Annotated in this window: 59 protein-coding genes (1 of these 59 running past the window's edge); 14 read left to right on the forward strand and 45 right to left on the reverse strand. The window is 69.8% G+C overall.

Annotation, left to right across the window (positions count from 1 at the left end; translation table 11 throughout):
- Window positions 1-511 precede the first annotated feature (511 nt).
- The gene (locus tag H4281_RS39800) at window positions 512-2035 is read right to left on the reverse strand and encodes a PucR family transcriptional regulator (RefSeq protein ID WP_182896019.1); all 1524 of its coding nucleotides are present in this window, start codon (window positions 2033-2035) and stop codon (window positions 512-514) included.
- Window positions 2036-2216: 181 nt separating this feature from the next.
- Between H4281_RS39800 and H4281_RS39805 the strand changes: the two genes are divergently transcribed.
- The gene (locus tag H4281_RS39805; RefSeq protein ID WP_182896020.1) at window positions 2217-3170 is read left to right on the forward strand and encodes a 5-oxoprolinase subunit B family protein; all 954 of its coding nucleotides are present in this window, start codon (window positions 2217-2219) and stop codon (window positions 3168-3170) included.
- The gene (locus H4281_RS39810) at window positions 3167-4147 is read left to right on the forward strand and encodes a 5-oxoprolinase subunit C family protein (RefSeq protein WP_182896021.1); all 981 of its coding nucleotides are present in this window, start codon (window positions 3167-3169) and stop codon (window positions 4145-4147) included. Before H4281_RS39805 ends, H4281_RS39810 begins: the two co-directional genes overlap by 4 nt.
- Here the strand turns inward: H4281_RS39810 and H4281_RS39815 are convergent.
- From H4281_RS39815 to H4281_RS39850, 8 genes are all read right to left on the reverse strand, one after another.
- Entirely contained in the window at window positions 4131-4874 is a 744-nt protein-coding gene (locus H4281_RS39815) for a cysteine hydrolase family protein (protein ID WP_237598865.1), read from the reverse strand. The genes H4281_RS39810 and H4281_RS39815 overlap by 17 nt on opposite strands.
- Window positions 4858-6195 (reverse strand): MFS transporter, encoded by a 1338-nt coding sequence (locus tag H4281_RS39820; protein ID WP_182896022.1) that lies wholly within the window; start codon window positions 6193-6195, stop codon window positions 4858-4860. Before H4281_RS39820 ends, H4281_RS39815 begins: the two co-directional genes overlap by 17 nt.
- Window positions 6196-6303: 108 nt before the next feature.
- Window positions 6304-6822 carry a flavin reductase family protein gene (locus tag H4281_RS39825; RefSeq protein WP_182896023.1) on the reverse strand — a complete coding sequence of 173 codons (519 nt, stop codon included), beginning with the start codon at window positions 6820-6822 and terminating at the stop codon, window positions 6304-6306.
- A gap of 22 nt (window positions 6823-6844) precedes the next feature.
- Window positions 6845-7189, reverse strand: coding sequence for a cupin domain-containing protein (locus H4281_RS39830; protein WP_009076086.1), 345 nt, complete (start codon window positions 7187-7189; stop codon window positions 6845-6847).
- Complete coding sequence (locus H4281_RS39835; RefSeq protein ID WP_182896024.1) at window positions 7186-8646, reverse strand: 4-hydroxyphenylacetate 3-hydroxylase family protein; 1461 nt, start codon at window positions 8644-8646, stop codon at window positions 7186-7188. Before H4281_RS39835 ends, H4281_RS39830 begins: the two co-directional genes overlap by 4 nt.
- Complete coding sequence (locus H4281_RS39840) at window positions 8646-9305, reverse strand: DUF2848 family protein (protein WP_182896025.1); 660 nt, start codon at window positions 9303-9305, stop codon at window positions 8646-8648. The genes H4281_RS39835 and H4281_RS39840 overlap by 1 nt, the downstream gene beginning before the upstream one ends.
- On the reverse strand, window positions 9302-10114 hold the full coding sequence (locus H4281_RS39845; protein WP_182896026.1) for a nitrilase-related carbon-nitrogen hydrolase: 813 nt from the start codon (window positions 10112-10114) through the stop codon (window positions 9302-9304). Before H4281_RS39845 ends, H4281_RS39840 begins: the two co-directional genes overlap by 4 nt.
- Window positions 10111-10770: a GntR family transcriptional regulator gene (locus H4281_RS39850; protein ID WP_182896027.1), complete on the reverse strand. Its 660-nt coding sequence runs from the start codon at window positions 10768-10770 to the stop codon at window positions 10111-10113. Before H4281_RS39850 ends, H4281_RS39845 begins: the two co-directional genes overlap by 4 nt.
- A gap of 381 nt (window positions 10771-11151) precedes the next feature.
- Between H4281_RS39850 and H4281_RS39855 the strand changes: the two genes are divergently transcribed.
- Window positions 11152-12324 (forward strand): amidohydrolase family protein, encoded by a 1173-nt coding sequence (locus tag H4281_RS39855; RefSeq protein WP_220508559.1) that lies wholly within the window; start codon window positions 11152-11154, stop codon window positions 12322-12324.
- A 466-nt stretch (window positions 12325-12790) separates the two neighbouring features.
- On the opposite strand, the gene H4281_RS39860 is transcribed toward H4281_RS39855, so the two are convergent.
- The 26 genes from H4281_RS39860 to H4281_RS39985 form a co-directional block, all read right to left on the reverse strand.
- Window positions 12791-14569, reverse strand: a complete 1779-nt coding sequence (locus tag H4281_RS39860; RefSeq protein ID WP_182896029.1) for a glycoside hydrolase family 76 protein — start codon at window positions 14567-14569, stop codon at window positions 12791-12793.
- A gap of 111 nt (window positions 14570-14680) precedes the next feature.
- On the reverse strand, window positions 14681-14872 hold the full coding sequence (locus tag H4281_RS39865; protein WP_037814825.1) for a hypothetical protein: 192 nt from the start codon (window positions 14870-14872) through the stop codon (window positions 14681-14683).
- Window positions 14873-15178: 306 nt separating this feature from the next.
- Window positions 15179-15766: a hypothetical protein gene (locus H4281_RS39870; protein WP_220508560.1), complete on the reverse strand. Its 588-nt coding sequence runs from the start codon at window positions 15764-15766 to the stop codon at window positions 15179-15181.
- Window positions 15766-16065: a YbaB/EbfC family nucleoid-associated protein gene (locus tag H4281_RS39875; RefSeq protein WP_182896031.1), complete on the reverse strand. Its 300-nt coding sequence runs from the start codon at window positions 16063-16065 to the stop codon at window positions 15766-15768. The genes H4281_RS39870 and H4281_RS39875 overlap by 1 nt, the downstream gene beginning before the upstream one ends.
- A complete protein-coding gene (locus H4281_RS39880) occupies window positions 16062-17168 on the reverse strand; it encodes a CHAP domain-containing protein (RefSeq protein ID WP_312872270.1) in 1107 nt (368 codons plus the stop codon). The genes H4281_RS39875 and H4281_RS39880 overlap by 4 nt, the downstream gene beginning before the upstream one ends.
- 10 nt (window positions 17169-17178) lie before the next feature.
- Entirely contained in the window at window positions 17179-17961 is a 783-nt protein-coding gene (locus H4281_RS39885; protein ID WP_182896032.1) for a transglycosylase SLT domain-containing protein, read from the reverse strand.
- Window positions 17962-17997: 36 nt separating this feature from the next.
- On the reverse strand, window positions 17998-18819 hold the full coding sequence (locus tag H4281_RS39890) for an ESX secretion-associated protein EspG (RefSeq protein WP_182896033.1): 822 nt from the start codon (window positions 18817-18819) through the stop codon (window positions 17998-18000).
- 7 nt (window positions 18820-18826) lie between these two features.
- Window positions 18827-19990: a PPE domain-containing protein gene (locus H4281_RS39895; RefSeq protein WP_182896034.1), complete on the reverse strand. Its 1164-nt coding sequence runs from the start codon at window positions 19988-19990 to the stop codon at window positions 18827-18829.
- Window positions 19987-20481, reverse strand: a complete 495-nt coding sequence (locus H4281_RS39900) for a hypothetical protein (RefSeq protein WP_182896035.1) — start codon at window positions 20479-20481, stop codon at window positions 19987-19989. Before H4281_RS39900 ends, H4281_RS39895 begins: the two co-directional genes overlap by 4 nt.
- A 128-nt stretch (window positions 20482-20609) precedes the next feature.
- A complete protein-coding gene (locus H4281_RS39905) occupies window positions 20610-21191 on the reverse strand; it encodes a TetR/AcrR family transcriptional regulator (RefSeq protein ID WP_182896036.1) in 582 nt (193 codons plus the stop codon).
- A gap of 98 nt (window positions 21192-21289) precedes the next feature.
- Window positions 21290-21865: a dihydrofolate reductase family protein gene (locus tag H4281_RS39910; RefSeq protein WP_182896037.1), complete on the reverse strand. Its 576-nt coding sequence runs from the start codon at window positions 21863-21865 to the stop codon at window positions 21290-21292.
- Between the two features lie 99 nt (window positions 21866-21964).
- Window positions 21965-23083, reverse strand: a complete 1119-nt coding sequence (locus H4281_RS39915) for an FAD-dependent monooxygenase (RefSeq protein WP_182896038.1) — start codon at window positions 23081-23083, stop codon at window positions 21965-21967.
- A 14-nt stretch (window positions 23084-23097) separates the two neighbouring features.
- Complete coding sequence (locus tag H4281_RS39920) at window positions 23098-23991, reverse strand: MBL fold metallo-hydrolase (protein ID WP_312872271.1); 894 nt, start codon at window positions 23989-23991, stop codon at window positions 23098-23100.
- A complete protein-coding gene (locus tag H4281_RS39925) occupies window positions 23988-25370 on the reverse strand; it encodes an MFS transporter (protein WP_182896039.1) in 1383 nt (460 codons plus the stop codon). The genes H4281_RS39920 and H4281_RS39925 overlap by 4 nt, the downstream gene beginning before the upstream one ends.
- A 199-nt stretch (window positions 25371-25569) precedes the next feature.
- Entirely contained in the window at window positions 25570-26169 is a 600-nt protein-coding gene (locus H4281_RS39930; protein ID WP_182896040.1) for a dienelactone hydrolase family protein, read from the reverse strand.
- A 12-nt stretch (window positions 26170-26181) separates the two neighbouring features.
- Complete coding sequence (locus H4281_RS39935; protein ID WP_182896041.1) at window positions 26182-27807, reverse strand: thiamine pyrophosphate-binding protein; 1626 nt, start codon at window positions 27805-27807, stop codon at window positions 26182-26184.
- 13 nt (window positions 27808-27820) lie between these two features.
- The gene (locus H4281_RS39940; RefSeq protein WP_182896042.1) at window positions 27821-28609 is read right to left on the reverse strand and encodes an SDR family oxidoreductase; all 789 of its coding nucleotides are present in this window, start codon (window positions 28607-28609) and stop codon (window positions 27821-27823) included.
- Window positions 28610-28620: 11 nt separating this feature from the next.
- Entirely contained in the window at window positions 28621-29361 is a 741-nt protein-coding gene (locus tag H4281_RS39945) for a 3-oxoacyl-ACP reductase family protein (RefSeq protein ID WP_182896043.1), read from the reverse strand.
- Window positions 29358-30146 carry an alpha/beta fold hydrolase gene (locus H4281_RS39950; RefSeq protein ID WP_312872272.1) on the reverse strand — a complete coding sequence of 263 codons (789 nt, stop codon included), beginning with the start codon at window positions 30144-30146 and terminating at the stop codon, window positions 29358-29360. Before H4281_RS39950 ends, H4281_RS39945 begins: the two co-directional genes overlap by 4 nt.
- Window positions 30143-30922 (reverse strand): aspartate dehydrogenase domain-containing protein, encoded by a 780-nt coding sequence (locus tag H4281_RS46715; RefSeq protein WP_312872273.1) that lies wholly within the window; start codon window positions 30920-30922, stop codon window positions 30143-30145. Before H4281_RS46715 ends, H4281_RS39950 begins: the two co-directional genes overlap by 4 nt.
- On the reverse strand, window positions 30919-31845 hold the full coding sequence (locus H4281_RS39960) for a VOC family protein (protein ID WP_037814795.1): 927 nt from the start codon (window positions 31843-31845) through the stop codon (window positions 30919-30921). The genes H4281_RS46715 and H4281_RS39960 overlap by 4 nt, the downstream gene beginning before the upstream one ends.
- 16 nt (window positions 31846-31861) lie before the next feature.
- Window positions 31862-32920 carry a Rieske 2Fe-2S domain-containing protein gene (locus H4281_RS39965; protein ID WP_182896045.1) on the reverse strand — a complete coding sequence of 353 codons (1059 nt, stop codon included), beginning with the start codon at window positions 32918-32920 and terminating at the stop codon, window positions 31862-31864.
- Window positions 32920-33141 carry a recombinase-like helix-turn-helix domain-containing protein gene (locus tag H4281_RS39970; RefSeq protein ID WP_182896046.1) on the reverse strand — a complete coding sequence of 74 codons (222 nt, stop codon included), beginning with the start codon at window positions 33139-33141 and terminating at the stop codon, window positions 32920-32922. The genes H4281_RS39965 and H4281_RS39970 overlap by 1 nt, the downstream gene beginning before the upstream one ends.
- 70 nt (window positions 33142-33211) lie before the next feature.
- Complete coding sequence (locus H4281_RS39975) at window positions 33212-33460, reverse strand: hypothetical protein (RefSeq protein ID WP_182896047.1); 249 nt, start codon at window positions 33458-33460, stop codon at window positions 33212-33214.
- Window positions 33461-33469: 9 nt separating this feature from the next.
- Window positions 33470-34408, reverse strand: a complete 939-nt coding sequence (locus tag H4281_RS39980; protein ID WP_182896048.1) for a PDR/VanB family oxidoreductase — start codon at window positions 34406-34408, stop codon at window positions 33470-33472.
- Between the two features lie 11 nt (window positions 34409-34419).
- Complete coding sequence (locus H4281_RS39985) at window positions 34420-34938, reverse strand: cupin domain-containing protein (protein ID WP_101438650.1); 519 nt, start codon at window positions 34936-34938, stop codon at window positions 34420-34422.
- A gap of 217 nt (window positions 34939-35155) precedes the next feature.
- Between H4281_RS39985 and H4281_RS39990 the strand changes: the two genes are divergently transcribed.
- Complete coding sequence (locus tag H4281_RS39990) at window positions 35156-36640, forward strand: aldehyde dehydrogenase family protein (RefSeq protein WP_182896049.1); 1485 nt, start codon at window positions 35156-35158, stop codon at window positions 36638-36640.
- Window positions 36641-36701: 61 nt separating this feature from the next.
- Here H4281_RS39990 and H4281_RS39995 read toward each other — a convergent pair whose 3' ends face one another.
- Window positions 36702-37220 carry a MarR family winged helix-turn-helix transcriptional regulator gene (locus H4281_RS39995; protein WP_182896050.1) on the reverse strand — a complete coding sequence of 173 codons (519 nt, stop codon included), beginning with the start codon at window positions 37218-37220 and terminating at the stop codon, window positions 36702-36704.
- A gap of 73 nt (window positions 37221-37293) precedes the next feature.
- Here H4281_RS39995 and H4281_RS40000 point away from each other — a divergent pair, with 73 nt between their 5' ends.
- Window positions 37294-37734 carry a VOC family protein gene (locus tag H4281_RS40000; protein ID WP_182896051.1) on the forward strand — a complete coding sequence of 147 codons (441 nt, stop codon included), beginning with the start codon at window positions 37294-37296 and terminating at the stop codon, window positions 37732-37734.
- A gap of 73 nt (window positions 37735-37807) precedes the next feature.
- Window positions 37808-39253 (forward strand): sulfatase family protein, encoded by a 1446-nt coding sequence (locus H4281_RS40005; RefSeq protein WP_182896052.1) that lies wholly within the window; start codon window positions 37808-37810, stop codon window positions 39251-39253.
- A 24-nt stretch (window positions 39254-39277) separates the two neighbouring features.
- On the opposite strand, the gene H4281_RS40010 is transcribed toward H4281_RS40005, so the two are convergent.
- Window positions 39278-39898, reverse strand: coding sequence for an NADPH-dependent F420 reductase (locus H4281_RS40010; protein ID WP_182896053.1), 621 nt, complete (start codon window positions 39896-39898; stop codon window positions 39278-39280).
- Window positions 39895-41115, reverse strand: a complete 1221-nt coding sequence (locus H4281_RS40015; RefSeq protein WP_182896054.1) for an FAD-dependent monooxygenase — start codon at window positions 41113-41115, stop codon at window positions 39895-39897. Before H4281_RS40015 ends, H4281_RS40010 begins: the two co-directional genes overlap by 4 nt.
- 312 nt (window positions 41116-41427) lie before the next feature.
- Here H4281_RS40015 and H4281_RS40020 point away from each other — a divergent pair, with 312 nt between their 5' ends.
- Complete coding sequence (locus H4281_RS40020) at window positions 41428-42387, forward strand: LysR family transcriptional regulator (RefSeq protein WP_220508561.1); 960 nt, start codon at window positions 41428-41430, stop codon at window positions 42385-42387.
- Window positions 42388-42454: 67 nt separating this feature from the next.
- On the opposite strand, the gene H4281_RS40025 is transcribed toward H4281_RS40020, so the two are convergent.
- Window positions 42455-42832, reverse strand: coding sequence for an SGNH/GDSL hydrolase family protein (locus H4281_RS40025; RefSeq protein ID WP_182896055.1), 378 nt, complete (start codon window positions 42830-42832; stop codon window positions 42455-42457).
- 247 nt (window positions 42833-43079) lie between these two features.
- Between H4281_RS40025 and H4281_RS40030 the strand changes: the two genes are divergently transcribed.
- A complete protein-coding gene (locus H4281_RS40030) occupies window positions 43080-43643 on the forward strand; it encodes a copper resistance CopC family protein (RefSeq protein ID WP_182896056.1) in 564 nt (187 codons plus the stop codon).
- Between the two features lie 314 nt (window positions 43644-43957).
- Here the strand turns inward: H4281_RS40030 and H4281_RS40035 are convergent, their stop codons facing one another.
- The 3 genes from H4281_RS40035 to H4281_RS40045 all read right to left on the reverse strand — a co-directional run bounded on the left by H4281_RS40035 (window position 43958) and on the right by H4281_RS40045 (window position 46606).
- On the reverse strand, window positions 43958-45079 hold the full coding sequence (locus H4281_RS40035; RefSeq protein WP_182896057.1) for a S1 family peptidase: 1122 nt from the start codon (window positions 45077-45079) through the stop codon (window positions 43958-43960).
- A gap of 264 nt (window positions 45080-45343) precedes the next feature.
- On the reverse strand, window positions 45344-46099 hold the full coding sequence (locus H4281_RS40040; RefSeq protein WP_312872274.1) for an HAD family hydrolase: 756 nt from the start codon (window positions 46097-46099) through the stop codon (window positions 45344-45346).
- A gap of 33 nt (window positions 46100-46132) precedes the next feature.
- On the reverse strand, window positions 46133-46606 hold the full coding sequence (locus tag H4281_RS40045; protein WP_182896058.1) for an SRPBCC family protein: 474 nt from the start codon (window positions 46604-46606) through the stop codon (window positions 46133-46135).
- A 23-nt stretch (window positions 46607-46629) separates the two neighbouring features.
- Between H4281_RS40045 and H4281_RS40050 the strand changes: the two genes are divergently transcribed.
- Window positions 46630-47238 carry a TetR/AcrR family transcriptional regulator gene (locus tag H4281_RS40050; protein WP_182896059.1) on the forward strand — a complete coding sequence of 203 codons (609 nt, stop codon included), beginning with the start codon at window positions 46630-46632 and terminating at the stop codon, window positions 47236-47238.
- Between the two features lie 725 nt (window positions 47239-47963).
- Here the strand turns inward: H4281_RS40050 and H4281_RS40055 are convergent.
- A complete protein-coding gene (locus H4281_RS40055) occupies window positions 47964-48302 on the reverse strand; it encodes a winged helix-turn-helix transcriptional regulator (RefSeq protein ID WP_182896060.1) in 339 nt (112 codons plus the stop codon).
- Between the two features lie 98 nt (window positions 48303-48400).
- Here H4281_RS40055 and H4281_RS40060 point away from each other — a divergent pair, with 98 nt between their 5' ends.
- From H4281_RS40060 to H4281_RS40075, 4 genes are all read left to right on the forward strand, one after another.
- On the forward strand, window positions 48401-49096 hold the full coding sequence (locus H4281_RS40060) for a DsbA family oxidoreductase (protein ID WP_312872275.1): 696 nt from the start codon (window positions 48401-48403) through the stop codon (window positions 49094-49096).
- Window positions 49097-49339: 243 nt separating this feature from the next.
- On the forward strand, window positions 49340-49786 hold the full coding sequence (locus H4281_RS40065) for a DoxX family protein (RefSeq protein ID WP_182896061.1): 447 nt from the start codon (window positions 49340-49342) through the stop codon (window positions 49784-49786).
- Window positions 49783-50706: an EamA family transporter gene (locus H4281_RS40070; protein ID WP_182896062.1), complete on the forward strand. Its 924-nt coding sequence runs from the start codon at window positions 49783-49785 to the stop codon at window positions 50704-50706. Before H4281_RS40065 ends, H4281_RS40070 begins: the two co-directional genes overlap by 4 nt.
- A gap of 15 nt (window positions 50707-50721) precedes the next feature.
- Window positions 50722-54564, forward strand: coding sequence for a non-ribosomal peptide synthetase family protein (locus tag H4281_RS40075; protein ID WP_182896063.1), 3843 nt, complete (start codon window positions 50722-50724; stop codon window positions 54562-54564).
- Between the two features lie 419 nt (window positions 54565-54983).
- Here the strand turns inward: H4281_RS40075 and H4281_RS40080 are convergent, their stop codons facing one another.
- The gene (locus tag H4281_RS40080) at window positions 54984-55127 is read right to left on the reverse strand and encodes a hypothetical protein (protein ID WP_182896064.1); all 144 of its coding nucleotides are present in this window, start codon (window positions 55125-55127) and stop codon (window positions 54984-54986) included.
- Between the two features lie 118 nt (window positions 55128-55245).
- Here H4281_RS40080 and H4281_RS40085 point away from each other — a divergent pair, with 118 nt between their 5' ends.
- Window positions 55246-55851, forward strand: a complete 606-nt coding sequence (locus tag H4281_RS40085; RefSeq protein WP_182896065.1) for a TetR/AcrR family transcriptional regulator — start codon at window positions 55246-55248, stop codon at window positions 55849-55851.
- A gap of 4 nt (window positions 55852-55855) precedes the next feature.
- Here the strand turns inward: H4281_RS40085 and H4281_RS40090 are convergent, their stop codons facing one another.
- Window positions 55856-55892, reverse strand: partial view of an NADP-dependent oxidoreductase gene (locus H4281_RS40090; protein WP_182896066.1) — the 3' portion only. 866 nt of this gene lie beyond the right edge of the window; only the last 37 of its 903 coding nucleotides appear in the window; its start codon lies off the right edge, out of view; the stop codon is at window positions 55856-55858.

Genomic DNA, 55892 nt, shown 5'->3' on the forward strand with positions numbered 1-55892 from the left:
GAGGCTTCCTCTCACGACGCTCAACCGGCCGTGAAGGGGCCCCTTCACGGACACCTGTCCCCTCAAGGAGCCCTTCACGGGCCGCCTCGGCCGCCTTCGCCGGGATGCGCCCCAATGCGGCGTTGGGTGCATCCCATGCACCCAACGCCACATTGGGGTTTCTCAGTGGCGCTTGCGGCGGGCCGGACGCAGGGCGGTAAGCCGCGCGGGTGCCTGGCGAGGCGCGGGTGAAGCCGCCCCCGGCCGATGCCCGCCGGTCCGGCCGGTGAGCACCGCAGGTGAGGGGAACCGTGAGGAATCAAAGTCAATGAGGGTCCGCTCACGTACGTCGGCGGAGGCGGAGCCAGGCGCGAGGCGGAGCCGTGCGTTGCGCGTTGCCGCAGCGAGCCCGCACACCACAGCTACTGAGAAAACCTCATTGAGGCTCGCGAACCGCAGCCGCCGCACCCGCCCATCGAGGCACCCCACGCCCCCGGGCGCAATGGCACCGCCAGGGCGACGAGCCGCCCCCTCACAACTGATCATCCAACTGCAAAGCGATCCACAACTCCGCCCGAACAGCCGGATCGTCCACCTCTCTCCCCAGCGCCTCGGCAACCTTCCCCATCCGATACCGCAACGTATGCCGATGAATCCCCAACGCCGTAGCCGAAGCATCCGACTGCCCGTTGTGCGCCAGAAACGTCCGCAGCGTATGCCGCAGATCGATCTTCGCCGACCCGGTCTTGTCCGTGACCGGCTCCAGCAACGCCCGGGCCCACCCCCGAACCTCGTCGTTGTCGAGAAACCGCATCAAGCCGCTGGTAGCCACGTCCCCAGCACAAGTCAGCACCCCAGCACCCCCACGCGAACTGGTGAACACCGACCGAACCTGCTCCCAAGCCGCCGCCAGCTCCCCGGGCGGAGTCGGATCACTGACCGCGCCCCGAGCCAGCGGAATCCGCCGCAGCAAGGCTTCCAACGTCCGCGTATCCCCCTCCGCAGGCGGCATCAACACCACCACCCGCCCCCGCTCCCATTCGGCCACCAACGCCCGCAGACTCCGCAACCCGTGATCCCCCTCGGCATGCTCGAGCAACTCCCGCTCATGCCCGGACGGAACCCCCAGAATCGCGACCCGAAGATCCCCCTCCGGAAAGTCGGTATCCAGCGCGTCCCCAATAGCCGTGGCCAGCCCGACATCCCCAGCCACAGCAGCCTTGAACACCGCCAGCCGATGCTGCCGCTCGCTGTCCAGCACCCCGCGCGCACTATGCAACTCAGCGCACAGCAACGACACCGCAGTAGTGACAATCGCCTGCTCGGCAGCAGTCAGCGGAGTAGACCGCCCCACCACGAGAAACCCCTGCACCCGCCCCCGCACCGCGAGCGGCAGCACGACCACCGACTCCCCCGCGATCGTCATGCTCAGACTCGCCGAATTGGCCCGGTCGCGCAGCCGCGGCAACTCGATCCGCACCCGCGCCACATGCATCCGCGCCGCGGGCACCCCCGCTCGAAACCCGCCGGCAGCGTCCAGCAGCAACGTCCACCCGCGCACCGCCTTCGCCAGCCGCTCCGCGATCGCCCGAGCCGAGTACGGCGACAAGGACGCCCGGGTCAAATCCCGCTGCGCCGAAACCGCGTAGTTCAACTCCCGCTGCCGCTCATCGGACAGATGCCCGGCGACGAGACGGCTCAACGCGGCGAACCGGGTCGTCGCAGGCACCGCCAGTACGGGCAACCCAGCCTCGCTGGCCGCGTCCACTAGCGGCCGCGGCACATTCTGATAGAACGAACTGGCCCCGAACCCGAGCGCCACCGCACCGCCAGCCACGAGCCGGTCCACGTACTCCCGGCTGGCCGCTTCGCCCAGCGCGAGCCGAGACCCAGTGGTAAGCACGAGCTCGCCGCCCTCAAGATACGGCGAAGGATCGGGCAGCTCGCTGATCAACGCCCACGTGACCGCCCGGTCCACAGCTCCGGGCGCGCCTTCGGCGGCGAGTTCGAGACCGTGTTCGCCGCGTTCGAGCAGCATCTGGACCGTAAGCGGCATGGTGTCTCCCGGGGACGGATCCGGCGGCCGGAAGTGTAACCGCCGGTCCGCCCGGCCGCCGGGCGATCGCCACCCGGACGAACCAACGTTCTGGACAAAACCCGGTGCTGGTGGGTAGAAACCGTCCCGATCGGACTTCCCCGCCCCCGGATGTCCGGCGGCACAACGGAAAGAGATCCCGATGCCCGCAGCTGCCCCGTCCCGGCCGGACGTCACGTACCGGACCGCGGGCGATCGCGCGCTGCTGGTGGAGTACGGGCCGCCGCTGCCGGTCGACCTCGGGCTCAACTTCTTCGCGCACGCCTCGGCGCGGCGGCTGGAGGAAAACCCGGTGCGCGGGGTGCTGGAAGTCGCGCCGGGACTGCGTTCGCTGCTCGTGCACTACGACCCGGAAACGATCCGGCACGACGCCGTGATCGCCGCGATGGACCAGCTGCACCGCGAAATCCCCGAGCCCGGCTCGCTCGTGCTGCCGAGCCGCCGGGTGAAGCTCCCGATCGCGTTCGACGATTCGACGTCGCGGGAAGCCGTGGAGCGCTACCAGATCACCACGCGCCCGGACGCGCCCAACGCCGTCGACGGCAACAACGTCGACTATCTCGTGCGCTCCAACGGCCTGCCGAACCGCGAGGCGCTGTACTCCCGGATCCTGGAATCGCAGTGGTGGAACGCGTTCACCGGCTTCTACCCGGGCCTGCCGTCGCTGCTCCCCCTCGACCCGCGCTCCGAACTGGTCGCCCCGAAATACAACCCGGCGCGCTCCTGGACCCCCGAGGGCGCCGTCGCGTTCGGCGGCCCGTGCCTGGTGATCCACCCGATCGAATCGCCGGGCTCGTACCAGCTTTTCGGCCGGACGCTGCCGATCTGCGACCTCGTCCGCCGTCCGCGCGCGCACCGCGCGGACCCGATCCTGATCCATCCCGGCGACCGGATCTCCTTCTACCGCGTCGAAGAGGCGGAACTGATCGAATTGCGCAGGCAGGTTTTCGAGGGCCGCTACGACTACGACATCGAACCCGGCCGGTACGCGGTCGCCGACCACCTCGCCGTGCAAGCCGATCCGGCGGTCGCGGCCGAGGCGGCCAAACGGCGCGCGGACCGGGTCGCCGCGCAGGAACTGGTGAAGATCCCGTGACGCAGACCGCGGCTCTCGAAGTACTGGAACCCGGCCTGCAGACGACCGTGCAGGACTATCCGGGCCGGCGCGGCAGGCAGTCATTGGGGTTCTTCCCTTCCGGTCCCGTCGATTCGCTCGCCTTCCGCCTGGCGAACCTCCTCGTCGGCAACCGCCCCGGCGCGGCCGCCCTGGAGATCCCGCTGGGCCGGTTCCAAGCAGGCGTCCTCGCCCCCGGCCGGATCGCCGTCACCGGCCCGGAAACCACGGTCACCCTCAACGGATCCCCTGTCCCGCAATGGGAATCGGTCCCCGTGGAAACCGGCGACGTCCTGGCCTGCGAGGTCCTGCGCGGCCCCGGACACCGGCTGTACCTGGCACTGTCCGGCGGCATCGCGGTACCGGAGGTTTTCGGCTCCCGTTCGACCTTCCTGCTCGCCGGCATCGGCGGCCTCGACGGCCGAGCCCTGGAACGCGCGGACATCCTGGACACTTTCCCCGCCGCTCCTTCCCGGCCGCGCCGTCTCCCGGTCTCCTTGCGCCCGAGCTACCCGACCGCCTGGGAAATCGAAATCCTCCGCGGCCCGCACGCCGACCCGGATTTCCTGACCGCGGAGGATTTCGCCGACTTCCTCGCCGCGTCCTGGCGCTGCGACCTGAGCTCGGACCGCGTCGGCATCCGGTTCAACCCGCACCGCTTCCGCTGGGCCCGCCCGTCCGGCGGCGTGGCGGGCGGGCACCCGTCGAACCTCCTGGACTCCAGCTACCCGCCCGGCGGCATCCTGGCGTACGGCGACGTGCTCACCGTGCTGGGCCCGGACAGCAACACCTCCGGCGGGTTCGCGGTGATCGCCACCGTCGCGTCGGCCTCGCTGTGGAAGGTCGGGCAGCTCCGGCCGGGGCGGGACACCGTGACGTTCCGGGAAATCCACCTGGACCAGGCAGCGGCGCTCAGTGCGCAGGTGAATCAGTTGCTGGACGTCAAGGCGCTGGCTTGAGTTTCGCTTCGCGGTGAAGGGTGTCGCCTTCGCTCAGGGCGGCGATGATCGCTTGGTGGTCCATGACCCTGCCGAACCCGCGCCGAATGGTACGGAGGGTGGCGCGGTGCGCTTCGGCGTTGTCGGTCGCGTTGACGTCCGAACCGAACACGATGTGGTAACCGAGGAAGTATCCGGTTCGAGCGGTGGACTCGCAGCAGAAGTTGGTGAGCGTGCCGCACACGATCAACGTCCGAACTCCCTGGCACCGCAACGCGTAGTCCAGATCGGTGCCCGCGAAGGAGTCGTACGTGTGCTTCGCTGAAATGACGCGTTCGTCCTCGCGCGGTTTCAGCCCGTGGTACAGCTTCGCTCCGGGCGTTCCCTCCGCGATCGCGCCGTTCGCGATCGGCGGCCAGAAGGCGTAAAAATCGTGCGCGACGTCCGGCGCGATCGTGTGCTCGGTGTACAGCACCGGCACCCCGGCTTCCCGGCACGCGTCGATGAGCTTCTGTACCCGCGGCAGCTGCCGGTACGCCTCCGGCACCCGCATCGGCCCGTCGGGGCGGACGAAATCCTCCTGGAGGTCCACCACGATCAGCGCGCATTCTTCGGGTTTGATCTCGAACGCCCAGTGCTTGTCGGTGTCGTAGTCCGCGTCGGCGGCCGCGATCTGCTCGCGTTCGCCGTCGAGAAGGTCCTCCTCGCCGCGGCCGTAAGCGTCCAGATACTCAATCGACGGATGCACGAACTTCCTCCTCCTTGCCCGCCGCCGAACCAAGGTCGACCGACTTCGTCTCCTTCGCGATCAGCGAGGCCACCAGCGAGATCAAGCCCATCACCGCCAAATAGACCCCGATCGCGTACCCGGTGCCGAACTTCGCGTACAACCCGATCGCGATGATCGGCGCGAGTGAACCGGCCAGCACCGACGCCAGGTTGTACGCCAGCGAAACCCCGGAATACCGCACCTCGGTCGGGAACAGTTCCGCGAAGAACGCCCCGATCACCGAGCTGTACGCGGCGAAGATCAGCAATCCGCCGGCCACCGCGACCGTGATCAGCCCAGGACTGCGCGTGTCGACCAGCGCGAAGAACACGAACGCCCACACGATCGTCGCCACCGAAGCGACCACGTAGATCGGCCGCCGTCCGATCCGGTCGGCCAGCAGGGCGAAAAGCGGAATCGTCACCACCGCACACGCCTGCCCGACCAGCACTGCCGTCAACCCGACCGAACTGTCCATTTTGAGCACAGTCGTGACATAAGTGATCACGAACAACGAGAACAGGTAAAACCCGGCATTCTCCCCGAAACGAGTCGCCGCCGCGAGCAAAACGCTGCGCCAATGCTCGCGAACGACCACGCCGGCAGGAAGCCCCTTAGGCTTCGGCGCCTCCTTGAACAACGGTGTTTCCGCGACATAAAGCCGCAGCCACAAGCCGATCAGAACCAGCACCGCCGACAAGCCGAACGCGATCCGCCAGCCCCAAGACAGGAACTGCGCCGACGGCATCACCGAGCCAAGCACCGCCAGCACCCCCGCGGCGAGCAGATTGCCCAGCGGCGGCCCGACATTCGGCCACGAAGACCAGAACGCCCGACGCGCACTGCCGCCGTGCTCGGACACCAGCAACACGGCCCCGCCCCATTCGCCGCCGAGCGCAAAGCCTTGCACCAGACGGCAGACGACGAGCAGCAACGGCGCCAGCACGCCGACCGCCTCGTAAGTGGGCAGCAAAGCGATCAAGAACGTCGAAGCACCCATCAAAAGCAGACTCGCGATGAGCGTCGACCGCCGTCCCTTCCGGTCGCCGAGGTGGCCGAGCACGACCGCGCCCAGCGGCCGCGCGAGGAATCCGACCGCGTAGGTGGCGAAAGCGAGAACCGTGCCGACCAACGGGTCGTGCGACGGGAAATACAGTTTGTTGAAGACCAAAGTGGACGCGGTGCCGTACAGGAAGAAGTCGTACCATTCGACGGCGGTGCCGGCGAGACTCGACGCCGCCACCACCCCCAGCCGCGTGTGCGGGCGTTTTCTGTTACGTTCGCGAGAGGTATCGGCCATTTCGGCTCCTGTGGTCGGAGGGTCCGTGACGCGGATGAAGTGCTGATGCCGGAAGCCTCGGTGGCTGTTGGCGCAGCCACCGAGGCGGGTTCCCCCCTGGGAACAACCTCAGAAGAACCAGTGCACGGGCTCGTCGGCCCGGTCGGCGAGGTCCGCGAACCGTCCCCCGTGGAACGCCAGCGGGTCGCCGTCGCGCTCGCACACGCTGCGCACGTGCCCGAACACGACCACGTGGTCGCCGGCGACCAGATGCCGTTCGACGTCGCATTCGAGGTGCGCGAAGGCATCCGGGATCACCGGCACGCGATGCCTGCCTTCGGTCACCTCCAGCCCGGCGAAATGGTCCTCGCCGCGGCGGGCGAAGCGGAGCGCGAGCTGTTCCTGCCGCGCGGACAGGATGTTGACCGCGAACCGGCCCGCCTCGACGACCGCGTCGGTGCTGCGCGCGCCGGTCGTCAGGCACACCAGCAGCAGCGGCGGGTCGAGCGAAACCGACGTCAGCGAGTTGACGGTCATCCCGTGCGGCACCCCCGCCGCCCGGGTGGTGACCACCGCGACGCCGGTCGCGAAACGCCCCATCGTGCGGCGCATCGTCATCGGGTCGACCTCGGCCGAGGAAGTGATCATGACGTTCTCCTTGCGAAGGGGCTCAGGCGGGGTAGCGGACCTCGAACGTGACGACCCCCTCGTCGGTCCGCCACGGGCCGTGCGGCATGCCCGGCGGACGGCAGGCGTACATCCCCGCGGTGAACGTCCGGCCGAGCGTGAGGTCGGTGAACGAGCCCTCGAGAATGTAGACCTCCTCCCAGAAATCGTGTTTCTGCACGCCCATCGGCGTCGAATCGGCGCCCGGCTCGTACCGCAGGATCCGCGTCGCCACCCCGCTTTCCGGGTCCTTGGCGAGAATCCGCTCGGTGATCTTCGGGTCGTCGCCGGGGCACACCGTGAAGGCGACGTCGGTCACCGGGAAGAATTCGTGTTCCGGTTTGCTCATCGGGTGATCGCTCCGTCGAGGTCGTAGCTGGCAAGGAAGGCGTCGATGTCGCCGAGCGCGCCGTCGAAGCCGTAATTGCGGTAGGCGTAGCCCTTCACCACGAACGGCGCGCCGGCGTAGAACATCTCGTACTGGTGGTGGCGGCCGGCGAACTCGCTGCCGACGACGTCCCAGGCGAGCTTGAACAGCTTCACCCGCTCCTCGGCGGGCGCGGACGGGCTGTAGATGTATTTGTCGATATCGGCGCGGGTCTCCGGGTTCGTCAGGTCCGCGACGCTGGAGGGCACCTGCAGCACGCCGCCGCCGACCAGGTCGCGCAGGATCGCCAGCAGCCGCGGATACAGTTCGGCCTGCAGCCCCATCGCGCCGTACACCGCGCGGGAACCGGGCCGCCACATGCCGTTCCCGTCTGGTTCCGCGGTGTATTCCGCCGCCAGCACGGCCGATTCCACAATGGACGCGAGACTCGCCAGCTCGCCGAGCTTCTCGACCACGCCGGGGAATTTGTCGACTCCGTTCACCGCCGCGACCTTGCGCGCGAGCCCGGCGATGAACTGCGTCTTCACCATGAACCGGATCTGCGCCTGCCAGTTCCCGAACACGTGCGCACCGGTGTCGAAGAACTGCCGCCGCAGTCCCGCGACATCGCGGTAAACGAACACCCGGTCCCACGGAATGAAGACGTCGTCGAAGACCACCAGCGCGTCGGTTTCGTCGTAGCGCGAGGTGAGCGGATAGTCGTATTCACTCGTGGCAGCCGGGGCGTACGGACGGCGGCAGTAGAGCTTAAGTCCTTCCGCGTCAACGGGAACCGCGAAGCCGAGCGCGAAGTCGGCGTCCTCCGGTCCGAGCGGCTTGATGCAGGACACGAAGATCTCGTCAGCCACCGCACCGCCGGTCGCGAGCATCTGCGCACCGCGGATCACGATGCCGTCCTCGCGCTCTTCCGCGACTCCCGCCTGGATCAGGTCGCCTTCCCAGGCGTGCGCGGTAGTCGCCCGCGAAACCTGCGGCGGAATGATCGCGTAGGAGACGTACAGGTTCTCCTCCAGCACGCGCTTGTGGTACGCGGCGATGTTGGCCGAGAAGTCCCGTTCCCCTTGCGAAAACGCCTCCGGATGCGCGGAGAACGCCGCGACGAACGCCCCCACGTGGTCCGGGCTGCGGCCGACCCAGCCGTGCGTGTGCCGCGCCCAGGCGGTCGCCGCTTCGCGGTACGCCTTCAGGTCTTCCCGGCTGCGCGGCGGCGTGAACAGCCGGTTCACAGTGGACCCGCTCGCCGGGTCGGTGACCGAGATGCCGGATTCCGGATCGGCCGCGAGATCGAACAATTCCGCGATGGTCTTCGCGATCGGCGCGAACGCCGGGTGGTGGGCGACGTCCTCGACCGGCGCGCCGTCGAGGTAGATCCGCCGGGGGCCTTTCAGTGCGGCCAGATAGTCGGCTCCGCTGCGCATCACTCGCTCCTCTGTTTTGTTTCGTACGCGTGGGTCAGGGTCGGGCCGCCGGGCAGTTCCAGGTGGATACGCCAGTACGCGCCGTAGGTGAATTCGCCGCCGAGCAACGGCAACGTGCCGCAGTACAGCGCGAAATCGCCCTCGACCGGACCGAGCCGGTCGAGCAGATCCGCCGGATGCCGCAGCGCGGCCAGTTCCCCCTTCTGGTACGGGCATCCGTCCACACTGGAATCCGCGACGACGTGGTCCCAGTCCGGAATGGACACCTCGGTCCCGATCTCGGCGACCGCTTCCCCGAGCGGCTTCGGACAGGCGGCTTTGGACAGTGCCACCCCGTCCCGCTCGAGATCCCGGTCGGTGTGATCGGACCCGACCCCCAGGAAATACCGCCCCTGGTGCCGGATCAGCACCGGCTCGACCTCCCCCGACGTCCCCGGCGCACTCACCCCGACCACCGGTTCCGTCGTCAGCAAGCCCGTATCCAGGTGGTAGAACGCGGGCACTGAATCCGGCCGCGGCACGCCGATCGCCGCCAGTTCGGCGATGTGCTCCTCGACCGCGGCCTCGTCGCTTCCGGTGTACCCGGCCACCACCAGCCGCGCCGGAGCGAACGCCAGTTCCTCCCCGGTTCCCGCGACGTGCAGGGCAATCGTGCTCATACTCCCGCTCCCGTGAAGTCTGCTGTGGACACCGGCCAGCGCCGATCGGCCAGCACCGGGAACTCCGCCCGCACCGTGTCCACAATGGATTGGTCTATTTCGCAGCGCAGCACTTCCTCGCCTGTGCCCGCTTCCGCCAGCACAGTCCCCCACGGATCGACGATCCGGCTGGTACCCGCCAACTCGACGCCGCCGTGCTGCGTCCCGGCCGCATTGACCGCGATCACCAGCACCTGCTCTTCCACGGCCCGGCACGAAGTGAACATCCGCCAGTGCGCACGCCGCGCCGCCGGCCACGCAGCCGGGACCACGACCGTCTTGGCGCCGCGATCCACCAGCCCGCGCCACAGTTCGGGAAACCTCAGGTCGTAACAGGTCGTGGCCCCGATCGGCCCGAGTCCCGTTTCCGCGACGCTGAGCGTCTCGCCCGGTGTAAGCAATTCCGCCTCGCGCGAGGCGTATCCGAAGACGTGCACCTTGCGATAGGTGTGCGCGATCGTGCCGTCCGGCGCGAGCAACACCGCGGTATTGAACAACCGCCCGGCCGCGTCTTTCTCGACCAGACTGCCCAAATGCACATACGCACCCAGGCTTCGCGCCCACTCCCGCCCCGCCGCGACCGTCGGCCCGTCGAGCGACTCCGCTTCATCCGGATACGCGTCGAACGAGAAATACCCAGCCGCCCACAACTCCGGCAGCACCACGAGCTCAGCCCCGCGTGCCGACTCCATCAACCGCCCAGCCCGCACCCGGCGGTCCGCGGCCGTTTCGTCCGGCGGGCTGGCCAGCTGCACCAACGCGACCTTCACAGCCGCTCCTCGACCCGCAACGCCGTCATCGTGCTGGACAGGTGCTTCGCCAGCGCCTCCCCAGCCGCCTCCGGCTCGCCGCCGCGCAACGCCTCGACGATCGCCGCGTGCTCGGACAGGACCGTTTCGGCCCGGGTCTCGCTGCCCGCGACCGCGCGCAGCCCCATCCGGACCTGCCGCTCCCGCAACGATTCGTAGAACTCGGCCAGCACTGGGTTGCCCGCGCGCCGCACGATCGCCCGATGAAACGCGCGGTCGAACTCGATAAACCGCACCGGCTCGTCCACCACTTCGCGCTGCTTCGCGAGAATGTCGTCCAACTCGCCGAGAAACGCCTCGTCGACACGCTCGGCGAGCTTGCGCACGCACCAGTCCTCGACCAGCTCGCGCGCCTCCATCACCGCCCGCACCTCCGCGTCGGAGATCGGCGGCACGAACGCGCCCTTCTTCGGCACGATCTCGAGAAACCCCTCGGCCTCGAGCCGCAGCAGAGCCTCCCGCACCGGCGTCCGGGACGTCCCGGCCGCCTCGGCAACCTCCGATTCAGTGAGGAACGTCCCGCCGTCGCGAGGCAGCTCGGCGATGCGCTGCTTGAGGAACCGGTAGGTGACGTCCTGCGCGGACCCGGCCCGCCCAGCCTGTCGTACACTGCTCATGGACAAGATGTATACATCACGCATGGCAGCCGGGCAAGGGGCGTTTACCGAGGTTGAGCGGCTGCTCCGGGCTGAGGACGCCGCGGGCTCGGGCGTGGCCGGGGAGGTCTGGCGCACGCGGAGGCCGCGGCGGGTCTCGCGGAACGGCGCGTCAATGCCCTGCTGCGTCCCGTCGGCCCGGTTGCCCGGATGCCTGGGCCGGAACGTCGCTTCGGCGCCACTGTTCTGACGGCTCTCCGCGGAACGCCCCGGCCACTCTTCGAAAGGGAAACCCGGTCACCTCGCCCTCACCACCTACCCGAAAAGTGCCTCCTTGGCACCATGATCACCCGCCGCTTACGGTTCCGGAGCAACCTTCGCGCCACCCGCTGGGAGCTCTCCGTGAACCACTTCGTCATCACCGGAGCACATGTCTTCGACGGCGAGAATTCGCTCGGAATCGTGGACGTCGAGGTCGCCGGCGGAAGAATCGCCAGCGTCGGAGGCGCTCGCCCGGAAGGAGCCGACCTCGTCGACGGTGCAGGTACCACGCTGTTGCCCGGCCTGATCGACGCGCACACGCACACCGACGCGGAGTCGCTGCGCCAAGCGTTGGCCTTCGGAGTCACCACCGAATTCGACATGCTCTCGATGCCGCAGCAGATGATTCCGTTGCGCCGCAAGGTCGCCGCCTCGAATGACCTAGCTGACGTGCGTTCTCCGTCCATCGGTCTCACTCCGGCGGGAGGGCACCCGCATCAACTGAGAAAGGGCGACCCGCCGTGGCCGGCTGCCACGCATCCGCACGAGGTAGCGGCGTTCGTCGAGGCCCGGATCGCCGAGGGCGCCGACTATCTCAAGATCCTGGTGGAGGACGGCCGGCTGTTCGGGAACGACCCCCTGCCCAGGCTCGCTCCCGAACTGGTCGCGGCGACGGTCCGCGAAAGCCACCGTCGAGGGAAAATGGTGCTAGCGCACGCGATGACCGTCGAGACCGCCGGACAAGTCGTCGACGCCGGAGTGGACGGCCTCACCCATCTCTTCTTCGACCGGCCGCACACCGCGGAGCTGATCGAGAAGATCGCTGCCGCCAGCGTGTTCGTCATTCCCACGTTGACGGCAATCGCGTCGATCACCGGCGAGCCCGCCGGCCGCCGACTCGCCGAAGACCGTCGCGTCTTCCCGAAACTGGCTCCGGAATGGCGGGAAAACCTGGCCGGCGCGATGGCCACGAGCCCCCGCGAGCATTTCGACTACGCACTGGAAACGTTGGCCGCGCTGAAGAAAGCCGGAGTCGATATCCTGGCGGGCACGGACGCAGCACACCTCGGCGCACCAGGGATGGCCCACGGAGCGAGCCTGCACGCCGAACTCCGCCTGCTGACCACGGCAGGCTTCACGCCGACCGAAGCCTTACGGGCGGCGACCTCGATCCCCGCACGACGCTTCGGACTGCCCGACCGCGGCCGAATCAAGCCTGGGCTGCGCGCAGACCTCGTACTGGTCGACGGCGACCCTGCAGTCACCGTTGACGACACTCTCTCCATTCGGCGCGTCTGGCGGAACGGATCCTGATGCGCTTCGCCCACCGGGATCGGCTGCGGCGGCAGCGCTGCATCAGAGGCGGCGTCATGCCTTGCAAAGTCCCGGCCAGCACGCAGCGTCCCGACCACGACACAAGGTCCGGCCATCAGGCGGCTTCCCCGCGACCACGAGGCATCGCGACCGCCGCATAACGTCCCAACCATCGTGCAGCATCCGCACGAGTGTCCGGCGTCTGGCCGTCACGCATCATCCCGCGGCACGCGGCATTGCCCTGGGCTGCGGCGTCCCGCCCGCCACGCAAAGTCCAGGTGCCACGCAGCCACGACCGTGCGGCAGCAACCGTCACGCCGCATCTCCAACACCAAGCGACCCCAACCGTCACGCCGAATTCCCAACACCGCGCGGTGCCAGCCGTCGTGCCACAGCCCGAACACCACCTGGCACCAGCCGCCACGCGGCATTCCCGCGACCGCGCGGCATCCCGGTCATCGCGGAGCTACTGCGCGGCAGCGGCGATCAACGCCTCCAGCCCCGAAGCCTGTGTCCGCCAATCCACCGCGTTCGGGGTGGCGCCAGCCCACCGTTCGCCGATCCGGTTGAGGGGGTCCCGGTCTCGCAGCCATACCGAATCCGCTTGCCGCTGCACGAAATCTCGGTATTTCTGTTCGCCGGCAGCTGTCGCGAGATCGCCGAAGTAGCGCAGGAAGATGCCCTTGAATTGCTTCTGATTGTCATCGCACGAGCCGCTCTCACACGATTCTACCAGCACGCCGTCCGAAGTCAGACCGGTTATTGCCGCATCAGCCAATCGGCGGGCGGCGTCCAGATAGGACTGGTCGCCGGTTGCTCGCCAGAGTTCGGTGAAGCCGCCGATGGCCAGGCCCTGGTTGTAGGTCCAGAGGGTTTGGCCGTTGTTCGCGCACGTCGAGGTGAGGCCGTCGTTGACCAGGCCGGCTGAGTTGATCAGGCCGCTGCGCAGGTACCAATCGCCGGCCGCACGGGCGCGGGTCAGCCATTCGGTGTCGCCGGCCAGGCGGCGGTGCAGGGCAGCGGCGAGGCGGAGGTAGAGGCCGCTGGTGACGGCGTTCTTGTAAGTACGTTCACGGTCCCACCACACTCCGCCGCCGCAGGTGGCCGGGTCCCAGAAGCCGTGCACATAGCCGGCGATTTTCGTGGCTTCGGCGAGATATCGGGAGTCGTGCGTACGGTCGTATGCCGCGAGCCAGGCCAGGCCCCACCAGGCGGTGTCGTCGATCGCTCGGCTGATGAAGTCGCCGTCGATCGGGTCGGAGCTGCGGGCGCTGGCGGGGAAGTCGGCGCGGTTCACGTCGAAAACCCTTGCCAGTACGGGGTCCAGGTCGGGCACTCCGGAATCCGCCAGTGCGGTCACCGCTACTGCCGAATTCCACCAGCTCGACGGCCACCAGGCGCGGTAAATGTCGTAGGACCACAGCAAAGCATCGACGCCGGCGGCAACCCGGAATTGTGCGGGACGCGCCCATGCCGTGCAGGCGCCTTCTTGGTGAGCCGCTTCCCGGCCGCATGCTCGAACGGCGCCGCCGTTCAGCCGTCCGCGTGGATCTTGAGCGGCGAACGTTGCGGTCTGTGTCGCGGTCGCCCCGGCGGGGACACTCGTGCGGCCGAGTGACGAGCCGTCGGGCCACGTCGTGCCCGCGTCCCATGAGCGGTCCAGCCAGGTTTCGTCGCCGGAGCCGCCGGAATCGATGCTGGACCAGGCCATTCCGCGGTCGTCGAAGTGGAGCCGGACGGTGCGGCCGAAGATCGTCGCGTACGGTACTGGCTCGGTGTCGCCCGTGCCGGGAGAAGAACCGTCGCAGGCGGCGGCGCACACGGTCGGGTAGATCCAGGCTGTGCAGGCCACCGCTTGGGCGTCTCCGCAGGCCCGGAGCAGGCCGCGGCGGTGGCCGACGGGGTCGGTGAGGTTGTACATGAGCGTGCGGGTGCCGGTCCAGGTGCTCGGGATGCTCGCTTTGCCCAGCAGGCCGTCCCAGGTGCTGCCGCCGTCCCAGGACCGGTCGAGCCACACCGCGTCGCCGGCGCGGCCGTTGTCGATGCTGGCCCAGGCCATCCCGTCCTGGCCGGAGACGTGCAGGCGCAGCACGCGGCCGTTGATGTCCTTGTCCGGCAAGGGAAAACTCTCTTGCGCGGCCCGCGACGGGTCGAGGGTGTCGCACGAGAGCGCGCAGACGGCGGCGGCCGCGCGCGGGACGGTCAACGAGGCGAACACGAGCAGCACTACGAGCACGGTCCGCATGGACTCGTCCCCTCGCCTGGGTGAATTTCCGCCCAGAATAGAAACCCGCGCGGGCGCCGGTGAAGGCCCGCGCGAGGTTCTGTCCCGTTCCGGACAGGCGGGTTAACCCGATCAGCCGCCGCTGCCCTGGCGCCGTCCGACCGAACGGCCGATGAAGTACCCGAGGATGAGCCCGACGATCAGGCCGATCGCGATGAAGAAGATGACGGTGGCGGCGGCGATTTTGCCGACCGTGCCGAGGAACCCCTTGGCTTCGAGGTCGGTCGCGATCGCCACGGACTGGGTCAATGCGTAGTGGGTCATGCCTCCCAGGATGGCATCGGCGGCGGGCGGGCGCTCGGGGACGCACCGGACGCGGCTCGGGCAGACGGCTGCGGCGTTCCGGTCTTGACCGGTTGGGCACGAAACCTTCGCCGACCGGGGCGCGACGCTGCGGGATCGGAGCTGATTCAGGCACGCGCGGGCACAGGGGGCCGCTGAGCACGCCCGGGCGCGCGAGCTTCGCTCGCGGCAATCGGTCTGTTCGCGAACGTCCTGGCCGCCGATCGGAGTCCGATGCCGGTCCGGGGCCCGGGCGAACACTCGCCGAGGCGAGCGCTCGCGCGGCGTTCAGTCCCTGACCGGCTTGAGCTCGAACCCTTCGTCGTCCTGCTCCTCAACCGGGGTGCGACGCCGCGCGACCGGTGCTGGTGCAGGCTCGCGTGCGGCGTCCGGGCGAGGCACCAGGGCTGGCTCCGGGGCATCGTCCAGTGCCAGTGCGTCTTCGACGGCCGCCGCGACTGCGGGAACGCATCCCGCTCGGATGGCGTGCAGGCCCTGGCGCAACGCCTGTGTGCCCGCCTCCGTGCTGAGCCGCGAGATCTCCGCGGCCAGGGCGTCCGGGCCCAGTTCCAGTGCCGCTTCGCCGATGTCCAGGTGGACGAGCATGCCGTGCATGTTCACCGTGACACTCAGTCCCTCGCGGCCGGCCGTCGCGCGGAGGGTGGCCAGGCCTTCGGACAAACCTAGCTGGTCGGGGATTTCCTCGGCGATTTCGATGAGTTCGTCGATACTCCGCTCGTCGCCGCCCGGACCGCCGGGATCGGCGGCTGGCTCGCGCGACGTCCCCGCAGCGTCGCCGCGCCCGAACTGCTCGGACGGATCCGTGCGCCAATCCGCACCCTGTCCGGCCGCGTTCTCCTGGTACGGCTCCGCCATCACACCCTCCACGTGTCCGGTGTGGTGTCTTCGGCGCGGTCAGCCAGATCCTTCTCCGAGCCGAGGCCGAGGCTGCTCAGCTCGGTGCCGCCGAGATCGCCCAATTCGGTTTCCAAAGCTCGGCGAGCGCGTTCGTTCGCCTCCGCGGCGGCCTCGCGCACGGCGTGCAGGATGGTGTCCGCCAAGCGGGGACCGCCGGTGCGGAGAGCGTCTGCGGTGAGTTCCAGGGTGCGCAAAGCGCCGCCGGGGGCGACTTCGACGGTCACTCCTGCGTGCCGCGCGGTGCCGGTGATGTTCACTTCGGGTGCACTCCGCCGTAGAACTTGTGCAGATCGCGCGGGAGCGTGTACGTGAGGCGCTCGACCTGGTCGTTCGCGTTGCCCTCGATCGTGGTGATCTTGTTGCCCTCGACCTTTTCGATGATCCCGATGTGGTGGCTGTGCCCCCACGACGGACCGTCGCCGAACAGGATGGTGTCGCCGGGGCGGGCGTTGTGCGCGAGCGCGCCGCGGTCGTAGGCGAGGTGGTGGCGCTGGCCCCACTTGTAGACGTCGCCGGTGAAGCCGTACTTCGGGATGTCCACCCCGGCCGAACGCCACATCGACGTCGCGAAGTACGCGCACCACGGCTGTCCGGTCGGGCCCCATTTGTTCCGGTTGTTCGGGCCCTCGTGGTAGCCGAGATTGTGCCGCGCGTGGTCGAGGATCTTGTCGACCTTCTTGCTGTGGCTCGCGTGCGTGTTGCCGTGGTGCTGTTCGTGTTTTTTGTGCGCTTCGTGCTTTTTGTGCTGCTCGTGCTTGCGGTGGTCCCCCGGCTTGGCGTGGTGCGTTCCGCCCGGGTCGGCGACGCCGTCGTGGTTCAGGTCCTTCTGCAACGCACGCAGCTTGCGCGCCGCCTCTTCCATCTCCGCGCGGGCGTTCTTCAGGTGTCCGCCGGATTCCTTGAGGTACTTGCCCGCCAGGTCGGCTACGTCGCCGATCGCCATCAGCAGGGCGGCCGGGCTTCCGTTGCGCGCCAGGACGTATCCGGCGTCGATGATCTTGCGTGCCTTCGCGACGAACTCGTCGATCAGCTTGCCGGTGGCCTGATGCCGCCCGGCGAGTGCGTCGGTGACCTCGCTGACCACCTTCGCCCCGTGCGTGCTCGCCTGCGCGGTGACCTTGAGATCCCGGCCGAACTTGCCGGTGTCGTGTTCGAAGGCCGGATTCGCCTTGCTGTGCCAAGTGTTCAGCAGCGCGTGCGCCGCTTTGCGCTGCGCCTCGTACTGTTCGGTGATCTCGCGGGCGGCCTGCTGCAGCGCGTGCTGCGCGGCCTGCGAGTCCGCGGCCTTGCCCTGAAGCTTGCCGTGGTGCGTTTTCATCTCGTCCGCGAACAGCGTCGCGACCCCTGCGGTGTCCAGCACGGATTCCCCCTCAGCCCAGAATGCCCTTGATGTCCTGTTCGCGGATCGCCGCGCTCGCGTCGGAATCCGCGCCCGCGTACGCCTGCCGGGCACGGAAAACGGAGGCGCTCAGCGTGCGCGCGTGTGCCCCGGTGGCCCGCACCTGCGACTCCAGCGAACGGCTGAAATCCCCCAGCGCGTCGGAGAATCCGGTTTCCTGGCCGACCTTCCCGAAGCTGTCCTTGGCGATCCCGGTGACCCGGTGCACCGTCTTCTTGCCGACCGACACCAGTTCGTTCGCGACGTGCTCGGTGGTGCGCTCGTAGGCGAGGAACTGTTCGAGATCGGCCTTGAACCCGCCGTCCTTGCCGCCCTTGCCGTGGTGCGGTTTGTGCGGACGGTGGTCGGGTTTGTGCGGATGGCTCCCGCCTTTGCCGTGGCGGCGGGTGACGTCCTCGGCGGCCTTGCGCGCGGCGGCGAGGTGGCTCTTGTACGCGCCGTTGGTGTAGGTGGACCACGGCTGGAAGCTCTTGCCGTGCCCCGAAATCGCCCAGGCCGCCTTGGCGTTCTCGTCCGCGTTGAACAGTTCGTCGTTGGAGTGCAGATGGAACTCGTGGCGGCGGGCGGGACCGAGCGAGCCGAGCATGTTGACCTGCCACAGCCCGTACGAGTTGTCCGGCGGGGTCCCGTTGTGCGCACGGGTGTTCCCGCCCGATTCCGCCATCGCCACCGCGACCGCGGTGGTCAGCGCTTGCCCGCGGAACCCGGCCCGATACGCGTGCTGGGCGATTTCCTCGGCCGACAACTTGCTCATTTCCTGCCCCCTTCAGCAGGGCGCTTCGCCGCTGCCCTAAGTGAGACGGAACCCTTCGTCCTCAGGTTCCCTAGTCCCCCGATCGGACGACACCCCGCGCCCGAGTTCCTGCATCCGGTCGGCGAGCCACGCGTGATCCGCGGGCGCGACAGTGACCCACTTCGTGCCCGCGGACTCCCGCACGACCGCGCCGTACCGGCCTGCTTCCGTGTCGTACCAAGCGACTACCGGCGAACGACCGCCCGGTCCGTTCACCGCGAACTGTCCGTACGCGACCCGGGGCGTGGTGACGAGCGTCGAGATCGCCCGCAGGTCCCGGCCGGCGAGACCGGCCCGGCCGAGCGCCCTCTCGAACGCGGCGTGCCCGTTGTCCGCAAACGCTTGCATCGCCTCGGAAAACGCGTCGCGCGGCAACCGCACCGCGTTGCCCGGGCCGGGCTCGGCGGAGCCGACGACGCTCGCGGCGAGCTGCGGGACGTCGTCCGGCAGGCACGGCCGCAACGCGAGCTCGCCCGCGTCGAGAACGGCCAGCACGCCCAGTTTGCGCCCGGCCGCGGCCAGCGCGCGCAGCGGCGGATCGCGGAACACCAGCAGGTCGACCGAAAACACCGGTTCGGCCAGCACCGCGAACACCTGCCCGAGCCGCGGATGCGGTTCGTCGTCCTCGTCGAGCAGCCCGGCCGCGGCGAGGCTTTCCGCGACCTGCGCGCCGAGCTGGTCGCGTTCGTCCATCGTGGAACCGTGCGAGGGCACCTCGAGCGGGTACGGCGCGGGACCGAGATCGAAATCCGACCACAGCAGGTCGAATTCCAGGTGCGAGAGCGCTACCCCGTCGACCTCCGGGAGATGTCTGGCCATCCCCGCCTCACTCGCCCAGCACGGGCGGGTACGCGTCCGGCAGATCCTCGAGGAAGTCGAAGGAACTGCCCTTGGTGTACCGGTTCTGGTGGTCGTCGGAGCCGTCGCCGCGCTGGCCGGCCATCGGCGGGAAGAACCCGCCGGACATCGGGCTGCCGCCGCGCATGCCCGCCGCGGCGCCGGCTGCCCCGGCCGCCGCGCCGCCGCCGGCTCCGACCGAGCCGCCCAGCAGTCCGCCCGGCAGCGCGCTCCCGCTGCCGGCGCCCGTGCCGGAGCCGAGCGCGCCGAGCGCACCGCCGCCCAGCGACCCCGGCATCCCGGCTGTTCCGCCAGGTCCGCTCGCTCCCGGGAGCAGCCCGGCGCCACCGGCCGGAGCGGACGAAGCCGTGGTGACGGCCGCGTCCGAGGAACCGGACGAATCCCGGGAGCCGCGCGCTTCGCTCCGCGACCGGCCGTCCGGGTCGACGTTCGTGACCGCGGGCGCGTCGGTGAAATGCGGCAGCTTGTCGTGCACGCCCTTGCTCGACGTCTCGTAGCTCTCCATCACGCGGACCGCCTCCGCCTTGGCGTGCGACGCCGCGCGTTTGGCCGGCAGGTGGTCGTCGAGGAGCTGATCGACCATGACCGCGCCGCTGGGACCGCTGGCCGCGTTGAGGTCGTAACCGTCGCGGAACTGGTTTTCCGCCGTGTAGAACACCGGTTCCGGCATCTTGTGCTTCGCCGTTTCGACCGCGCTCGTGTAGTGGTCGAGCTTGTCGCCGACCGTGCGCATCGTCTCGCTCGCGCCCGTGCCCCACGACGTCAGCTTCGACGCCGATTGCGCCGCGCTCCCCGCCGCGCCGCCGCGCCAGGACAGCAGCAGCTTCTGCACCGTCTTGTGCACCGCGGAAGTCGCCGAGTCGACGTCGTACGCCAGCTTCCCCCACTGGTGCGCGGACGCGCCCATTTCGACCGGGTCGGCGGTCATGATCATGTCGTAGAGCGTGGTGTGCGCCCAGGCGTTCCAGTTGATCTTGCCGAAGGACGCGTCCTTCATGTTGGCCCGCTGGGCGAGCTTGGTGCGCCGCAGGACCCGGCGCTGCGCGGCGGTGGGCGGGTGGTCCTCGCTCCACAACCGGTGCTTGCGGTGCTTTTCGTACGGCAGCCGTTCGTAGCCCGGTGTCCGGCTCATGCCGGCGTCCCTCCCCCGTCGTCCGCCCGGCGGCCCAGTGCGTCGAGCGAATCCTTCGCGTCGCTTTCCTGCTGGACGTGCCCCGCGCCGGCCCGGCGGATGGCCTCGCGCAAGGACGACAGCTCGTCGAGGTACTGCCGCAGGATCGCCTGTGCCCCGCCGTCGGCGGACCCGCGCACGCCGAACGCCTTCCGCAGGTGCGCGGCCACCGGGCTGGTGCCGTCCTTGAGCGGATGCGTGAGCTGCTTCGCCTGTTCGAGGCAGGCGGTCAGCTCCTGCTGGCGCTTCTCCAGTTCGGCGTCGGCGGCCGCGATCTCGGCCGGATCCAGCTCGATGACGCCGGTGTCCGCGACGATCTCTGCGTTGCCCGCCCCGGACGGGCCGTGCACGGAATCCGACGTCTCCGGCCGCCCGGACCGATGCGTCTCCTTGGCTTGTTTCTTGTGCAGGGCACGGACGTCTGCCCAGTCTGAAACCCGGTGCGAACTCACCCCAGTCCACCTCCCAGCGGGCGTCCTCAGCGGACGCGCGCACCAGTATGTCAGCCTGCCGGACCGCGGGCATCCGGTCCGGGAAAGTCGGCGATGAGACGACCCCGGCGAGGCCGCGGTTCCGCGGATCACCCGGACGGCGGAGGCTGGTGCGCGCCCCGGACAAGCAACTCCGAGACCGAACGCGCGGCCGTCCGCACGTCGTCGCCCAGATCCGCGGGCAGCGCCCGCTGCAGCCACAACGTCGCGAACCCGTGCATCAGCGACCACGCCGCCGCACCCGCGACCACCGGGTCGGCGCTCCCGTCCCGGAACCCGGCGACGGCCCAGTCCAGCGCCTGCCTGCCGCGTTCCCGCGCGGCCCGCAGGTCCGGGTCGTCGCCGCGGAGGAGGTCCGCGCGGAACATCACCTCGAAATGCGCCCGGTGCTCGACCGCGAACGAGACGTAGGCGACCCCGGCCTCGAGCAGGTCCGGCGAGGGCGGGAGCTCCTCGAGCGCGTCCGCGAGCAGGTCGAAGCCCTGCGCGGCCACGGCGGTGAGCAGGCCGGCGCGGTCGCCGAAGTGGTGCGCCGGGGCGGCGTGCGAGACCCCGACCCGGCGGGCGAGGTCGCGCAGGTTGACCGCGGCCGGGCCGGATTCGCCGAGCACCTCGACGGCCGCGGTCAGCACCGCCTGCCGCAGATCGCCGTGATGGTAACGACGGGCCATGGCATCGAGTATGCCACCGACTTGTCAGTGACTAGATGAAGCGAGCGGCGTCGCCCGGCCCGCAAGAACCGCCAGACGGCGACGGATCGCGGAGCCGATCAGCGGACGAACTCGAAGATCTGCTTCTGGATCCCGTTCGAGTAGCTCTCGCTCTCGATCAGCTTCAGCGGCTGCTTCTCCTTGTCGGTCTCGCTGAACAGCCGCTTCCCCGCACCCAGCAGCACCGGGAAGACCAGCAGGTTCAGCCGGTCGACCAGGCCGGCGTCAGTCAGGTCGCGGACCAGCGTCGCGCTGCCGTTGACGATGATCGGGCCGCCCTCGGTCTCCTTCAGCGCGGCGACGTCGCCGAGCGAGCGAAGAATGGTCGTTTCGCCCCAATTCGTCACCAGGTCCTCGTCGCGCAGGGTGGTCGACACGACGTACTTCGGCATCACCTTGTAGTGCGGGAACTCCTCGGTCATGTCCGGCCACACCGGCGAGAACGCCTCGTAGCTGACGCGGCCGAGCAGGAGCGCGGCCGCTTCCTCCTGCTCGGCGCCCTTCAGCGCGTAGGCGGCGGGGTCGAATTCGATGTCCTTGAACGTCCAGCCGGCGTTCCGGTAGCCGGGCTCGCCGCCGGGGGCTTCGACGACGCCGTCGAGGGACACGAACGCGGTGGCGATGAGGGTGCGCATGGTTCAACTCCTGGTTCGGGATGGTGCCTGTTCACCTACGCGTCGAACGGCGCCGTCCCGGCTCGACACGCCACCCCGAGACCTCAGCTATGACCTGGGTCACACCGCAGTGTGCCAGGCGTCGTACCCGTAGATCGCGTCCGCTGCGGCCGAGCTCGTTCCGCTCTGCTTGAGCCAGCTGTTGCCCCGCGACGCCAGTTGCACCTCGCGCGTGCGGTCCAGCCGGGCCGCCTGGTACGCCTTCAGCGCGACCTCGGTGTTCGGGTACGCCGCCAGCGCCCGCGCCAGCACGACACTGTCCTCAATGGCCATTCCCGCGCCCTGCGCCATGAACGGCATCATCGGGTGGCACGCGTCGCCCAGCAGCGTCACCGGGCCGCACGACCAGTTCGGCAGCGGATCGCGGACGTACAGCGCGGATTGCAGCACCGAATCGCACGCCTCCAGCAGTGCGCGGGCCTCGGGGTGGAAGCCGCGGTACGCCTCGCGCAGTTCGCCGACATCCCCTGGGGTGGTCCAGGATTCGTGCCGCCACTGGCTTTGCCGCGTGGTGGCGAAGACGAACACGTCCGCGCCGCGGTTGAGCGGGAAAGTCACCAGCTGCGTGTCCGGATCGGGACCCCACCACTTGGTGAAGGAGTCCAGGTTCGGCACGTCCACCGCGCCCGCGGGCAGCACCGCGCGGTACGCGACGACGCCGGTGAACTCCGGGTGTTCCGCGCCGAACAGCGCGGTGCGGACGGCGGAGTGGATGCCGTCGGCGCCGATCACGACATCCGCGGAAGCCGCCGAAGAACCGAAGTCCAGCGCCACTGAGTCCGTTGTGGACAGTCCGGTCAGCTTGTGTCCCAAGCGGACGACGCCGTCCGGCAGCGCGCGCTCCAAGGCGGCCAGCAGGTCCGCGCGGTGCATCGTGAGCTGCGGCGAGCCGTAGCGGCGTTCGGCCTCGTCGCCCATCGGCAGGCGCGACGTTTCCTCGCCGGTGTCCCACGTGCGGCTGATCCGGTACTTCGGCCGCGCCGCGGTTTCGCGCAGTTCGCCGCCGACGCCGAGGCCGTCGAGGGCGCGGACGGCGTTGGGCGTCAGGTTGATGTCCGCGCCGACGCGGCCGAATCCGGCCGCCTGTTCGTGCACGACCGGCGAGAATCCGGCCTTCCGCAGGGCGACAGCGGCGGCGAGGCCGCCGATCCCGCCGCCGACGATCGCGATTTCCGGCACAGCGAAAGCTCCTTCTAGACAGTGAGGTCGAGCAGATCGTGGCCCACGACGACGGGGCCGGAGTAGTGCGGACGGACCCGCTTGAGCCAGCCCTCGTCGTCGAGCCGGGCGGGATCGGCCGGGCCGAGGTGCGACAGCGCGACCCGGCGGGCCCCGGCCGCCGCGGCGACCCGGCCGACGTCCGCCGGCGAGGTGTGCGAGGCAGCAAGGAAGTCCAGCAGTTTCGGCGAATAGCCGATGCTGCGGTAGAAATCGGGCTCCATCGCCTCGTGCACCAGCAAGTCGGCGCCCGCGGCCAGCTCGCCGACCGCGTCGCTGCGGGCGGTGTCGCCGGAGAAGGCGACCACTCCGTGTTCGGTTTCGAACCGGTAGCCCAGCGCCAGATGCAGCGGCGGATGCGGGACTGCCCGCGCCGTCACGCGCACCCGATCGTCTTCGTGCACAACGGTTTCCCCGGCCGCCAAGACGTCGGTGGCGCGGATCAGGCCGGCCAGCCGCGGCCGGTCGCTGGTCCGCTGGCGCACCGCGACATCCTGCCCGAACGCGGCGAGATTGCCCGCGATCAGCCCCGCCGTGCCCGCGGCGGGCGGACCGGGATCGGTCGGGTCCGGGCCGGGTCCGTAGACCGGCACCGGCTCGATGACGCCCTGGTTGGCCGGACCCCAGCCGAGCAGGAAGAGCGTGAACAGTTCGGCGACGTGGTCGGAATGCAGGTGCGTCACGAACACCGCGGCGAGATCGCGCAGGGACAGCCCGGCGGCGACGTACTTGCCGAGCGTCCCGTAGCCCGCGTCGACCAGGTAGACGCGTCCGCCGACCACCACCGCGTTCGCGCAGCCCTGCCGGCCCGGCGCCGGGTACGGCCCGGCCGCCGTGCCGAGCAGGACCACGCGCAGTGCGTCCGTCACGGCGAAACCTCTTCCAGCGTGCGGCCCTTGGTCTCCTCGGCGAAGAACCCGGCGACCAGCGCGCCGACGAAGCAGATCCCGCCGAGCACCAGGAACACCGAGGCGAGCCCGCTGCCGCCGGCGTACAGCGCGCCGACCAGGATCGGGCCGAGGATCAGGCCGAACCGGTTCAGCACGCCGCCGAGGCTGACGCCCAGCGCGCGGCTGCGGGTCGGGTACAGCTCCGGCGTGTACAGGTACAGGCAGACGTTCACCGCGAAGTTGAACATCGCCGCGAGCGACGACCACACCAGCAGCTGCAACGGGGTCCCGGCGCCGAGCGCGCCCAGCACGACCAGCATCGCGGTCGTCCCGCCGAGGCCGGCGGCCAGCACGATCCGGCGGCCGAGCTTGTCCACGACCAGCGCGGCGATCAGGCAGCCGACGAGACCGGCGACCGACGTGGCCGTGCTGTACCAGAGCGCCTGGCCGATCGACAGGTGGAACGAGCCCTTGTACAGCGTCGGCAGCCACGAGGTGATGCCGTAGTTGGCGAGGTAGCCGACAAACCAGATCGTCCACACCATCAGCGTGCGCCGCCGGTAGCGACCGGCGAACAGGTCGCGGAACGAACTGCGCTTCGAGGGCGCCGCTTCCGGTACCGCCGTGGACACAGCGGGCGGAGGCAGCGGACGGCCAAGGGATTCCTCGACCCGGCGCTCGATCAGCGCCATCGTCGCCTCGGCCTTTTCGGTGTGCCCGTGCGCGGCGAGCCAGCGCGGCGATTCCGGGATCCGCAGCTGCAGCAGCACCGCGGCGAGACCGGGAATCGCGGCCAGCGCGAACAGCGGCCGCCAGCCCCAGTGCGGGATGACCCAGGCCGCGACCAGCGCGCCGACCGCGAGCCCGGCCGGGAAGACGATCTCGTACATCAACACGAAGCGGCCGCGGCGGCGAGCCCGGCTGATTTCGGCGATGTACGCGGCCGCGGTGGGCACTTCACCGCCGATCGCGAGACCCTGCACGAACCGCAGGATCAGGAACGGCAGCAGCGCGGTGCACAACGTCATCGCCAGGCTGCACAGCGCCGTGACAGCGACGCACAGGGTGATCACCTTGACGCGGCCGATCCGGTCGGCGGCCCAGCCGGACGCGAGCGCGCCGAGCAGCATGCCGATCGAGCCGATGGTCAGCGTCGCGGTGCTGGAAGCGGTCGTCATGTGCCATTCGCGGCCGATGACGGGGAGCGTGTAGGCGATCAGCAGCTGGTCGAACGCCTCGAAGAACGTGACGATGCCGATGATCAGGCGGATCGAGACCTGCCAGCGCGACATCGGGAGCCGTTCCAGCCGGGCGGCGATGTCCCGCTGGGTCACCTCGGGGGTGGCGGCGATACTCATGGGCCCTCCTCGGAGCCGGAGCGTGCAATCGATCGTAGGGGGTTCAGGCGGCCGGAAATCAAGGCGGCGCTGGGCAGCTGCCGTCGCGGCCGGGCCGGGAGCGGGTTTGCGCCCCAATGTGGCATTGGGTGCATGTGACGCACCGAATGCCACATTGGGTGCGTCTGACGCACCCAATGCCACATTGGGGCGGGCTTCGTCACGGACCCGAGGGCGTCGAGTCCGGCAGCTCGGCGTCCAGGAACCGGACCAGGTCGTCCGCGGCGGACGGTCCGGCGGGCAGCACGAGCCGATCGGGTGCGTGCGGGTCGAATTCGGGCGTACCGGGCCAGGGTGGCGGCGCGGGTCCGAGGGCGGCGGCCAGGTCCGCGCCGGACAGTTCGGCGAGGTGGGCGGCGGAGCCGAAACCGGCGGCGGCCACGCGGTGGCGCGGCATGCCCAGCCGGGCGCCGAGGTAGTCGAGCGCGCCGGCGAGGTCGGCTTCGAGGTCGGGCAGCGCGAGCGCGGCGAAGGCGGCGTCCGCTTTGTCCGGACCGAAAGTGTGGCCGCCGGTCTCGTAGTAGAACAGCGGCGCGACAGTGACGTATCCGCAGCTCGCGAGCGTGCGGCAGCAGTTTTCGACGGGTTCGTCGAGTCCGGCGGCCCCGTGCAGCACGAGCACCGCGCCGCGGACTCGCGAACCACGGCCGGGCGGATGCCGCACCAGCAGCGGTGCGGACGTCCGCACCACCCGGCGGCGGCGGTTCGCAGGCCCGTGCCCGTGATGGTGGACTTCGGCAGCTTCGATGGTGCCTCCCACGTCTGGTCTCCCTCAGCTCTCCGGAACCGGCACCGGCGGCACGAACGGCCGCGGCGTCGCGGGCAAAGCGGTCACGTCCACCTCGATCACGAACGGCCCCTGCTGGGCCACCGCCTTCGCCAGCGCGTCGGCGAACTGGCCCGGCTTCGACACCAGCGCGTGCGGCAGGTCCAGCGACTGCGCCATCCGCGCGAAGTCCGGCGTGTACAGGTCGACGCCGGCGCGCTGGCTGCGGTGGTGGTCCTGCATGTTGCGCAGCACGCCGTATCCGCCGTCGTTGAACACGACCAGCGCGAGCCACGGCCGTTCCTGCGCCAGCGTGCACAGTTCGCCGAGGTGGACCGCGAGGCCGCCGTCTCCGACCAGCACTGCGGTCGGCGCGTCCGGCGTCGCGAGCGCGGCCCCGATGCCGGTGGCCAGGCCCTGCCCGATGCCGCCGCCGACCGGGAACACGTTGGTGCGCGGGTCGTGGATGTCCAGCAGCCGGTTGCCCCACTGGCTGGACGGGATGGTGACGTCGCGGGCGATCACGGATTCGGCCGGGAGACCGTCGCGCAGTGCGGCGCAGATCTCCGCGTACGGGCCGATCGCCTCGTTCAGCTTGTCCCGTACGGCTTTCCGGGTCTCGATGACGCGTTCGCGCCAGCCCGATTCGGTGCCGGATTCCACAGTGGACAATGCAGCCAGTACCGCCGCGGCGTCGCCTCGCACCCCGACGGTGGCCGGGTAGACGCGTCCCAGCGCTTCGGCGTCGACGTCGATCTGCAGATGCCGTTCGGGCAGCTTCAGGTGGTAATGCTTGGTTTCGTTCGAGCGGAAGTGCGTGCCGATCGAGACGAGCAGGTCCGCGTCGGCGAGGAGTTGCGCGGCCGACTCGTGCGCGGCGAAGTTCCCGACGACCAGTTCGTGGTTCTCCGGCACCGTGCCGCGACCGGAGTTGCTGGTGAACACTGCCGCGCCGAGCCGTTCCGCGAGCGCGCGCACCTCGTCGCGCGCGCCGGTCGCTCCCCCGCCGAGCCAGAACACCGGACGGCGTGCGGCAGCGAGCAATTCGGCGGCTTCCGCGAGGACCGCGGCGTCCGGCGGCGGGAGCAGAGTCGGCTCAAGCGAGCCCGGGCGGAACTCATGCCGCGAGTACTGCAGGTCGATCGGCCACTCGACGCTCGCCGGACCGCTCGGCACCGACAGCGCGTGCCGGATCGCCGCTCGCAGCGTTTCCTCGGCGGTCTCGACCGACGTGACCGTGGCCGCGTGCTTGGAAATCGCCGTCAGCATGCCGATCTGGTCGCGCGTCTCGTGGATGACGCCGCGGCCGCTGCCGAGGAATTCGGAGTCGATCTGGCCGGTCACGTGCAGCACGCGACTGCCCGCCGTGAGCGCCTCGACCAGCGCGCCCGCCGCGTTGCCCGCGCCGGTGCCCGTGCTGGTGATCGCGACGCCGAGTCCTCCGCTGGCCCGCGCGAACCCGTCGGCGGCGTTCACCGCGGCCGCTTCGTGCCGCACGGGCACGAACCGCAGATGCTGCGCAACCGCCTCCACCAGCGGCAGGTTGTGCACACTCACCACGCCGAAGGCGGTGTCCACTCCGGCTTCGGACAGCAGGCGAACGAGAAGCTCGCCTCCGTGACCGTGATTCATGGGTCCGTCCCTTCTAGACGTAACGGGCAATGCCGCCGCCGACGTCGATCGTCGCGCCGGACACGTAGGAGGCACGCGGCGAAAGCAGCGTGACGATGGGGAAAGCGACCTCTTCCGCGGTGCCGAGCCTGCCGAGCGGGATTCCGCGATCGGCGGCCAGTTCCGCCGACCAGCCCGCAAAGGACAACTCGCTGCCGGAAGCCTCGTACCGGCGCCGCCACTGTCCGGTGTCGACCAGTCCGAGGCAGACCGAGTTGACTCGCACGCCGTCCCCGGCCAGTTCGGTCGCCAACGTGGTGGAGAGATTGAGCAGTGCCGCCCGCGCCGCCGAAGTGGCCGCCAACCGGGGTTCGGGCTGGCGCGCGAGGATCGCGTTCACGTTCACCACAGCCGGATTCGCCGCCGTCCGCAACCACGGCAACGCGGCCCGGACGACGTGCAGCACCGAGAAGATTTTGAGGTGCAGCTCGTCCCGCCACTGGTCGTCGGTGGTCTCGGCGAGCCGCGCCATCAGCGACCGGCCAGCGTTGTTCACGACCCCGGTCAGGCCGCCCAGTTCGCGAGCGGCGTCAGCGACGAACGTTTCGACTCGCGCTTGGTCGAGCACGTCGCAGGACGCGGTGTACAGCCGGGCTCCCTCGGCGCGGGGCAGATCGGCGAGGGCCTTCTCCAGCCGGACGCCGTCGCGGGCGCAGGCGGCGACGTGCGCGCCCTCGGCGAGCAGCGCGGCCGCGGTCGCGAGCCCGACGCCGGAGCTGGCCCCGGTCACGAGCACCGCCGCGCCCTTCAATCCCAAATCCACGGGTTTTCCCTTCAGCTGCAAACGAATCCGCCGTCGACCACGAGGGTCTGGCCGGTGATGTAGGAGGCCGCGTCGGACAGCAGGAACGCCACCGAGCCGACGACGTCCTCCGGCTGTTGGGGCCGGGTGAGCGCGCGGTTCATCGCGTACAGATCGTGCCGCTCCTGCGGGATGCCCGCGGTCGCTTCGACCTCGGTCAGCCCGGGTGCGACCGCGTTGACGGTCACTCCGTCCGGGCCGCCGTCCCGAGCCATCGCACGGGTCATCGCGATCACCGCGCCTTTGGAGGCCACGTACTGGACCAGCCGCGGCGAGCCGTACAGGGCGGCGTCGGACGCGAGGTTCACGATGCGTCCGCCGGTCTGCGCGAGCTGCGGGTACAGCGCGCGGGAGACGAGCCATGGACCGCGCGCGTTGACGGTCATCAACGTGTCCCACGCTTCGACGTCCAGTTCAGCGAAGTGCTTGCCGCCCACGCCGTCCGCCATCGCCGCGTTGTTCACCAAGCCGTGCAACGGGCCGAGCTTCGCGACCGCGTCCGCCAAAGCCGCGACCGACTCCGGATCCGCGACATCCGTGTCGATCCGGTGTGCCGCAACGCCTTCCGCCTGCAACCGGGCGACCCCGTCCGCAGCGCGATCCGGCGACCGTTCGGCGACCACGACGCGACCGCCTTGACGGCCGATCTCGCGGGCGATCGCCCAGCCGAGACCGCGGCCCGCGCCGGTGACCACATACAGCCGGTCCTTCATCGCGCCACCACCGAGTCCGCTTGGGACAGAAAGTCCAAGACCTCGGCGGAAAACCGGCGCGGCGATTCCTGATTCGCCGCGTGCCCGCCGGGCAGCACTTCCAGCCGGGCGCCGGGGATCGACGCGGCGAGCCGCCGTGCCTCGGCCACGCCGGTCACCTGGTCGTGCTCGCCGACGAGCACCAGCGTCGGCACCGAGATCCGGGACAACCGCGGACCGTGGTCCGTCTCCGCCATCGATTCCGCGGCGGACGTGTACCCGGGCAGCCGGATGCCCGCCATGATGTCCTCGACGCGTTGCGCCACCGCGGAATCCGCACCAGGTGCGAGCAGCCGAGGCGAGCGCCGGCGAGCGAATTCCGCCGCACCCACGCGGTTCAGTTCGCTCGGCCGGGCCCGCATCACCGCGGCGCGCTCGGAGTCGACGCCGGAGCCGCGGGTCGAATCGGCCAGCACCAGCGACCGCACGACCTCCGGGTACTCCAGCGCGACCCGGGTCGCGATCACGCCGCCCCACGAAACGCCGACGAGATGTGCGGGCACCGCGTCCAGCGAGGTCAGCAGACGGCCGACGAGCGCCGCGTATCCGGCCATGCCCAGCGGCTTCTCCGGATCGGCCGAACCGCCGTAACCCGGCGCGTCCCAAGCCAGCACACGATGTTTCGGCGCCAGGGCCGCGATCTGCGCGTCGAACGAAGCGCTCGAACCGCCGATTCCGTGCAGCAGCAACACCGGACTGCCGTCCCCGGCGATCCGCATCTGCACACCGTCCACTGTGGAGGTCACCGGAACACCGCCCTCGGCGTCGCCAACGCTTCCAGCGCGGACAGCACCGCAAACGGCACGACCTGGCTCGACGTCGGCGTCCGCGGCGAAGGCTTGTTCCGGATTTCGAACCGGTACTCCCCCGCCGGCCCGACCGCGGTGATCACGTGCGAGGTCAACGGCGCGGCCGGATCAGCGATCACTGCCGCCTCCACGACGTCCCAATCCCGCACCGCCAAGGCCACCGACGCGGCCACATTCGCCGACTTCGGGAACGCCGCGGTGATCTCCCGCGCGGGCCCGCGCCGCAACTCGACCGGAGCGCTCGCCTGCCGCAACTCCTCCGCCTCCGCCTCGGACATCCACGGCTGGACCAGCGAAGACGCCTTCTTCGTCGTCTCGATGACCACCCGCTCGAACTGCCCGAGCAGCGCCGCCGAACGCAGCAGGTCGAGCCCGCCGATCGCGCCGGTCGACAAATGGACCGCGCCCGGTCCGGCCGCGAGCAGCTTCTCCAGCAGCCCGTCCGCCGCCAGCGCGCCGACCGAAACCACCAGCAGATCGCACCCCGCCGACAGCACCTGCGGCCCGGCGTCCGCCAGCGCCCGCTGTCCGGCGGCCTCGACCACCAAGTCCGAAGCGGACAGCAGCTCCGGCAGCGCGCACATCGGCAGCCCCGCGGGCGAAAGCATCGGGTCGACCACCCCGGCCAGCTGTGCGCCCGGCACCTGCCCGTCGCGCAGCGCCTCGGCGACGACCGAGCCGATCGACCCCGCGCCCACCACTCCTACCTTCACGACTGCCACCACGCCGAGTAGCCGGGATCCGGCACGCCGCGCATGTGCGCGCGGACGTCCTTCGACGGCGGGCCCGCGGTGCCCCACAGGTCGGACAGCTCCGGCGTGCGCCGCCACACCCGGCACAGCCACGCGTCTTCCTCGACCTGCGCGACCTCGGAGGTGTACTCGCAGACGAGCCCGGCCGGGTCGGCGAAGTAGCCGAAGGTGTTGCTGCCGGGACCGTGCCTGCCGGGGCCCCACAGCGGCGTGACGCCGTTGTGCTTGAGCCGCCCGATGCCGCGCATGAAGTGGTCGATCGAGTTCATCTCGTACGCGATGTGGTTGACCGACGCGAATTCGGCCTGGTTGAACGCGATCACGTGGTGGTCGGCGTTGCAGCGCAGGAACGCCATCTGGTGCTCGGACCAGTCGGAGATCCGCATGCCCAGCACCCGCGTGTAGAACTCGCAGGCCGCGTCGATGTCGACCGTGTTGAGCACGACGTGCGCCAGTTTCCGCGGCACCGCGGCGCGGCCGTACGGATCGCCGGGCACGACCGCGTCGACCTCGGCGGACAGTTCCACCAGACGGCCTTCCGGGTCGGCGAAGCGCAGGCCGTACCCGCCGCCGACCTGGTCGAGCTTGCCGGGCTCGGTGACGAGCGGGACGCCGTGCGCGGCCAGCCGGGCGGCGGCCGCGTCGACCTCGCGCGGAGTGGCGACGGCGAACGCGATCTTGCCCAGCGCGTTCTGGTCGGCCTGTTCGAGCTGGAGCACGTGGTGCTCGTCGCCGGAACCGCGCAGCCACACGGCGCCGCGGTCGGCTTCGACCTGTTGCAGCCCCCAGACTTCGCGGTAGAACTCGCCGGAATCGGCGCACTGCGTCGAACGCAGCGTCACCGCGCGCAGGGCGCGGAGCCGCGCGATGGGTTCGGCGGACATGGGGCCTCCTGGAACGTCAGCGGGTCGGGGCGGGCACGGGCGCGGCCGGAGCCGGTGCGGCGGCGGGAGCGGCGAGCGCGGCGGCCTGGCGGCGGGCTTCCGACCGCAGCAGCCGGCGCATCCGGACGAGCGCGATGTCGTGCTGGTACAGGTTTTCCCGGTCCCACGCGTCGAGCGGCATCGCCTCGGCCATCTCGCGGTCCTGCTCCAGCACCGCCCAGTGCCGGGCTTCGAGCCGGTTGCGGTAGAGGACGCGCCAGCTGTCGCGTTCCCAGCCGGAAACCTTGCGGCAGCGCCAGAAGAAGGCCGCGTGCTGCGTTTCGTTGATCGCGCACAGCGCGGCGACGATGGTGAACGCACCGCCCGGACCGGCGGTTTCGGGGTACGGGATGTCGAGCGTGACCCACTGCGCGCCCGCGTCGGTGAGCTGCACCCAGTCGAAGTTCACGCCGCGCTGGTCGGTCTTTTCGAAGACGAACCCGTCGTCGATCGCGCGGATCTGGAAGACGGCCTCGCGCTTGCCGCCGAACATGGTGTGGCTGTTGCGGTGCAGGAACGCGCCGTGCATCGGGTCGAGCAGGTTGTCCAGGGAGTAGCCGTAGGGGGCGTCCCATTCGACGTAGCAGAGGAAGTTGTCCCACTCGCCGCCCGCGATCGGGTCCGGAAGCTGAAGCGGCGTCGGCTCGGCGGCTTCGTCCAGGCCGAACCAGGCGAATACCGCACCGGCGTGTTCCTCCGCCGGGAACGTCCGCAGCGCGCGACGGCCCTCCAGCGCACACCCGGGGCTGCCGGGGACCGACACGACGACACCGTCGCCGTCCACCTGCACGCCGTGGTAGTTGCAGGCGACCCGGTCGCCCATGTGCACGCCGAGCGAAAGCCGCGCGCCGCGGTGCGGACAGCGGTCTTCCTGAACGTGCACGGCCCCGGCGGAGTCGCGCCAGAGCAGCAGTTGCTCACCGGCCCGCTCGATGCGGGTCAGCTCGCCGCGTTTGACGGTGCCGGACGGGCACAGCGGGTACCAGCGCTCGCGCAGGCCCAGTGCCAGCAGCTCTTCAGCGGTTTTGGTCGCCATCACGCCTCCCCTGCCAGCCGGGCGAGTTCGGCGGCGAACGTCTCTTCGGTCCAGTCGGAGCCGTCCGCCGGGCGCAAGCCGCCCGCGTTGAGCGCGGCGACCACGCCGGGCAGGTCGTGCACGCCCCGGCCGTAGACGGCTTCCAGCTCGTCGGCCAGCGCGTTCTCGTAGCTCGTTGGCGGGGCGGTGCGGCTCTGCACCGGCCGCAGCTGCAGCGGCATCGGGCGTTCCCTTTCAGTAGTGGTCGTGAGTGGCTATGCCGGTTAGCACCGGCATAGCCACTCACGAGGCTCAAGCGGCGGCGGTCGGGGCGAGCACGGCCTGCCCGGCGGCGGTGAGCACCGCGGGCACCCGCAGCCCCGGCCCGCGCGGGGCGGCCGGTTCGGGGGCGAGCAGCCCGGCCAGCTGGTGCCCGAGGGTCGGGTCGCAGCAAGCGAGGCCGTCGACGTAAAGGTGCGGTTCGCGGCTGCACGTCATCTCCACGTGCCCCGCGGCGGCGGCGCGCAGCACGGCGAGCTGCCGGTGGGTGTGTCCGGCCATGGCCGGCTCCTAAAGATCCAGAACGAGTTCGGCGGACCGGCACCGCGACACGCAGAGCATCATGGTCCCGGCGGTCGCCTTCTCGTCGTCGTCGAGCACGAAATCGCGGTGGTCCGGTTCGCCGGAGAGCACCTTCGTTTCACAAGTCCCGCACACGCCCTCGCGGCACGAGGTCGGCACGGAGATCCCGGTGCGGCCGAGAGCGTCCACAATGGACTCGTCGGCGGCGACCGAAACCCTGGTCCCGGAAGCGGCGCACACGACGTCGAATCCCGTTCCCGGCGCGGCTGCCGGAGCCTCGGGGGCCCGGAAGCGTTCGACCCGCAGCGTGGCGGTTTCCGGCAAAGCCGCCTCGACCGCGCGGAGCAGCGGTTCGGGACCGCAGCAGTGCACGACCGTGCCCGGCGCGAGCCCGGCCAGCCTCGCGGCCAGATCGGGCGGACCGCCGTGCTCGTCGTCGGCGTGCACTTCCAGCCGGTCCCCGGCGAGTCCGGAAAGCTCGTCCAGGAAAGCCATCCCGCCGCGCGACCGTCCACAGTAGAGCATGGACCACGGCGCGGAGCCGCCGGCGAGCTTCCTGGCCATCGCCAGGATCGGGGTCACGCCGATGCCGCCGGCGATGAGCAGGTGCTCCGGAGCGTCGTGCAGGGCGAAGGTGTTGCGCGGGCCCTCGACGGGAATGACGATTCCCGCGGTGAGCCGTTCGTGCACCCACGCGCTGCCGCCGCGCGAAGATTCCTCCCGCAGCACCGCGACCGTCCAGCAGTACTGGTCGGCCGGGTCGCCGCAGAGGGAGTACTCGCGCACCAGCCCGTTCGGCAGGTGCAGGGAAAGGTGCGCTCCCGGCTCCCAGCCGGGCAGCGGCTTTCCTTCCGGATCGCGCAGTTCCACCTGCGTGACCCGGTCGGCCAGCCACGTCGTCCGGTGCACCCGCAGCATCGTCGGCATCGCGGTCGTCCTCAGCGAGTGACGCCGTGCATCGGCGAGGTGGGCGGGTAGGTCGGCAGCTGCGGCTTCTGCGCGCCGATGATGACGCAGAACAGCGCGTCGGTGTCGCCGGCGTTGCGCAGGCTGCGCGGCACCCCGGCGGGCACGCGGATCAGGTCGCGGTAGCCGAGCACGCGGGTCGCGGTCTTGGTGCCGTCCTCGACGTCGTGCACGGTCACCTCCAGCGTGCCTTCGAGAACGAAGAACGCCTCTTCCACGTCGTGGTGGGTGTGCTCCGGGCCGATCGCGCCGACCGGCAGCCGCATGTTGGAGAAGGTGAAGTGCTCCGAGGGCAGCTGGCGCGCGTCGCCCTCGTGGTTGCCGGTCGCGCCGGAGCCGATGTAGCGGATCTGCGCGCGGCGGAACTCGTCGCCCTTCGCGGCGGCCTGGAAGCCGAGGGTGTCCCAGTCCTCGTACCGCGTCTCGCGAGCGGCGATGCACGAGTCGATGAGCTCCTCGAGGTGCTGATTCTTGCTTTCGGTGGTGGTCATCGGGGGCAGCTCCTCCGTGGATCCGAATGCCTTAGGTCTAAGAGAATTACTGATAAGGGTTGTACCCCGAGGCCTGTGATCCGCACAACCCCTTAGACCTAAAATTCTTTCCGGCGGCCTCCCGGCGGCTCGCGCGCGGCGGCAGGCCTTGACGAAATCTTAGGTCTAAGGTTTCCTCGGTCGCACCCCCGTCACCCGCGCCGAAAGGACGTCCGCCATGCAGCCCTTCCCCGTCCCGCCCGACGAAATCCCGGTCGGCGGCGACTGGCAGCGCGGCGGCGGCCCCGCGTCCGCGTGCGTGGATCCCGCCGACGGGTCGGCCGTCGCCTCGATCCACGCCGCCGACTCCGCCCAGGTCGACGCCGCCGCCCGCGCCGGTGCCGCGGCCGCCGCGGACCCGGCATGGCGAGACTTGCTGCCGCACCAGCGCGCCCGGCTGCTCGTCCGCGTCGCCGACGCGATCGAAGACCACGCCGAGCAGCTCGCCCTGCTGCAAACCCGCAACACCGGCAAGGCGCTGGGCGAAACCCGCGCACTGGTCGCGAGCGCGGCAGGCACCTTCCGCTACTACGCGGCCGCGCTCGAAACCCTCGAAGGCGAACTCCCGCCGAGCCGCGGCGCGCACCTGACGATGAGCGTGCACGAACCGATCGGCGTCGTCGGCGCGATCACGCCGTGGAACTCGCCGATCGCCAGCGACGCCCAGAAAATCGCCCCCGCGCTGGCCGCCGGAAACGCCGTCCTGCTCAAACCGGCGGAAGCCACCCCCCTGGTTTCGCTGGCGCTGGCCCGCCTCGTCCACGACGCCGGCGTGCCGCCCGCGCTGCTGTCCGTCCTGCCCGGCCCCGGCTCGGTCGTCGGCGACGCGATCTCCCGCCACCCGCTGGTCGGCAAGCTCGCCTTCACCGGCGGCACGACCACCGGACGCGTGCTGGGCCGCATCGCCGCGGACCGGATCATCCCGGTCACCATGGAACTGGGCGGCAAATCGCCGACGATCGTCTGCGAGGACGCCGACGTCGAGGAGACTGTCGCCGGAATCCTGTATGGAATCTTCTCGTCGACCGGACAGAGCTGCATCGCCGGATCGCGGATCTTCCTGCCGCGCAAGCAGTACGGCGAATGGGCTTCCCGCCTGACCGCCGCCGCTTCCGCCCTGCGCCTCGGGCCCGGCACCGATCCGGCCACCCAGGTCGGGCCGCTGGCGACGTTCGCGCACCGCGACAAGGTGGCCGCGATGGTCGACCGCGCCCGCGAAGAAGGCGCGGTGGTCCGCTGCGGCGGGCGAATCCCCTCTGACGAACGCTTGTCACGCGGCGCGTACTACCTGCCGACCCTGCTGGACGGCCTCGCCCCGGACGCGAAGACGTGCCAGGAGGAAATCTTCGGCCCAGTCGGCGTCCTGCTGCCCTACGACGACGAGGAAGACCTGGTCGCCCAGGCCAACTCGACCGTCTACGGCCTGGCGTGCGGCATCTGGACCGCCGACTACCGCCGCGCGCTTCGCCTGGCACGCCGCGTCGAGGCCGGGACGGTGTGGATCAACACCTACAAGCAGTTCAGCATCTCGACACCGTTCAGCGGCACCAAGGAAAGCGGCCTCGGCACGGACAAGGGCCGCACCGCGATCCGGAGTTACCAGCGGCAGAAGAGCCTGTACCTGAGCCTCGCGGACGAACCGATCCCGTGGGCTCGGGGCTGAGCGCCTCGTGAGTGTTGGCGCCGGCGAGAACCGGCGCCAACACTCACGAGCCAGGCACCATTCAGTCCCCGAACTCAGCCTGGTCCAGCGACTGCTCCAGCTTCCCCAGCAATTTCGCCAGCTGCGCCCGTTCCGTCGCGGTCAACCCGGCCAGCATGCGGTTTTCGTTCGGAAAATGCTCGTGCACCACTTTGTCCGTGGCCGCGAGCCCGTCCTCGGTGAGGCCGATGAACACCACCCGCCGGTCGTCCTCGTCGCGTTCGCGGCGGACGAGCCCGGCCTGCACCAGCTTGTCGACCCGCTGGGTGATGCCGCCGGTGGTGAGCAGGTTGGTGTCGGCGAGATCCCCCGCCGTGCGCCGGTACGGCGCGCCGCCCCGCCGGAGCGCGGCGAGGATCCCGAAATCCGCCACCGTGATCCCGTGCCGGGCGAACACGCGCGTCAGCTGCCGCTGGTACCGGTCGAACGAACGATGCAACCGCCCGAACACCGCGAGCGGCGACGTGTCGACCTCCGGCACCTCGTCGCGCCACTGCGCGAGCATCTCGTCGACCTCGTCCGGCTCGGTCCGCTTCGGCATCCGGCACCCCCGTGAATAACTTTGGGCTAAGAATAGCACCACTAAGATTTTCTGGGACCGCTACGGTGACCGCATGACGGTCAAGCGGATGGACAACGTCCTCATCGTCGTCGAGGACCTCGACGCGGTCATCGCGTTCTTCGTCGAACTGGGGCTGGAACTGGAAAACAAGGGCCCGCTGGACTGGCGCGGCGCGGAACAGGTGGTCGGCCTGAAGGACATCCGGCAGGACGTCGCCATGCTGCGCGTCCCGGACGGCCCCGGGCGGGTCGAACTGGCGAAGTTCCACCAGCCGAAGGCGATCGCCCCGGAGCCGTGGCAGGCCCCGGCGAACACGCTGGGCATCCGCCGGATGATGTTCGCGGTCGACGACCTCGAAGACACCCTCGCCCGCCTGCGCGCCCACGGAGCCGAACTGGTCGACGAGGTGGTGCGGTACGAGGACATCTTCCTGCTGTGCTACGTGCGAGGGCCGGAGAATATCGTCGTCGGGCTCGCCCAGGAACTCGGCTGAGCGCGCGGCGGATTTACCGAACCCGAACACGCCTCGAACCGGGCTCGCCGATCGCGGTCCTAGCGTGCGGGGCATGCCGCAACGCGCTCGTTCGCTCCTGATCTCGCTGCTGGCCTTGACAGTGGCTTCGACTGCCGTCGCCTGCGTGCCGGGCCAGCCCGCCGCGGCCGGCGGCAAACCGAACATCGTCCTCGTGCTCACCGACGATCTGTCGATGAATCTGCTGCCGTATCTGCCGCATGTACAGGACATGGCCCGCACTGGCACCTCCTTCGCCGACTACACCGTCACCGACTCCCTCTGCTGCCCGTCGCGCTCGTCGCTGTTCACCGGGATGGTCCCGCACGACACCGGCGTGTTCACCAACGGCGGCAAGGACGGCGGTTACCGCGTCTTCCACGGCCGCGGCGACGACAAGTCGACCTACGCGACGTCGTTGCGGCAGGCCGGGTACCGGACCGCGATGATGGGCAAGTACCTCAACGGCTACCAGCCGAAATCCGACGGAATCCCGCCCGGCTGGAACGAGTGGGACGTCGCCGGGAACGGCTACGGCGAATTCGACTACGACCTCAACGAGAACGGCACGGTCAAGCATTACGGCAAGAAACCCGAGGACTACCTCGTCGACGTCATGGCGGACAAGGCCGCGCAGTTCGTCGCCAGCTCGGCGGCCGACCACACCCCGTTCGCGATGGAACTCGCCACGTTCGCCCCGCACGGCCCCTACACCCCCGCGCCTCGCGACGCCGGCGCGTTCCCCGGACTCACCGCACCGCGCGGCCCCGCGTACGACACGCTCCCGTCTTCGCCGCCGTCGTGGCTCGCCTCCCGCACCCCGCTGACCGACCGGGAAAAACAGACCATCGACAAGGACTTCCGCAAGCGGGCACAGGCCGTGCAGTCGGTCGACAGGATGATCGGCACCGTGCAAGCGGCGCTGGACAAAGCCGGAGTACGCGGGAACACCGACCTCGTCTTCACCTCGGACAACGGCTACCACATGGGCGAGTACCGGCTCACCCCCGGAAAGCAGACTGCGTTCGACACGGACGTGCACGTGCCGCTGGTGGTCACCGGCCCGGGCGTCAAGGCGGGCGCGACGGTGGACCAGCCCGCGGAGAACATCGATCTGCGGCCGACTTTCGAAGCGCTGGCCGGGGCATCGACCCCCGCGCAGGTAGACGGCGAAAGCCTGGTGCCGCTGCTGAACGGCACCGCACCCCCGGCGTGGCGCACGGTCGGGCTGGTGGAGCACCACGGTCCCGACTTCGACCAGAACGACCCGGACAAACCCGCGAAGAACAGCGGCAATCCGACCACCTACGAGGCGATTCGGAGCACCGCCTACACCTACGTCGAGTACGCCGACGGCGCCAAGGAGTACTACGACCGGACCACAGATCCGCAGGAACTGCACAACACCGCCGCTCAGCTGCCGCCGGACAAGGCGCGGCAACTGCACGACACGCTGCGGGCGATGGTCTCCTGCCACGGGGCGGCCGCCTGCCGGCACTGACCTCGGCAGGTCGGCCGAACCCGTTCACTCCAGCAGCGCGAAGCCCGACTCGTACCGCGTCTTGCCCAGCGCCGCCAACACGATTTGCAGGAATCCCATCGCCTCGAGTTCCCTTGCGCGGGTCAGCGGGCCGACGTCGACCGCGCGCATTCCCGCCGCCTCGATGAACGCCGCGACCGCCATCTTCGCGTCCGCGTAGTCCCCGGCGAACAGGACGGTCGTGCGCGTCGTGCCGTTCGTGCCGCTGACGAGCGTGTCCCCGAGATTGACGTTGAACGCCTTGACGACGGCCGTGCCCGCCGGCAGCAGCTTCACGAGTTCGGCCGCGGTGGACGAATCGGCTGGCGACTTCAACCGGTCGTAGGTGGAGAAATCGATGGGGTTGCTGATGTCGATGACGATCTTTTCGCGGAACTGCTCCCGATAGCGCTCGACGATGCCCGGGTACGCCCCGTACGGAACGGCAAGCACGACCAGGTCTCCAGTGAGCTTGTCGCCCAGGACGCCGTAATCGGGACCAGGACGCGCCGCGGACATGCTTTCCGCGCTGCGCTTGATGATCTGGACGTCGGCGCCGGCCCGGGCCGCGACTTCCGCGATCGCCCCGCTCATCTTGCCGCTGCCGATGATGCTGATCGAGGTCATGCGACCGGAACCCCCTGAAATCGGTTGAGCGCCTGTTCGGCCACTTTCTGCGCGTCGTAGTCGAATACCGCGCTTCGCCGGAAGTCGCGCCCGACCCGGAGATCGGCGTCGCGCTTCTTGAGGTCCGCGAATTCGTGCTGTGCGTCGAACATGGCGCCGGCCCGGCGAGAGCCGTTCTGCAGGATCGCCGTGCGTTGCATGCGGACCGAGGTGTAGCGCCGGAACGCCTCGGGAATGTCGGCGACGCTTTCGGCTGCCGCGAGGAACGTGGCGAGCGCCATGCTGTCCTCGATCGCCTGGTTCACCCCCTGCCCCTGGTGCGGCAGCATCGTGTGCGCCGCGTCGCCGAGCAAGGTGATCGGCCCTCGGGACCAGTTGGCGAGAGGTTCGTGATCGAAAAGGCCCCACCAGAAGGTGTGCTCGATGCACCCGATGAACTCCTGGAGTTTCGGGTCCCAGTCCGGGCCCGCGAACTCGGCGGCGAGTTCGCGGACCTCTGCCGGACCGGACCAGGCCCCGCGGAGCGGCCGGTCGCTCGGGATTCCGGCGACGAAGTTGAACAGCTTCCGCTGCTGCAGCGGATAGCACATGAAGTGCCTCCGGTTGCCCATCCACACCTGGCTGATCATGCGCCAGTCGCCGGGCAGGCGGGACGCGTCGACCACTCCGCGGTAGACGATGTACCCGGAGTAGACCGGCTCCGGGAACTGGCCGACGGCTCCCCGCACCACCGAATGGATGCCGTCCGCCCCGATCACGGCATCGAACACGTCGTCCGCGCCGTTCTCGAACTCGAGACGAACGCCGGAGCCCAGTGTCTGCACCGAAACCAGCCGGTGGCCGAGACGGATCGTCGCCGGATCGACCTCCTGCGCCAAGGCGTCGATCAAGTCCGGGCGGTACATGCCGATGTTCTGGTGCTGCTTGGCCGAGTCCTCCCATGCCGCGTCGGTCACCAGACCGCCCATGGCGTTCAGGTAGACGCCGTGCCCGTCCGGGACCGCGCCGACCCGCCTGATCCGGTCGAGCACGCCGAGTCTCTCGAGAACGCGCGCGGCGTTCGGCGCGACCGTGACCCCCGCGCCCACTTCGCCCAGCTTGCCCGCCTGCTCGAACACGGTGGCCTGGACGCCGGCGATCTTCCGCAGCGCGATCGCGGCCGTCAGCCCGCCCATCCCTCCGCCGACGATCGCGATTCGAGTGTCCTGACCTGCCACTGCTTCTCCTTGCCTGCCTCTGCTTCTCTTGACTGACTCGCGCGACACCCGCTGCTCGCACCGGTGGTTCCGGCGGCCGGTGCGCACGACACGGAGGAGGATCGGCGCCGATGACCGTCGCGCAGGCGATTCGCCGTGGCGAGACGGAGTCGGAGGAGCGCACCGTTGTCCCCAAAGTCCTTGCCAGCCCTCCGTTCGGAGGGATCGGGAAGCTGTTCCTCTCATCATGCGAGGCCCTCGTCTGCGTGTAAATCGTGGTAATGTGAGGATGTAATTCGGTTGAACTGAAGAAGTGGGGCAGCCATCTCCGAGGTGAGCCTGCGGCAACTCGAACTTTTCGCGGCACTGCCGAATTTCCCCACGCTCAGCGCGGCCGCGGCGCACCTGCACATCTCGGAGTCCGCGCTGTCGCAGGCCGTGTCGAGCCTGGAGAGCGCCGTGGGCGAGCAGCTGTGCGTGCGGCGCAAAGCCAGAGGGCTCACGCTCACTCCGACCGGTCAGGATTTCGCCCGGCGGGCTCGTCAGATCGTGGCCGACACTCACGAACTCGTCCTGAGCGCCGGACGCGAACAGGAGCTGCGAGGTCCGGTGCGGCTCGGCTGCTACTCGAGCTTCGCCGCGAACGTGGTGCCGGAGCTTCTCGAGGGCTTCCCCCAGCGGCATCCCGGCGTGAGCATCGGGATCACGGTGGGCACCAACGAAGAACTGCTCTCCGATCTCGAGGCAGGGCGGCTCGACGTGGCCCTCGTGTACGACGTGTCGCTGCCGACCGGATGCCGCCGCCGCAGGATCTACGCGACAGAACTCGAGGCGCACCTGCCTCCCGGGCATCCGCTCGCGGCCGCCGAGACAGTGGACCTGGCGGATCTCGCCGACGAGCCCTACATCCAGTACGACGCGACACCGGGCGTCCGCAATGTGGCGGACGCGTTCACCGCGCGCGGCCTGGAGCCCAGGATCGAAGCCAGGGTCTCCCAGATCGGCCTCGTCGAGGCACTGGTGGGCCGAGGACTCGGCTACGGGCTGCTCATGTCCCGGCCCCACGCGCTCCCCATGAGCATCGAGGGACGACCGGTCGTCATCCGGCCGCTCGACCCCCCGGTCACGGTTACCCACGTAGTGGGGATCTGGCCGGCGGACATGAAGCTCACCCCGCGCGCCTCCGCCCTTCTCGACTTCGCCGCGGAGCGGCTCGGCGAGCACGGGCCCACCGACGCGATTCCGGCTCGGACGGCATCCGACGACACTGCCGCGGCTGTGCCGGAGCATTAGGAGGTCCTCGGCGTCCCGGACACGCGGAAACGGTACCGCTCCCAGCGAACGGCACCGCCTCCAGCGATCAGGAGCCCACCGCCTTCCAGGCGACGTCAGCGATCAACGCCTGCCCTTTCGCACTCGGGCGGAAGCAATCCACAGTGGACATATCGCTCGGATCGAACCGAGCCGCGAAACCCGCGCCTTCGTCGTACGGGCACTGGGCGAACTCGGCGCAGACCTCAGCAAGCTGCGCGTTGTAGTCGACGATCCGCTGCCGGAACGCGTCGCGCCGTTGCTGGTCGGCCGAGGCGGTCGAGACCGGATTCGCCAGCAGTGCGTCGCCCGCTGCGGTGGTTTTCAATCCGATTCCCGAGGCGTATCCGGCCACGATCACGACCGCGCCCGCCAGACTGGCCGCGACCCCGTGGTCCCGGCGCAGTCCACGCCCGGCTGAAGCCACCACAATCATTTCCTCCCGACTGGCGGATGGAGCATGACGAGTGAGCACCACATCAGACCGCGCGTTTCGCTAGCCGACGCGGTCATGACGGGAACGGAAAAATCGACTTCCGGATAACCGCGGGCAATCGGTGAACTCGCACTCGCCCCGAGGAGTGAGAACTGTTTAACGCAGCCGTCGCGCTGCCGACAACGAGCTTCCGGGACCATCCCGGTCCGACACTTATTGCCTTCCGGAAGCAGGGTTCATGCGATCGCTCTCCATCGCTGCCCCCGCCGACCGAGAACGGCAGCGCCGAGGCGGGCTCGCCGCAATTCTTTTCACACTGGCCGCGACCCTTGTTCCGCATGCCGCGGCCGAGGCGCACAGCTTTCTGGAATCGAGCAGTCCGGCGAAGGATTCCGCGATCGCTGCCGGACCCGCGAAAATAGTGCGCACCTTCAACGGACCCCTGGACAGCGGATTCACCGAATTGTCCGCGCTCGGCCCGGACGGAAGGACGCATTGGGCGTCCGGCGCGCACACCGTCGCCGGAGCCGACCTCTCCGCGCCGGTGAAACCGCTCGGTCCAGCCGGGAAGTACACTGTGGACTATCGGATCGTGTCCGCCGACGGGCATCCGGTGTCCGGCTCTTACTCCTTCACGCTGACCAAGCCCGGCCCAGGCGCCGCGGCCGCGCCACCGTCCACCGCTGCGGCATCGACGGCCAGCGAGAACGACGTGCCGCTGTGGGCATGGGTGGCCGCGGCACTGCTGATCGCAGGAGGAATCGTCGCGGCCCGCATCTCGCGCGGTCCGTCCCGAGACTGAGCGAACGCCCGCCGTGTCCGGCGCCCTCGTCCGGCGGCGCGCGGCACCCGGCCCGGGCGCGGCTCGGCTCGGCTCGGCTCGCGAGCCCGGTCGAGGCGAAAACCGCGGAATCAGCGAGCGCGCTGTTCTTCCGCGGAGTGCTGTGCAACTTCCTGTCCTGCCTCGCCGTGCGGATGGCCGCGCGCACGAAGTCGGACGGCGCTGATCGCCTGCTGCCCGCTCGCGTTCGTCAACTGTCCGCCGGGCTCGGAAACCTCATCCGCGCCAGGCCGCGGCGCCAGCATCCGAAAAGGCTGGCGCCGCGCCCGGACAGGTCACCCGGTGACGAGCGACAGGCCGTAGGTCTGCAGGATCTCGTTCACCGGCTGGAACCAGGTCTCACCGCCGGAACCGCAGTTGCCGAAACCGCCCGAAGTGACCCCCTGGGCTTGGTCGCCGGTGATGAAGGAGCCGCCGGAGTCGCCGGGTTCCGCGCACGCGTTGGTGTGCGTCGCCTGGTAAACCGCGCCCTGGGCGTAGTTGATGGTCTCGTTCAGGCCCAGCACGGTGCCGCAGTGCCAATGCGAGGTCGAGCCGGAGCGGCAGATCGACGAACCGGCCGGCGCGACGGCCGACCCGCGGACGATCACGTCGCTGACCGTGCCCCAGCCGAGCACGACGGGGGCGGTCCACCAGCCGTTGCCGATGGTGATGTAGGAGTAGTCGTTGCCGGGGAAGGAAGATCCGGCGAACGTGCCCATCGCCGAGTTGTCCCAGCCGACGACGGAGCTGCCCTTGCTGCCGCAGTGCCCGGCGCTGACAAACCCGCCGTGCACCGAGAAGCCGATGGAGCAGCGGGTGTTTCCGTTGATGTAATAGGGATCCCCGCCGACGGTGCCTGCCGAGAACGTCTGCGGGCGAGCACCGGGAACCACGGTCACCGGGCCTGCGGCACGGGCTCGCGCGAGGAAAGCGTCGACGTCCGGACCGTGCGCACCGGGTTGGAGGGTGACGACCACACTGCCGCTGCGGGGATCCGCGTGCCAGCCGCTGACCGCGGCCGGGGCTCGGTTCGCTTTCGCAGCGGTGTCGATGGCCGTCTTCGCCGCGTCCAGCGCCGCGGCGGTGACCTGCGCCGGAACGGTTTCCGCCCCGGCCCGACGAACGGCGCCGGCCACGGCCGGGTCCGTCACGCCGACGACCAGCTTGCCGCGCGCCGGGTCGAACCAGGCCCCGCCGAAAGCCGTTCCGGCCGCCTGCTGGGCCGCGGGCAACTGCCGCGACGCGGTCAGTTCCTGCCGGAGCCGGGTCTGCGCTTGCCCGGCGCTGAGGCCGAGATCCCGTTGCATGGCCGCGATCAGTCCAGGGGACGCCTGGGCGGCGGGCGCGACCACGGCGGCGAGACTCGCCGCGAGAACGGCCGCACCGGTGAGGCTGAGGGTGATTCTTCGACGCATCGGAACTCCTCGAAGGCCGGGGGAAAGAAACCCACTGTCGGCCGAGTGTGCGGAGGCTGCGCGAAGCCGGTCCAGCGACGGCCCGCGTTTTGTCCGAAACCTGTCGCCACGACTGCTCCGTTCGTCCGCTCCGGAACGGACTTCCGGGCAACCGCCGGTCCGGCGCCGCTCAGATGGGCGGGGTCGCGGTCCCGAACAACAACGAGCCCATGTCGCCGATTGCGGCCTTCTCAGCCCTGTCCGTGGCGGGACTCCTCATCGTCTTCACCAGCGTCGCCCCCAGTTCCTCCACCACGGCGCGCGGCCGGTCGACTCCCTGGTCCTCGGGACGGCGTTCGGCGCTCCCCGCACCACGCAAGCGAGCGGGGTGTCGTCCAGGGACTTCGCGAGATCCCCTGGCGTGTCGTAGAGGGCGACGGCACCGGCCTCCCGGAGTTCGTCGTCTCCGAAGCCGCCGGAGCGGACGACGATCGCGGGCATTCCGGCCCTTTTCGCCGCTTCGACATCCCACACCGAGTCGCCGACCATCACCGCCGGCGCGCCGGGCGGGGCACCCAGCTTCTTCAGCGCCGCCCGCAGCAGATCCGGGGCCGGTTTGGACGCGTCGACGTCGGCACTGGTAGTCCAGTCGTCGACGAGATCGCGAGCGTCGAGCTTGTCCAGGAAGACCTCCGCGTGGCGTTGCTGAGCCGAACTGGCGAGCACCACCCGGTGGCCGCGCTCCTTGACGGCCGCGAGCAGATCGCGGGCACCCGGCAGCGGCGCCATCTCCTCGAGCAGCGAGTCGACCTCCTTGCCCTGCCGCTCCCGGGCCCGCTCGCCCGCCCGGCGCTCCAATTCCTCCCCGCCGACCGCGGCGACGAGCTGGTCCCCGCCCATCCCGATCAGCCGGTGCAGCCGCCACACCGGGTGCACCTCTCCCACCGACCGCAACGCCCGGTACCAGGCGAGAGCATGGTGGTAGTTCGAATCGACGAGCGTCCCGTCGATGTCGAGGACGGCAATGGGGGAACCTGTCACGAGTGCTTGATTACCCACCGTCGCGGGAGTCAATCACCGCGTCTCTCCGGACGACTCAAGCGCCGCCTTGGCCTGCCGCATCTCGTCCTCGACGTCCGGCCGCAAAGTCCGGCGCAAAACCGGCTCCGCGAACCACTTCGCCGGCCCCTTGAACCCGCACCGCACAGTCCGGGTGACCGCGGTGCGCTCGCCCGAGGCCACGCACACCCAGCTGGCGCTGAACTCGGAAACGAGATTGGCCAGCCGGTTCGCCGGGATCGGCGGCAGCCGCACGTCCACTCGCTCGTCCGAGGTGCGGGTCATCCGGGAAACCACCTTGACCGCCGGACCGGGAATGCCGGGAAGCTTGCTGCCGAAGCGAAACTCGGTGACGTCCCCGGCGCGCCGCACCCAGTCGATCGCACCGATCTTGCGGTCGACCGCGGCGTAGGCGCGGGGGTCCATCACGAACTCGAGCACGCGGTCCGCCGGGCAGTCGATCGTCTCAGTCACCTGAACCTCGACCATAGGAAAGAGAGTACTCTCTCACTATGGCGCGTTCAACTCCCGGCGTGACGAGGCAGCACCTGGTCGAAGCGGCCGCCCAGCTGTTCGCGGAACGGGGCTTCGGCAAAACCTCGACCGCCGACATCCAGCGCGCGTGCGGCCTCAACCCCGGATCCGGAGCGCTGTACAAACACTTCCCCTCCAAGCGGGCGCTGCTGGAGGAAATCGTGCAGCAGCATCTGGCGGGGATCAGCGACCGCAGCAGGCAAGCGGCAGCGGTGCCCGAAGCACCGGAGGAGGCGCTGCCCGTGCTCGCGCGGCTGGTTTGGGACAGCATGCGCCGGGACCGCGCCGCGCTGCGCATCATTTTCCGCGAACTCGAACCGTTTCCCGACCTGCTGGAACAAATGTGGCAAGGCGTGCTCGGCTCGGTCTACACCGTCGCGACGGAATGGATCGCCTCTGGCGTGCGCCGCGGCGACTTCCAGGTCGAGGACCCCGAAGCCACCGCGTCCGTGTTGCTCGCTTCCCTGACCTACTACCCGATTCTGGACGCACTCGTCGGGCACACCCCGGGCGATGTGGACGAGGAAGCCTTCCTTGCCGCGTGGACGCTGCAAGCCCGGCTTTCGCTCGGACTCAAGGACCGGTGAACCCCTGTCGCACGTGGTCCCGTGACCCGCGAACACCAGTTCTCCGTCGCTTTGGCCTGCTTCGCCGGAGGCCGCGTGTTCGCGGTCTTTGGCTCCGCGGGGCATGAGCACGGAATCGCCTGGCCGGATCAGGGTGCCGTCTCTTGCACCGGCCCGAACAATCTCGTCGCCGAGTTTCGACGCTTGCGCCGCAGGGCAATCCGCCCCTTCGAGCAAGCGTCCGACCTCGGCTTCGATCAGCGGGGGCACGCCCGACGCGATCTGGGCCGCGCTTCCGCAAACCACCGCCAGGCCGGGGTCGAGCATCGACGACGTGGCCGCGCTGCGCGGCCGAGCCGACGGTGCTGCCAGGTTCGCGTCGTTCTTGACGAACACTGGCACCTTGAGCCATTCGTTCAGCATGCCGGTCAGATCAGCGTGCGTCGTCGTCCAGAACACGTCGTCTCCCGCATCGGAACGGTCCGGCGCCTCGTCGGAATCCATCACTGCCGTCCTGAGGTTTCTCAGGTCGACGCGGATCGCCGACACGTTCTCGCCGCCGGTCCGCACGATGTCCTGGCAGCGGTCCGCCACGACGCGCTGGCCCTCTTCGTCGCGGTAGTACCCGGCGGTCGTCGCGGGCGAGCGGCAGACCGCCTCTCCGGACGGCGCCCCGACCGCGATGAGCGCGTTCGCCGGTGTCCTCAATGGACAGTTCGATGCCGGTTTCGGCACCCAGTCCAGCCTCAGTCGGCCCGCGGCGCGGGCTCGGCGACCCAGGTTTCGGCCCAGTCGGACAAGGCGTCGACCGCCGTCTGCAGTTGGTGGCCCTTCTTCGTCAGCACGTATTCGATGCGCACCGGGGTTTCGTCGTAGACGCGCCGTTCGACGATGCCTTCGTCCTGGAACTCGTGCAGGCGTTCGGCGAGCATCTTGTCGCTCAGGCCCGGAATGGCCTCACGGATGTCGCGGAAGCGGGTTTTGCCGTGGAGCATGGCGCGCAGCACCGCGCCGCTCCAGCGGCGCCCGATCAGTTCCACCGCGTGGTGGAAGAGCGGGCAGAAGGCTTCGGCGTTGCGGTCCACTTCACGACGTTAACGCTTGGTAAGCGACTTGACAAACGTGAGTGCTCCACCTTTACTAACGACTCGTTAGCGACTCACCGCATGGGTGGAGGTTGAGCGTGGCCGCGGAAGTTCTGATGCGCGCCGACCCGGGAGTGGTGACGGTCTGGTCCGACATCGGCTGTCCGTGGGCCACCCTGGCGTTGACCACGTTGCGCACCGCGGCGCGAAACCGGGGCCACGAGCCGCTGATCGACCACCGCGCGTTCCCGCTGGAGCTGTTCAACTGGCAGCCCACGCCGAAACTGATCCTCGACGCCGAGATCGTGGCGATCGCCGGGCGCCGGCCCGAGCTGGGTTGGCGGCTGTGGACGGGCGCCGAACACCAGTATCCGGTCACCACGTTGCCCGCCATGGAAGCGGTGCAGGCCGCGAAGCACCCCGACATCGGCGGGCTCGCCGCCTCCGACCAGTTCGACGAGGCTCTGCGGCACGCCTTCTACGTCGACGGCCGATGCGTCAGCCTGCACCCGGTCATCCTCGATGTCGCGGCCCAGTGCGATCGAGTGGACGAGTCCGCGCTGGCGGAGGCGCTCGCCCGCGGCGACGGGCGAGCGGAGATCTACCAGGATTGGGAGATCGCCCGCGGTCCGCGGGTGCAGGGCAGCCCGCACCTGTTCGCCTCCGGCGGATACGATCGGCACAATCCGGGCGCGACTTACCACTGGACCGCACCGCCCGGCAAGGGCTTTCCCTTATTGGAAGACTACTCGACCGAATGGGCGAACACCTTGCTGGATCAGCTCGACCGCTAACTGATCAATACACATTCCCCGTCGCTTTCCGGATTCCGGAATGGCGACGGGGAATTTTTTTCACGTAATTTCCGGACCCGTTCGGAAGTGTCACGGCATGGACACCTTTGGTTTACGTTCCAGGAAGACCAATTCTCCATGCGCCGGATCTAATCCTGGGCGTTCGATTCGAACGAACCGCCTGACGCGACGACGCGGCGGGCAGCATTTCAGTGCACCCCTAGTCCCCGGAGAGGTCTTCGCATGTCGTTTCCCGCCAGCCGGATCACGCCTGGTGTTCAGTCCGTTTTCCGCGTCGTTATCGGCTTCCTCTTCACGTGCCACGGTGCCGCGTCCCTGTTCGGCGTCCTCGGCGGCGCGGTGGGAACCCATGGCGGCACGGTCAGTTTCCCGACCTGGCCCGGATGGTGGGCAGCTGCCATTCAGCTGGCCTGCGGAATTCTCGTCATGATCGGCGCGGGCACGCGTGCCGCCGCGCTCCTGGCGTCCGGTTCGATGGCTTTCGCCTATTTCACCGTGCATTTCCCGCACTCGCCTTTTCCCATGGAGAACGAGGGTGAACCGTCCGCTTTGTACGCTTGGGCTTTCTTGTTGATCGCGGCGATCGGGCCGGGCCCCTGGACGGTTGTCGAATTGGTGCGCAAAATCGTGCGGACCGCTCCGGCGGCGCAGCCGGTCGGCGCCGAATGACGCACGAGACGCCGGTCGCGAACCGCGCGGCGGACCTCGCGCTGACCGCGCTCGGGCCGGCGGTGTGGGGCAGTACCTATCTGGTCACCACCGAACTGCTGCCGCCGGGCCGCCCGCTGCTCGCCGCGACGGTGCGCGCCCTGCCCGCGGGGCTCGCGCTGCTGGCGGCGGGCCGGACGTTGCCAACGGGCCGCTGGTGGTGGCGTGCGCTCGTGCTGGGCGTGGTCAACATCGGGGCGTTTTTCTTCCTGCTGTTCGTCGCCGCCTACCTCCTGCCGGGCGGGGTCGCCGCGGTGATCCTCACGCTGCAGCCGGTGCTCGTGCTGGTGCTCGCGGCGGTCGTGCTCGGCGACCGGATCCGCCTGGCCCAGGTCGTGGCTTGCGTCCTGGGCATCGGCGGAGTCGCGTTGCTCGTGCTGCAGCCGAGCGCGCGCCTCGACCCGGTCGGGGTGCTCGCCGGGCTCGGCGGCGCGGTGTGCATGGCGACCGGCATCGTGCTCACCAAGCGCTGGGGCCGCCCGGACGGGACGAGCCTGCTGACCTTCACCGGCTGGCAGCTCGCCGCGGGCGGGCTGGTGCTCGCACCGGCCACGCTGGCCGTCGAAGGCTTGCCCGACCGGATCAGCGGCGCCAACGTCGCCGGGTTCGCCTATCTCGGCGTGGTCGGCGCGCTCATCGCGTACGCGCTGTGGTTCCGCGGCCTGGAGCGGCTGCCCGCGCTCGCGGTCTCCTTCCTGGCGTTCGCCAGCCCGCTGGTCGCCACCGTCCTCGGTTACCTCTTCCTCGATCAGTCCTTCACCCCATGGCAGGCCGTCGGCGCCGCCACCGTCGTCGGCGCCGTCGTCCTGGCGCAGCAACGGATCCGGCCCGCCCCCGGCACCACCAGACCGCTCGACCTCCCCGTCCCCCGCGAACTGTGAATCGGAGCAAGTCCCATGCAGTCCCCCGACGCACTGGCACCCACCCCGACCGGGCCTCACCCCGTCGACATCGCCCGCACCCTGCCCGAACTCCTCGCCGACCGCGCCGCCGCCGCACCCGATCACCCCGCGGTGATCAGCGACGACGCCACGCTGACTGTCGCCGGCCTCTACCGCGCCGCCTGCCGGGTGGGCGCCGGGTTGCGCGCCCTCGGCGTGCGCCCGGACGACCGGATCGGCGTCTACGCCGATCCGTCCCCGGAGCTGCTGGTCGCGATCTGGGGCATTCTCTGCTCCGGCGCCGCCTACCTGCCGCTGTCCCCCGACTATCCGGAAGACCGGATCCAGTACATGATCGCCGACGCGGACGTCCGCGTCGTGCTCACGCAGGACCACCTGCGCGACCGGCTGCGCGAATTCGCTTCGCCCGCAACGCGAATCGTCACTTCCGCCCAACTGCCCGAACCGAGCCCGGAGCCGCCTCGGGGCGCAGCAAGCCCGACCGGCCTGGCCTACGTCATCTACACCTCGGGCAGCACCGGACGGCCCAAGGGCGTGATGATCGAACACCGCAGCGTCCTGTCCCAGATGCGGTGGATGAACTACTTCGGGCACGTCGGCCCGCACACCGCCGTGCTGCAGAAGACCCCGGTCAGTTTCGACGCCGCACAGTGGGAAATCCTCGCCCCCGCGGTCGGCGGACGCGTCGTCGTCGGCGCGCCCGGCATCTACCGCGACCCCGAAGCACTCGTCGACACCGTCATCCGCCACGACGTGACCACCCTGCAGTGCGTGCCGACCCTCCTGCGCGCGCTGCTGGACACCGAGCGCTTCGCCGAATGCACCTCGCTGCAGCGCGTGTTCTCCGGCGGCGAAGCGCTGTCGGTCCCGCTCGCCCGCGAACTCCTGCGCACCGTGCCGGAGTGCTCGCTGGTGAACCTCTACGGTCCGACCGAGTGCACGATCAACGCCACGGCGCATCTGGTCGACCCGGACGACCTCGACGACGAGGCAGCGTCGGTGCCCATCGGCACCCCGGTCGACAACACCCAGTGCTACATCCTCGACGCCGACCTCGCGCCCGTCGACATCGGCGAGACCGGCGAACTGTACGTCGGCGGAGCCCAGCTGGCCCGCGGCTACCTCGGCCGGGCGGACCTGACCGGGGAGCGGTTCATCCCGTCGCCGTTCGTGCCGACCGAGCGGCTGTACCGCACCGGCGACCTCGTGCGCTGGAACCCGGACGGCACCATCCAGTTCTGCGGCCGGGCGGACAACCAGGTCAAGCTGCGCGGCTACCGCGTCGAACTCGAAGAGGTCACCCTCGCCGTCGAGAACCACACCTGGGTCCGGCAAGCCGCCGCCCTCGTCGCCGACGACCCGCGCACCGGGTCCCCGCAACTGGTCGCCTGCGTCGAACTCAACCCCGCCGAAGCCGCCGTCATGGACCAGGGCAACCACGGCAGCCACCACCAGTCCAAGGCCAGCCGTCTCCAAGTCCGGGCGCAACTGGCCGACCCCGGCATCCGGGGCGAGGACCAGCTCGCCGGACGACCGGCGATCGCGCTTCCCGGCCGACAGGAAACACCGGAGCAGCGGCGGAAAGTGTTCGCCCGCAAGACCTACCGCTTCTACGACGGCGGCCCGACCACCCGCGACGACCTCCTGCGCCTGCTCGCCGCACCGGCGCCGCGACAGCCCCGCCCCCGCCAGCCGCGCGACCTCGGGCCCGCCGGGCTCGGCGCCATCCTGCGCTGGTTCGGCCAGTTCCACAGCGAGCAGCGCCTGCTGCCCAAATACTCCTACGCCTCCCCCGGATCGCTCTACGCCGCCCAGCTCTACCTCGAACTGTCCGGTGTGGACGATGTCCCGGACGGGGTGTACTACTACCATCCCGCCGACCACCGGCTGGTGCTGATCTCCGCAGCCGCCGCCGGGCACCCCGGAATCCGGATCCACCTCGCCGGGCGGCACGGCGCCATCGAACCGGTCTACCGCAACAACATCCGCGAGGTCCTGGAAATCGAAGCCGGGCACCTGATCGGCGTCTTCGCCGACATCCTCCCTGACCACGGACTCGCCGTCCGCCCCGCGCACCACGACCCCGCCGCGAAAAACCGGCTCGACATCGCCGACGAGGACCACTACCTCGGCACCTTCGACATCGTGCCGGACGACGGCGAGACCCCTTGGCTCGCCGACACCGAGATCTACGTGCAGGCCCATCCGGGCGCGATCGCCGACCTGCCCGCCGGCCAGTACCGCTGCACCGACGGCAGGCTGGAGCGGCTCGGCGACGAACTCCTCCAGGCCAAGCACGTCATCGCCATCAACCAGCAGGTCTACGCCCGAGCCAGCCTCGGCATCAGCGCGGTCAGCCGCGCCCGGCAGCCCTGGCTGCGCTACGTCGTCCTCGGCACCGCTCTGCACCAGCTCCAAAGCAACGACCTCGGCTTCGGGTTCATGTCGTCGGGCTACAGCTCGGAAACCGGCCACCCGCTGCCTGCCGCCCGCCGCCTCGACGACATCCTGACCCGCCACGGCATCGAACCCGGGCCGTCGTACTTCTTCGTCGGCGGCCGCGTCAGCGCCGACCAGCTCCGCGGCGAAGACATGCGCGAAGACGCCGTGCACATGAAGGGACCCGCTGAACTCATCCGCGACGAACTCGCCGCCACCCTGCCCGACTACATGATCCCGAACCGGGTGCTGGTCCTCGACCGCCTGCCCCGCACCGCCAACGGCAAAATCGACACCGCCGCGCTCGCCCGCTCCGAACAGGTCACCGCCGCCGGCACGGCCACCGCCTACGTCGCCCCGGCCACCCCGACCGAACAGCGCCTCGCCAAACTGTGGGGCGCCGCACTCCGCTACGCCGAAGTGTCCACAATGGACGACTTCTTCGCCGTCGGCGGGAACTCGCTCGTGGCGGTCAAACTGATCAACACCGTCAACGCCGAACTCGGCACGCAGCTCCCGATCCAGGTCCTGTTCGAGGCACCCCGCCTCGCCGACCTCGCCGCCCGCATCGACGACGACCACGACATCCCCGTCTCCCGGACGATTCCGCTGCACGCCGGCGGCACCGGGACCCCAGTGTTCTGCTGGCCCGGTCTCGGCGGCTACCCGATGAACCTGCGCGCCCTCGGACAGGAATCCGGGCGCCCCTTCCACGGAATCCAAGCCCACGGCATCAACCCCGGCGAAACCCCGTTCGCCACGATCGCCGAGACAGCCGCGGCCGATCTCGCCGAGATCCGCCGGGTCCAGCCCGAAGGACCGTATTCGCTGTGGGGCTACTCCTTCGGTGCCCGCGTCGCCTTCGAAACCGCCTGGCAGCTCGAACAAGCCGGCCAGCAAGTCCGCGAACTCGTCCTGATCTGCCCCGGCAACCCCACCGTCAGCGCCGGGCGCCGCAACGACCGCACCGCCAGCTACCGCAACCCCGTGTACGTCACCATCCTCTTCTCCGTCTTCACCGGCCGGATCGACGGCCCAGAACTCGACGACTGCCTCGCCCACGCCCACGACGAGGACAGCTTCGCCGACGCGATCGCCCGGCACCGCCCAGGCCTTGACGAGGACACCGTCCGCCGCATCATCCGCATCGTCGCCCAGACCTACCAGTTCGACTACACCTTCGACGAACTCTCCCAACGCCGCCTGGCCGCCCCCGTCACACTCCTCAAAGCGACCGGCGACGACTACTCCTTCATCGAAGAAACCACCGGCTACAGCGCCGCCCCGCCCCGCGTCGTCACTCTCGCCGCCGATCACTACGAAGTCCTCCGCGAACCCGCGGTACACGACCTCGTCGCTGCGATCAACGGAGCTGCACCCGCCACCGCGGCCCGGTAACCGGCACGACGCGGTGGTACCGGCGCCCTCGTGCTGGCACCGGTACCACCGCGTCGATCCGCTGCTCTCGGCAGTCACGCCTCGGTTCCGGCCTTCTGGCGGCTTGCGCGCCGCGCTTCGCGCGACCGCCGCCTGGCTCGAAGTTTTCCTGGTCGGGCCCTCGCGTCAGCTGGGCGGTGGTCCGGTGCCTGAGTCGCTGGTCACCACGCTCATCCCACTGGACGCCCTCGCATCGTCTCCGGGCGTGCCGACCCGCCGCCGATGACTTCGCAGTGCCGCGTCCTGGGCCTACTCCCTGTCCAGGGCCGAACCGCGCGCCCGTCCGAATCGTGCAGCCGGTCCCCGAAGAGCGCGTTCCGGGTCCGCAACCGGTTGCGGACCGTTTGCGGGTGCACGCCGCGGCTTCAGCACCGCATACATCAGGCCAATGCCATGGTCCAGCCTCGATCGACCTTGGTTCCGGCACCCCGGAGGCCGTCTTCGGCGACCGCACGGCGGGCGCTCACGCCCACCGAAACGTGCTGTTTCTCCCGGCCAGAGCCACCGGGCTCGGACACGCTCACCGGCAGGTCATCCTCGATTCAGAGACGCATCACCGGACTCCGCACTGAGCGAGCGCTTACACTCGACATACGACGGGCGGACTCACCGGCCGGCGCGGGACTAGAGGAGGATCGCCGGATGACCACGCTCTCGGCCGACCTGTGGCCCGACGTGCAGCCTGAGACCGCGCGCCGGCTGATGCTCGCCGGGGTGGAGTCGTTCGCCGAGCGCGGCTACCACGCCACCACCACGCGGGACATCGCCGGTGCGGCCGGGATGAGCCCGGCCGCGCTGTACGTGCACTTCCCGTCCAAAGCCGCGCTGCTGTTCGCGATCAGCCGCAACGGTCACGAGCAGACGCTCGCCCTCGTGGAGGACGTCATCGGGCGCGTCACCGGCCCGGTGGAGCGGATGCGGCTGCTCGTCGAGGATTTCGTCGCCTGGCACGCGCGGCGGCACACGGTCGCGCGGGTAGTGCAGTACGAGCTGAATGCGTTGCCGGAGAAGGAATATCTAGTGGTCGCGCAGCTTCGGCGGAAGATCGAGCAGCGGGTGCGCGAGGTGATCGCCGACGGGGTCGAGTCCGGCGCGTTCACCGTCGCCGACGTCGGGATCGCGGCGCGCGCGGTGCTGTCGCTGGGTGTCGACGTCGCGCGCTGGTACAGCGAACGGACCCGGCAGACGCCCGCCGAACTCGGCAAGGAGTACGGCGAACTCGTCCTCCGCATGCTCGGCGCGAAGTAGCGAGCTAAAGCGCCAGCACCAGCTTGCCCCGGGCCTGCCGC

Source organism: Amycolatopsis dendrobii (genome assembly GCF_014145675.1).
In the GTDB taxonomy this organism is placed as follows: Bacteria; Actinomycetota; Actinomycetes; order Mycobacteriales; family Pseudonocardiaceae; genus Amycolatopsis; species Amycolatopsis dendrobii.

Bases quoted from the DNA above. Each gene is read 5' to 3' on its own strand.
- H4281_RS39975 (WP_182896047.1), bottom strand. From the start codon at position 33,460: ATGGCCGGACACACCCACCGGCAGCTCGCCGTGCTGCGCGCCGCCGCC.
- H4281_RS39830 (WP_009076086.1), bottom strand. From the start codon at position 7,189: ATGAGCAAACCGGAACACGAATTCTTCCCGGTGACCGACGTCGCCTTC.
- H4281_RS40035 (WP_182896057.1), bottom strand. From the start codon at position 45,079: ATGCGTCGAAGAATCACCCTCAGCCTCACCGGTGCGGCCGTTCTCGCG.
- H4281_RS39850 (WP_182896027.1), bottom strand. From the start codon at position 10,770: ATGAGCAGTGTACGACAGGCTGGGCGGGCCGGGTCCGCGCAGGACGTC.
- H4281_RS39825 (WP_182896023.1), bottom strand. From the start codon at position 6,822: ATGATCACTTCCTCGGCCGAGGTCGACCCGATGACGATGCGCCGCACG.
- H4281_RS39905 (WP_182896036.1), bottom strand. From the start codon at position 21,191: ATGGCCCGTCGTTACCATCACGGCGATCTGCGGCAGGCGGTGCTGACC.
- H4281_RS40050 (WP_182896059.1), top strand. From the start codon at position 46,630: ATGGCGCGTTCAACTCCCGGCGTGACGAGGCAGCACCTGGTCGAAGCG.
- H4281_RS39805 (WP_182896020.1), top strand. From the start codon at position 2,217: ATGCCCGCAGCTGCCCCGTCCCGGCCGGACGTCACGTACCGGACCGCG.
- H4281_RS40030 (WP_182896056.1), top strand. From the start codon at position 43,080: ATGCGATCGCTCTCCATCGCTGCCCCCGCCGACCGAGAACGGCAGCGC.
- H4281_RS39980 (WP_182896048.1), bottom strand. From the start codon at position 34,408: ATGCCGACGATGCTGCGGGTGCACCGGACGACGTGGCTGGCCGACCGG.
- H4281_RS40075 (WP_182896063.1), top strand. From the start codon at position 50,722: ATGCAGTCCCCCGACGCACTGGCACCCACCCCGACCGGGCCTCACCCC.
- H4281_RS39840 (WP_182896025.1), bottom strand. From the start codon at position 9,305: ATGAGCACGATTGCCCTGCACGTCGCGGGAACCGGGGAGGAACTGGCG.
- H4281_RS39990 (WP_182896049.1), top strand. From the start codon at position 35,156: ATGCAGCCCTTCCCCGTCCCGCCCGACGAAATCCCGGTCGGCGGCGAC.
- H4281_RS39800 (WP_182896019.1), bottom strand. From the start codon at position 2,035: ATGCCGCTTACGGTCCAGATGCTGCTCGAACGCGGCGAACACGGTCTC.
- H4281_RS40000 (WP_182896051.1), top strand. From the start codon at position 37,294: ATGACGGTCAAGCGGATGGACAACGTCCTCATCGTCGTCGAGGACCTC.
- H4281_RS39995 (WP_182896050.1), bottom strand. From the start codon at position 37,220: ATGCCGAAGCGGACCGAGCCGGACGAGGTCGACGAGATGCTCGCGCAG.
- H4281_RS39970 (WP_182896046.1), bottom strand. From the start codon at position 33,141: ATGCCGCTGCAGCTGCGGCCGGTGCAGAGCCGCACCGCCCCGCCAACG.
- H4281_RS40070 (WP_182896062.1), top strand. From the start codon at position 49,783: ATGACGCACGAGACGCCGGTCGCGAACCGCGCGGCGGACCTCGCGCTG.
- H4281_RS39935 (WP_182896041.1), bottom strand. From the start codon at position 27,807: ATGAATCACGGTCACGGAGGCGAGCTTCTCGTTCGCCTGCTGTCCGAA.
- H4281_RS39890 (WP_182896033.1), bottom strand. From the start codon at position 18,819: ATGGCCAGACATCTCCCGGAGGTCGACGGGGTAGCGCTCTCGCACCTG.
- H4281_RS40045 (WP_182896058.1), bottom strand. From the start codon at position 46,606: ATGGTCGAGGTTCAGGTGACTGAGACGATCGACTGCCCGGCGGACCGC.
- H4281_RS39945 (WP_182896043.1), bottom strand. From the start codon at position 29,361: ATGAAGGACCGGCTGTATGTGGTCACCGGCGCGGGCCGCGGTCTCGGC.
- H4281_RS39985 (WP_101438650.1), bottom strand. From the start codon at position 34,938: ATGACCACCACCGAAAGCAAGAATCAGCACCTCGAGGAGCTCATCGAC.
- H4281_RS39870 (WP_220508560.1), bottom strand. From the start codon at position 15,766: ATGGCGGAGCCGTACCAGGAGAACGCGGCCGGACAGGGTGCGGATTGG.
- H4281_RS39965 (WP_182896045.1), bottom strand. From the start codon at position 32,920: ATGGCGACCAAAACCGCTGAAGAGCTGCTGGCACTGGGCCTGCGCGAG.
- H4281_RS39835 (WP_182896024.1), bottom strand. From the start codon at position 8,646: ATGCGCAGCGGAGCCGACTATCTGGCCGCACTGAAAGGCCCCCGGCGG.
- H4281_RS39895 (WP_182896034.1), bottom strand. From the start codon at position 19,990: ATGAGCCGGACACCGGGCTACGAACGGCTGCCGTACGAAAAGCACCGC.
- H4281_RS40005 (WP_182896052.1), top strand. From the start codon at position 37,808: ATGCCGCAACGCGCTCGTTCGCTCCTGATCTCGCTGCTGGCCTTGACA.
- H4281_RS39865 (WP_037814825.1), bottom strand. From the start codon at position 14,872: ATGACCCACTACGCATTGACCCAGTCCGTGGCGATCGCGACCGACCTC.
- H4281_RS39910 (WP_182896037.1), bottom strand. From the start codon at position 21,865: ATGCGCACCCTCATCGCCACCGCGTTCGTGTCCCTCGACGGCGTCGTC.
- H4281_RS40065 (WP_182896061.1), top strand. From the start codon at position 49,340: ATGTCGTTTCCCGCCAGCCGGATCACGCCTGGTGTTCAGTCCGTTTTC.
- H4281_RS40010 (WP_182896053.1), bottom strand. From the start codon at position 39,898: ATGACCTCGATCAGCATCATCGGCAGCGGCAAGATGAGCGGGGCGATC.
- H4281_RS39885 (WP_182896032.1), bottom strand. From the start codon at position 17,961: ATGAGCAAGTTGTCGGCCGAGGAAATCGCCCAGCACGCGTATCGGGCC.
- H4281_RS40085 (WP_182896065.1), top strand. From the start codon at position 55,246: ATGACCACGCTCTCGGCCGACCTGTGGCCCGACGTGCAGCCTGAGACC.
- H4281_RS39860 (WP_182896029.1), bottom strand. From the start codon at position 14,569: ATGCGGACCGTGCTCGTAGTGCTGCTCGTGTTCGCCTCGTTGACCGTC.
- H4281_RS39960 (WP_037814795.1), bottom strand. From the start codon at position 31,845: ATGTCCGCCGAACCCATCGCGCGGCTCCGCGCCCTGCGCGCGGTGACG.
- H4281_RS39820 (WP_182896022.1), bottom strand. From the start codon at position 6,195: ATGGCCGATACCTCTCGCGAACGTAACAGAAAACGCCCGCACACGCGG.
- H4281_RS39925 (WP_182896039.1), bottom strand. From the start codon at position 25,370: ATGAGTATCGCCGCCACCCCCGAGGTGACCCAGCGGGACATCGCCGCC.